General features: G+C 69.5%; 52 protein-coding genes and 2 pseudogenes (2 of these 54 only partly in view). 28 read left to right on the top strand and 26 right to left on the bottom strand.

Going from position 1 to position 55687, the window contains the following annotated elements; genetic code table 11:
* The 5 genes from fasR to AB0I51_RS02955 all read left to right on the top strand — a co-directional run.
* Window positions 1-753, top strand: the 3' portion of a protein-coding gene (fasR, locus tag AB0I51_RS02975; protein WP_362970744.1) for a fatty acid biosynthesis transcriptional regulator FasR. The gene continues 453 nt to the left of window position 1, outside the view; the window shows 753 of its 1206 coding nt (coding positions 454-1206); the start codon falls outside the window, past its left edge; it ends in the stop codon at window positions 751-753.
* A gap of 89 nt (window positions 754-842) precedes the next feature.
* Complete coding sequence (locus tag AB0I51_RS02970) at window positions 843-1760, top strand: ACP S-malonyltransferase (RefSeq protein WP_362970742.1); 918 nt, start codon at window positions 843-845, stop codon at window positions 1758-1760.
* Between the two features lie 18 nt (window positions 1761-1778).
* Window positions 1779-2774: a ketoacyl-ACP synthase III gene (locus tag AB0I51_RS02965; protein ID WP_093626243.1), complete on the top strand. Its 996-nt coding sequence runs from the start codon at window positions 1779-1781 to the stop codon at window positions 2772-2774.
* 106 nt (window positions 2775-2880) lie between these two features.
* Window positions 2881-3129, top strand: a complete 249-nt coding sequence (locus tag AB0I51_RS02960; protein WP_019067091.1) for an acyl carrier protein — start codon at window positions 2881-2883, stop codon at window positions 3127-3129.
* Window positions 3130-3247: 118 nt separating this feature from the next.
* Complete coding sequence (locus AB0I51_RS02955; protein WP_362970739.1) at window positions 3248-4519, top strand: beta-ketoacyl-[acyl-carrier-protein] synthase family protein; 1272 nt, start codon at window positions 3248-3250, stop codon at window positions 4517-4519.
* A 68-nt stretch (window positions 4520-4587) separates the two neighbouring features.
* On the opposite strand, the gene AB0I51_RS02950 is transcribed toward AB0I51_RS02955, so the two are convergent.
* Window positions 4588-5082: a DUF3145 domain-containing protein gene (locus AB0I51_RS02950; protein ID WP_362970737.1), complete on the bottom strand. Its 495-nt coding sequence runs from the start codon at window positions 5080-5082 to the stop codon at window positions 4588-4590.
* Between the two features lie 248 nt (window positions 5083-5330).
* Here AB0I51_RS02950 and AB0I51_RS02945 point away from each other — a divergent pair, with 248 nt between their 5' ends.
* A complete protein-coding gene (locus tag AB0I51_RS02945; RefSeq protein WP_362970735.1) occupies window positions 5331-6236 on the top strand; it encodes an SGNH/GDSL hydrolase family protein in 906 nt (301 codons plus the stop codon).
* Window positions 6237-6246: 10 nt separating this feature from the next.
* The gene (locus tag AB0I51_RS02940; RefSeq protein ID WP_362970733.1) at window positions 6247-7218 is read left to right on the top strand and encodes an aldose epimerase family protein; all 972 of its coding nucleotides are present in this window, start codon (window positions 6247-6249) and stop codon (window positions 7216-7218) included.
* A 101-nt stretch (window positions 7219-7319) separates the two neighbouring features.
* Here the strand turns inward: AB0I51_RS02940 and AB0I51_RS02935 are convergent, their stop codons facing one another.
* Window positions 7320-9752, bottom strand: a complete 2433-nt coding sequence (locus AB0I51_RS02935; protein ID WP_362970731.1) for a glycoside hydrolase family 3 C-terminal domain-containing protein — start codon at window positions 9750-9752, stop codon at window positions 7320-7322.
* A gap of 116 nt (window positions 9753-9868) precedes the next feature.
* Between AB0I51_RS02935 and AB0I51_RS02930 the strand changes: the two genes are divergently transcribed.
* Window positions 9869-10444, top strand: a complete 576-nt coding sequence (locus AB0I51_RS02930; RefSeq protein WP_362970729.1) for a TetR family transcriptional regulator — start codon at window positions 9869-9871, stop codon at window positions 10442-10444.
* Between the two features lie 15 nt (window positions 10445-10459).
* Here AB0I51_RS02930 and AB0I51_RS02925 read toward each other — a convergent pair whose 3' ends face one another.
* Together AB0I51_RS02925 and AB0I51_RS02920 are read right to left on the bottom strand one after the other, a co-directional pair.
* The gene (locus AB0I51_RS02925) at window positions 10460-10810 is read right to left on the bottom strand and encodes a YrdB family protein (RefSeq protein WP_362970727.1); all 351 of its coding nucleotides are present in this window, start codon (window positions 10808-10810) and stop codon (window positions 10460-10462) included.
* A 25-nt stretch (window positions 10811-10835) separates the two neighbouring features.
* On the bottom strand, window positions 10836-11225 hold the full coding sequence (locus AB0I51_RS02920) for a RidA family protein (RefSeq protein ID WP_362970725.1): 390 nt from the start codon (window positions 11223-11225) through the stop codon (window positions 10836-10838).
* A gap of 49 nt (window positions 11226-11274) precedes the next feature.
* Here AB0I51_RS02920 and AB0I51_RS02915 point away from each other — a divergent pair, with 49 nt between their 5' ends.
* Window positions 11275-12243 carry a LysR family transcriptional regulator gene (locus AB0I51_RS02915; protein ID WP_362970723.1) on the top strand — a complete coding sequence of 323 codons (969 nt, stop codon included), beginning with the start codon at window positions 11275-11277 and terminating at the stop codon, window positions 12241-12243.
* Window positions 12244-12313: 70 nt separating this feature from the next.
* Complete coding sequence (locus AB0I51_RS02910) at window positions 12314-13570, top strand: pyroglutamyl peptidase (protein ID WP_362970721.1); 1257 nt, start codon at window positions 12314-12316, stop codon at window positions 13568-13570.
* On the opposite strand, the gene AB0I51_RS02905 is transcribed toward AB0I51_RS02910, so the two are convergent.
* From AB0I51_RS02905 to AB0I51_RS02895, 3 genes are all read right to left on the bottom strand, one after another.
* Window positions 13556-14347 carry an EI24 domain-containing protein gene (locus tag AB0I51_RS02905; RefSeq protein WP_362970719.1) on the bottom strand — a complete coding sequence of 264 codons (792 nt, stop codon included), beginning with the start codon at window positions 14345-14347 and terminating at the stop codon, window positions 13556-13558. The genes AB0I51_RS02910 and AB0I51_RS02905 overlap by 15 nt on opposite strands.
* Before the next feature lie 69 nt (window positions 14348-14416).
* Window positions 14417-14818, bottom strand: coding sequence for an NUDIX domain-containing protein (locus tag AB0I51_RS02900; protein ID WP_362970717.1), 402 nt, complete (start codon window positions 14816-14818; stop codon window positions 14417-14419).
* Window positions 14819-14837: 19 nt separating this feature from the next.
* Window positions 14838-15656, bottom strand: coding sequence for a hypothetical protein (locus AB0I51_RS02895; protein WP_362970715.1), 819 nt, complete (start codon window positions 15654-15656; stop codon window positions 14838-14840).
* A gap of 315 nt (window positions 15657-15971) precedes the next feature.
* Between AB0I51_RS02895 and AB0I51_RS02890 the strand changes: the two genes are divergently transcribed.
* Window positions 15972-17126 (top strand): serine hydrolase domain-containing protein, encoded by a 1155-nt coding sequence (locus tag AB0I51_RS02890; protein WP_362970713.1) that lies wholly within the window; start codon window positions 15972-15974, stop codon window positions 17124-17126.
* A 284-nt stretch (window positions 17127-17410) separates the two neighbouring features.
* Here AB0I51_RS02890 and AB0I51_RS02885 read toward each other — a convergent pair whose 3' ends face one another.
* Window positions 17411-18409, bottom strand: coding sequence for an NADP-dependent oxidoreductase (locus AB0I51_RS02885; RefSeq protein WP_362970711.1), 999 nt, complete (start codon window positions 18407-18409; stop codon window positions 17411-17413).
* A 137-nt stretch (window positions 18410-18546) separates the two neighbouring features.
* On the opposite strand from AB0I51_RS02885, the gene AB0I51_RS02880 reads away from it, so the two are divergent.
* The 8 genes from AB0I51_RS02880 (at window position 18547) to AB0I51_RS02845 (ending at window position 28693) form a co-directional block, all read left to right on the top strand.
* Window positions 18547-18999, top strand: coding sequence for a MarR family transcriptional regulator (locus AB0I51_RS02880; protein WP_362970709.1), 453 nt, complete (start codon window positions 18547-18549; stop codon window positions 18997-18999).
* 1049 nt (window positions 19000-20048) lie between these two features.
* Window positions 20049-21206 carry a mandelate racemase/muconate lactonizing enzyme family protein gene (locus tag AB0I51_RS02875; RefSeq protein ID WP_362970707.1) on the top strand — a complete coding sequence of 386 codons (1158 nt, stop codon included), beginning with the start codon at window positions 20049-20051 and terminating at the stop codon, window positions 21204-21206.
* Entirely contained in the window at window positions 21203-22207 is a 1005-nt protein-coding gene (locus AB0I51_RS02870) for an alcohol dehydrogenase catalytic domain-containing protein (RefSeq protein WP_362970705.1), read from the top strand. Before AB0I51_RS02875 ends, AB0I51_RS02870 begins: the two co-directional genes overlap by 4 nt.
* Before the next feature lie 122 nt (window positions 22208-22329).
* A complete protein-coding gene (locus AB0I51_RS02865) occupies window positions 22330-23304 on the top strand; it encodes a hypothetical protein (RefSeq protein ID WP_362970703.1) in 975 nt (324 codons plus the stop codon).
* Window positions 23305-23519: 215 nt separating this feature from the next.
* Window positions 23520-24629: a multiple monosaccharide ABC transporter substrate-binding protein gene (gene chvE, locus AB0I51_RS02860; RefSeq protein ID WP_362970701.1), complete on the top strand. Its 1110-nt coding sequence runs from the start codon at window positions 23520-23522 to the stop codon at window positions 24627-24629.
* A 44-nt stretch (window positions 24630-24673) separates the two neighbouring features.
* The gene (gene mmsA, locus AB0I51_RS02855; protein WP_362970699.1) at window positions 24674-26224 is read left to right on the top strand and encodes a multiple monosaccharide ABC transporter ATP-binding protein; all 1551 of its coding nucleotides are present in this window, start codon (window positions 24674-24676) and stop codon (window positions 26222-26224) included.
* Window positions 26221-27465: a multiple monosaccharide ABC transporter permease gene (gene mmsB, locus AB0I51_RS02850; protein WP_362970697.1), complete on the top strand. Its 1245-nt coding sequence runs from the start codon at window positions 26221-26223 to the stop codon at window positions 27463-27465. Before mmsA ends, mmsB begins: the two co-directional genes overlap by 4 nt.
* 73 nt (window positions 27466-27538) lie before the next feature.
* Window positions 27539-28693, top strand: coding sequence for an aldose epimerase family protein (locus AB0I51_RS02845; RefSeq protein ID WP_362970695.1), 1155 nt, complete (start codon window positions 27539-27541; stop codon window positions 28691-28693).
* 68 nt (window positions 28694-28761) lie between these two features.
* Here AB0I51_RS02845 and araD read toward each other — a convergent pair whose 3' ends face one another.
* The 3 genes from araD to araB all read right to left on the bottom strand — a co-directional run bounded on the left by araD (window position 28762) and on the right by araB (window position 32742).
* Window positions 28762-29466 carry an L-ribulose-5-phosphate 4-epimerase AraD gene (gene araD / locus AB0I51_RS02840; RefSeq protein ID WP_362970693.1) on the bottom strand — a complete coding sequence of 235 codons (705 nt, stop codon included), beginning with the start codon at window positions 29464-29466 and terminating at the stop codon, window positions 28762-28764.
* A gap of 13 nt (window positions 29467-29479) precedes the next feature.
* Entirely contained in the window at window positions 29480-30997 is a 1518-nt protein-coding gene (gene araA / locus AB0I51_RS02835) for an L-arabinose isomerase (RefSeq protein ID WP_362971135.1), read from the bottom strand.
* 65 nt (window positions 30998-31062) lie between these two features.
* Window positions 31063-32742: a ribulokinase gene (gene araB, locus AB0I51_RS02830; RefSeq protein WP_362970691.1), complete on the bottom strand. Its 1680-nt coding sequence runs from the start codon at window positions 32740-32742 to the stop codon at window positions 31063-31065.
* Between the two features lie 329 nt (window positions 32743-33071).
* Between araB and AB0I51_RS02825 the strand changes: the two genes are divergently transcribed.
* Entirely contained in the window at window positions 33072-34751 is a 1680-nt protein-coding gene (locus tag AB0I51_RS02825; protein ID WP_362970689.1) for a histidinol-phosphate transaminase, read from the top strand.
* A gap of 54 nt (window positions 34752-34805) precedes the next feature.
* On the opposite strand, the gene AB0I51_RS02820 is transcribed toward AB0I51_RS02825, so the two are convergent.
* The 3 genes and pseudogenes from AB0I51_RS02820 to AB0I51_RS02810 all read right to left on the bottom strand — a co-directional run.
* Window positions 34806-36404 (bottom strand): methyltransferase, encoded by a 1599-nt coding sequence (locus tag AB0I51_RS02820; protein ID WP_362970687.1) that lies wholly within the window; start codon window positions 36402-36404, stop codon window positions 34806-34808.
* Between the two features lie 27 nt (window positions 36405-36431).
* Window positions 36432-37607, bottom strand: coding sequence for a 4-hydroxybenzoate 3-monooxygenase (locus tag AB0I51_RS02815; protein WP_362970686.1), 1176 nt, complete (start codon window positions 37605-37607; stop codon window positions 36432-36434).
* A gap of 119 nt (window positions 37608-37726) precedes the next feature.
* Window positions 37727-38136: pseudogene (locus AB0I51_RS02810) on the bottom strand (hypothetical protein); the annotation flags it as partial.
* A 154-nt stretch (window positions 38137-38290) separates the two neighbouring features.
* Here AB0I51_RS02810 and AB0I51_RS02805 point away from each other — a divergent pair.
* Window positions 38291-38707: a hypothetical protein gene (locus tag AB0I51_RS02805; protein WP_362970685.1), complete on the top strand. Its 417-nt coding sequence runs from the start codon at window positions 38291-38293 to the stop codon at window positions 38705-38707.
* 30 nt (window positions 38708-38737) lie between these two features.
* Here AB0I51_RS02805 and AB0I51_RS02800 read toward each other — a convergent pair whose 3' ends face one another.
* Genes AB0I51_RS02800 through AB0I51_RS02790 form a run of 3 tightly spaced genes read right to left on the bottom strand, consistent with a single transcriptional unit; the run spans window position 38738 to window position 40995 of the window.
* The gene (locus tag AB0I51_RS02800; protein WP_362970683.1) at window positions 38738-40123 is read right to left on the bottom strand and encodes a DUF3500 domain-containing protein; all 1386 of its coding nucleotides are present in this window, start codon (window positions 40121-40123) and stop codon (window positions 38738-38740) included.
* 58 nt (window positions 40124-40181) lie between these two features.
* Window positions 40182-40511 (bottom strand): hypothetical protein, encoded by a 330-nt coding sequence (locus AB0I51_RS02795; protein WP_362970681.1) that lies wholly within the window; start codon window positions 40509-40511, stop codon window positions 40182-40184.
* A 43-nt stretch (window positions 40512-40554) separates the two neighbouring features.
* Entirely contained in the window at window positions 40555-40995 is a 441-nt protein-coding gene (locus AB0I51_RS02790) for an ATP-binding protein (RefSeq protein WP_362970679.1), read from the bottom strand.
* Between the two features lie 130 nt (window positions 40996-41125).
* Here AB0I51_RS02790 and AB0I51_RS02785 point away from each other — a divergent pair, with 130 nt between their 5' ends.
* Window positions 41126-41950, top strand: coding sequence for a helix-turn-helix transcriptional regulator (locus AB0I51_RS02785; protein WP_362970677.1), 825 nt, complete (start codon window positions 41126-41128; stop codon window positions 41948-41950).
* On the top strand, window positions 41947-42186 hold the full coding sequence (locus AB0I51_RS02780; RefSeq protein ID WP_362970675.1) for a DUF397 domain-containing protein: 240 nt from the start codon (window positions 41947-41949) through the stop codon (window positions 42184-42186). Before AB0I51_RS02785 ends, AB0I51_RS02780 begins: the two co-directional genes overlap by 4 nt.
* Here the strand turns inward: AB0I51_RS02780 and AB0I51_RS02775 are convergent.
* Window positions 42179-43036, bottom strand: coding sequence for a helix-turn-helix transcriptional regulator (locus AB0I51_RS02775; RefSeq protein WP_362970673.1), 858 nt, complete (start codon window positions 43034-43036; stop codon window positions 42179-42181). The two genes, AB0I51_RS02780 and AB0I51_RS02775, sit on opposite strands and share 8 nt — an antisense overlap.
* Before the next feature lie 121 nt (window positions 43037-43157).
* Here AB0I51_RS02775 and AB0I51_RS02770 point away from each other — a divergent pair, with 121 nt between their 5' ends.
* Window positions 43158-43901, top strand: coding sequence for an SDR family NAD(P)-dependent oxidoreductase (locus AB0I51_RS02770; protein ID WP_362970671.1), 744 nt, complete (start codon window positions 43158-43160; stop codon window positions 43899-43901).
* A gap of 78 nt (window positions 43902-43979) precedes the next feature.
* Here AB0I51_RS02770 and AB0I51_RS02765 read toward each other — a convergent pair.
* Together AB0I51_RS02765 and AB0I51_RS02760 are read right to left on the bottom strand one after the other, a co-directional pair.
* A pseudogene (locus tag AB0I51_RS02765) lies at window positions 43980-44255 on the bottom strand (DUF302 domain-containing protein); the annotation flags it as partial.
* 86 nt (window positions 44256-44341) lie between these two features.
* Window positions 44342-44860, bottom strand: a complete 519-nt coding sequence (locus AB0I51_RS02760; RefSeq protein ID WP_362970669.1) for a hypothetical protein — start codon at window positions 44858-44860, stop codon at window positions 44342-44344.
* A 146-nt stretch (window positions 44861-45006) separates the two neighbouring features.
* Here AB0I51_RS02760 and AB0I51_RS02755 point away from each other — a divergent pair, with 146 nt between their 5' ends.
* Complete coding sequence (locus AB0I51_RS02755) at window positions 45007-45774, top strand: intradiol ring-cleavage dioxygenase (RefSeq protein ID WP_362970667.1); 768 nt, start codon at window positions 45007-45009, stop codon at window positions 45772-45774.
* A gap of 48 nt (window positions 45775-45822) precedes the next feature.
* Here the strand turns inward: AB0I51_RS02755 and AB0I51_RS02750 are convergent, their stop codons facing one another.
* Window positions 45823-46479: a DUF4360 domain-containing protein gene (locus AB0I51_RS02750; RefSeq protein WP_362970665.1), complete on the bottom strand. Its 657-nt coding sequence runs from the start codon at window positions 46477-46479 to the stop codon at window positions 45823-45825.
* Window positions 46480-46763: 284 nt separating this feature from the next.
* Between AB0I51_RS02750 and AB0I51_RS02745 the strand changes: the two genes are divergently transcribed.
* The gene (locus AB0I51_RS02745; protein ID WP_362970663.1) at window positions 46764-47612 is read left to right on the top strand and encodes an intradiol ring-cleavage dioxygenase; all 849 of its coding nucleotides are present in this window, start codon (window positions 46764-46766) and stop codon (window positions 47610-47612) included.
* Between the two features lie 43 nt (window positions 47613-47655).
* Here AB0I51_RS02745 and AB0I51_RS02740 read toward each other — a convergent pair whose 3' ends face one another.
* Both AB0I51_RS02740 and AB0I51_RS02735 read right to left on the bottom strand, forming a co-directional pair.
* Entirely contained in the window at window positions 47656-48579 is a 924-nt protein-coding gene (locus AB0I51_RS02740; protein ID WP_362970661.1) for a sulfite exporter TauE/SafE family protein, read from the bottom strand.
* A gap of 114 nt (window positions 48580-48693) precedes the next feature.
* Window positions 48694-49152, bottom strand: a complete 459-nt coding sequence (locus tag AB0I51_RS02735) for an Rrf2 family transcriptional regulator (protein WP_359615435.1) — start codon at window positions 49150-49152, stop codon at window positions 48694-48696.
* A gap of 118 nt (window positions 49153-49270) precedes the next feature.
* Between AB0I51_RS02735 and AB0I51_RS02730 the strand changes: the two genes are divergently transcribed.
* The gene (locus AB0I51_RS02730; protein WP_362970659.1) at window positions 49271-52246 is read left to right on the top strand and encodes a beta-galactosidase; all 2976 of its coding nucleotides are present in this window, start codon (window positions 49271-49273) and stop codon (window positions 52244-52246) included.
* Between the two features lie 11 nt (window positions 52247-52257).
* Here the strand turns inward: AB0I51_RS02730 and AB0I51_RS02725 are convergent, their stop codons facing one another.
* Genes AB0I51_RS02725 through AB0I51_RS02715 form a run of 3 tightly spaced genes read right to left on the bottom strand, consistent with a single transcriptional unit; the run spans window position 52258 to window position 54931 of the window.
* Window positions 52258-53778 (bottom strand): alpha-N-arabinofuranosidase, encoded by a 1521-nt coding sequence (locus AB0I51_RS02725; RefSeq protein ID WP_362970657.1) that lies wholly within the window; start codon window positions 53776-53778, stop codon window positions 52258-52260.
* The gene (locus AB0I51_RS02720; RefSeq protein ID WP_362970655.1) at window positions 53775-54767 is read right to left on the bottom strand and encodes an arabinan endo-1,5-alpha-L-arabinosidase; all 993 of its coding nucleotides are present in this window, start codon (window positions 54765-54767) and stop codon (window positions 53775-53777) included. The genes AB0I51_RS02725 and AB0I51_RS02720 overlap by 4 nt, the downstream gene beginning before the upstream one ends.
* Window positions 54764-54931, bottom strand: coding sequence for a hypothetical protein (locus tag AB0I51_RS02715; protein ID WP_362970653.1), 168 nt, complete (start codon window positions 54929-54931; stop codon window positions 54764-54766). The genes AB0I51_RS02720 and AB0I51_RS02715 overlap by 4 nt, the downstream gene beginning before the upstream one ends.
* Window positions 54932-55355: 424 nt before the next feature.
* On the opposite strand from AB0I51_RS02715, the gene AB0I51_RS02710 reads away from it, so the two are divergent.
* A protein-coding gene (locus AB0I51_RS02710; protein ID WP_362970651.1) for a toxin crosses the window boundary here: on the top strand, window positions 55356-55687 show its 5' portion. It continues 202 nt past the right edge of the window; only the first 332 of its 534 coding nucleotides appear in the window; it begins with the start codon at window positions 55356-55358; the stop codon falls past the right edge of the window.

The following is a 55687-nucleotide window of genomic DNA, read 5'->3' as shown; positions in this document are numbered from 1 at the left end:
CAGGCCGCCGAGGCGCGCGGCGCGTGGGACGCGCGGCTGGAGTCGCTGGTCGTGAACGCCGTGCTGAGCGGCGAGGCCGACGAGGGCGCGGTCAGCAGGGCCGCCGCGCTCGGGTGGAACTCGCCCGAGCATGTGTGCGTGGTGCTGGGTACCGCGCCCGACGGTGACAGCGAGCTGACCGTCGAGGCGATCCGGCGGGCCGCCCGGCACGCCAAGCTCCAGGTGCTGACCGGGGTGCTCGGCGACCGGCTCGTGGTCATCGCGGGCGGCAGCGACAACCCCCTCGCGGTCGCCAAGTCGCTGATCGGCCCGTATGCGGCCGGACCCGTGGTGGCCGGGCCGATCGTGCCCGATCTGCTGGCCGCGACCCGGTCCGCGCAGGCCGCCGCGGCCGGGCTCAAGGCCTGCTCCGCCTGGCAGGACGCACCGCGCCCGGTGCTGGCGGACGACCTGCTTCCGGAACGCGCGATGGCCGGTGACCCCAGTGCGCGCGACCAGTTGGTGGAGGAGATCTACAGACCACTGGAGGAGGCCGGGTCCGCGCTCCTGGAGACGCTCAGCGTCTATCTGGAGCAGGCGAGTAGTCTCGAAGGTGCGGCACGCATGCTGTTCGTCCATCCCAATACCGTGCGCTACCGGCTTCGACGTGTGACTGACGTCACCGGCTGGTCGCCGTCCGATGTACGTTCCGCGTTCACGCTGCGGATCGCGCTGATCCTGGGGCGTCTGGCCGATGGAGATCTCCAGACCTAGGTTTTTGTCGGGGCCCCACAAAACCCCCTCGTGTTCTTCGTCCCTGTCCCCACGGGCGGCCGTGCCCGTCCCCAAGAGAGAGTGTGAGAGTGCTCGTACTCGTCGCTCCCGGCCAGGGCGCCCAGACGCCCGGCTTCCTGACCCCCTGGCTCGACCTCCCCGGTGTCGAGGACCGTCTGCGTGCCCTCTCGGCCGCCGTCGACCTCGACCTGGTGCACTACGGCACGAAGGCCGACGCGGACGAGATCCGTGACACCGCCGTCGCCCAGCCGCTGCTGGTCGCCGCCGGACTGGTCTCCGCGACGGCTCTCGGCGAGGTGTCCCCGAACGCGGTCGCCGGTCACAGCGTCGGCGAGATCACCGCCGCCGTGTTCGCCGGTGTCCTCGACGACACGGCCGCCCTGACCCTCGTACGCAAGCGCGGTCTGGCGATGGCCGAGGCCGCCGCTATCAGCCCGACCGGGATGTCCGCGCTGCTCGGCGGCGACCCTGACACCACGGTCGCGCACCTGAAGAAGCTGGGCCTGACCCCGGCCAACGTGAACGGCGCGGGCCAGATCGTGGCCGCCGGCACGCTGGAGCAGCTCGCCGCCCTGGAGGCCGACAAGCCCGAGGGCGTGCGCCGGGTCGTGGCGCTGAAGGTGGCCGGCGCGTTCCACACCGAGCACATGGGCCCGGCGGTCGACGCGCTCGCCGAGGCCGCGCGTGAACTGACGCCCGCCGACCCGCAGTTGACGTACATCTCGAACAAGGACGGCAAGGCGGTCGCCACCGGCACCGAGGTGCTGGACCGCCTCGTCGGCCAGGTCGCCAACCCGGTCCGCTGGGACCTGTGCATGGAGACCTTCCAGGAGCTCGGCGTCACCGCGCTCCTGGAGGTGTGCCCCGGCGGCACCCTGACCGGCCTCGCCAAGCGCGCCCTGCCCGGCGTCAAGACGCTGGCCCTGAAGACCCCGGACGACCTCGACGCGGCCCGCGAGCTCATCGCAGAGCACGCCAACGCCTGAAGAAGGAGCCGTACGAACATGTCGAAGATCAAGCCGAGCAAGGGCGCACCGTACGCGCGCATCCTCGGTGTGGGCGGCTACCGGCCGGTCCGTGTCGTGCCGAACGAGGTGATCCTGGAGACGATCGACTCGTCCGACGAGTGGATCCGCTCGCGTTCCGGTATCGAGACCCGGCACTGGGCGAACGACGAGGAGACCGTCGCCGCGATGTCCATCGAGGCGTCCGGCAAGGCGATCGCGGACGCGGGGATCTCCGCCGAGCAGATCGGCGGCGTGATCGTGTCGACGGTCTCGCACTTCAAGCAGACCCCGGCCGTGGCGACGGAGATCGCCGACAAGCTGGGCACGAACAAGGCCGCCGCGTTCGACATCTCGGCGGGCTGCGCGGGCTTCGGCTACGGCCTCACGCTCGCCAAGGGCATGGTCGTCGAGGGCAGCGCGGAGTACGTCCTCGTCATCGGCGTGGAGCGGCTGTCCGACCTGACCGACCTGGAGGACCGCGCGACGGCCTTCCTGTTCGGTGACGGCGCGGGCGCGGTCGTGGTGGGCCCCTCGAAGGAGCCGGCGATCGGCCCGACCGTGTGGGGTTCGGAGGGCGACAAGTCCGACACCATCAAGCAGACCGTGCCGTGGAACGAGTACGACTCCACGGGCAAGTTCCCTGCGATCACGCAGGAGGGCCAGGCGGTGTTCCGCTGGGCCGTGTTCGAGATGGCGAAGGTCGCGCAGCAGGCGCTGGACGCGGCCGGGATCAGCCCGGACGACCTGGATGTCTTCATTCCCCACCAGGCCAACGAGCGGATCATCGACTCGATGGTGAAGACGCTGAAACTGCCGGAGCACGTCACGGTCGCGCGTGACGTACGCACCACCGGCAACACCTCGGCCGCCTCGATCCCGCTCGCTATGGAGCGGCTTCTGGCGACCGGCGAGGCGAAGAGCGGCGACACCGCGCTCGTCATCGGCTTCGGGGCGGGTCTTGTGTACGCCGCGACGGTCGTTACCCTCCCCTAGGCACTCCGTGCCGGATCATCATCGGATCCGGCTTCGGACAGACCACACCTGCCGCTGCCGCGGCGGGCCGCCACACCCTCTGGATCACAAAGAAGGAGCGCCTGACATGGCCGCCACTCAGGAAGAGATCGTCGCCGGTCTCGCCGACATCGTGAACGAGATCGCCGGCATCCCGGTTGAGGACGTCCAGCTGGACAAGTCCTTCACCGACGACCTGGACGTCGACTCGCTGTCCATGGTCGAGGTCGTCGTCGCCGCCGAAGAGCGCTTCGACGTCAAGATCCCCGACGAGGACGTCAAGAACCTCAAGACGGTCGGCGACGCGACCGACTACATCCTCAAGAACCAGGGCTGAGCCACCGCTTAGGCCCGGACCACCACCAGGCCCGGGCCACCCCATAGGCCCGGCTGCATGGCCCCGCCACCCGGCGGTGGCGCCGCTTAATCCTCGTACCGTTGGAGAAAGAATTCCCGTGAGCCCGACCAATCGCACCGTGGTCGTCACCGGTATCGGCGCAACCACACCGCTGGGTGGCGACGCAGCCTCGACCTGGGAAGGTCTGATCGCCGGCAGGTCCGGCGTGAAGGCCCTGGAGCAGGAGTGGGCCGCCGAGCAGGCGGTCCGTATCGCCGCGCCGGCCGCCGTGGACCCCTCCGAGGTGATCCCGCGTCCGCAGGCCCGCCGACTGGACCGCTCGGCGCAGTTCGCGCTGATCGCGGCCAAGGAGGCGTGGGCCGACGCCGGCTTCACCGACAAGGCCGGCGAGGACACCGCCGTCGACCCCGACCGCCTGGGCACCGTCATCGCCTCCGGCATCGGCGGTGTGACGACCCTCCTCGACCAGTACGACGTGCTGAAGGAGAAGGGCGTCCGCCGCGTCTCCCCGCACACCGTCCCCATGCTGATGCCGAACGGCCCGTCCGCCAACGTGGGTCTGCTCGTGGGCGCCCGCGCGGGCGTGCACACGCCGGTCTCCGCGTGCGCGTCCGGCGCCGAGGCCATCGGCTACGCCATCGAGATGATCCGCACCGGCCGCGCCGACGTCGTCGTCGCGGGTGGCACGGAGGCGGCCATCCACCCGCTGCCCATCGCCGCGTTCGGCAACATGATGGCGATGTCCAAGAACAACGACGACCCGCAGGGCGCCTCGCGTCCCTACGACACCGCCCGCGACGGCTTCGTCCTCGGCGAGGGCGCCGGCGTCCTGGTCCTGGAGTCCGCCGAGCACGCCGCCAAGCGCGGTGCCCGGGTGTACGCGGAGGCGGTCGGACAGGGCATCTCGGCCGACGGCCACGACATCGTGCAGCCGGAGCCGGAGGGGCGCGGCATCTCGCACGCCCTGCAGAACCTGATGGACAACACCGACCTGGACGCGGCGGAGATCGTGCACGTGAACGCGCACGCGACCTCGACGCCGGCCGGTGACGTGGCCGAACTGAAGGCGCTGCGCAAGGTGTTCGGCGACGACGCGGACCACATGGCGGTCTCCGCGACCAAGTCGATGACCGGTCACCTGCTGGGTGGCGCGGGCGGCGTCGAGTCGGTCGCGACCGTGCTCGCGCTCTACAACCGGATCGCACCGCCGACCATCAACGTCGAGAACCTCGACCCGGAGGCGGAGGCCAACGCGGACGTCGTCCGCGGCGAGGCCCGCAAGCTGCCGGTCGAGGGCCGTATCGCCGCCCTGAACGACTCGTTCGGATTCGGTGGGCACAACGTGGTGCTGGCGTTCCGGACGGTCTGAGAACTCCTGTACGACGCTGAGGGCCCCCACCGGACGGTGGGGGCCCTCAGCGTGTGCGGAACGAAACGTCAGACCACCTGGTGCAGCCAACGCACCGGAGCACCCTCGCCCGCGTACCTGAACGGCTCCAACTCGTCGTCCCAGGGCTTGCCCAGGAGCTTGGCGATGTCGGCTTCCAGGTTCGTCTCGCCCTGTTGGGACCTCGCCAGGGCGGCGCGGAGGCGGTCCTCGGGGATGAGGATGTCGCCGTGGATGCCGGTGACGGCGTGGAAGATGCCGAGGTCGGGGGTGCAGCTGTAGCGCTCGCCCTCGGCGGTGGGGCAGGGCTCGGCGGTCACCTCGAAGCGGAGGAGGTGCCAGCCGCGGAGGGCGGACGCCAGCTTGGACGCCGTTCCCGCCTCCGCCTGCCAGGAGAATTCGGAGCGCCACGTTCCGGGCGCGGCGGGCTGTCGGATCCAGTCGAGGCTGACGCGTGTGCCGAGCACCCCGGCGACGGCCCACTCGACGTGCGGGCACAGCGCGCGCGGCGCGGAGTGCACGTACAGAACTCCACGTGTCGTCACCGGGACCTCCGGACAGAGCGGGGCATCTTACTGACTGGCAAACGGCGGTGGCGGGGCAGCCACGTTGAGGGCGAGGCTACCGTGCGGCGACGCGCGGAGTGTGACGTACCGTCCCTCCCGGTGCCAGGAAACCCTGCCATTCACCCAGGGGGACGCCTGTACGGGGGTGAGCCGTTGCATCGGGACGCAACGGGAACCCTGGCGCGTTGTTATGGGTTGAGACCGTTATGGAGGGGATGGGTCTCAACATGCGAATGCGACGCAGTCGTTCACGAGCCGCGCTCGCCCTCATGACAGCGGCCGTGCTCGGCGCGGCCGGCTGCGACTCGGGCGGGGGCGCGTCCTCCGGCACTCACAGCAAGAGCGGTACGGCTGCCAAGGCGAAGCCCTCCCCCACCCCGGTCTGGGACCGCAGCCCGTCCTCGGTCGCGGCCGTGGGCGACTCCATCACCCGTGGTTTCGACGCCTGTACGGTCCTGTCGGACTGCCCCGAGGTGTCCTGGGCGACGGGCACCGAAGCCTCGGTCGACAGTCTCGCCGTACGGCTGCTGGGGAAGACGGGAGCGGCCGAGCGGAGTTGGAACTACGCGGAGACCGGCGCGCGGATGGCCGACCTGCCCGCCCAGATCACCCAGGCGGTCGTCCGCAAGCCGCAGTTGGTCACGGTGATGGTGGGGGCCAACGACGCCTGCCGGGCCTCCACCTCGGCGATGACCTCGGTCGCCGACTTCCGCACCGAGTTCGAGACCTCGCTGAAGTCCCTGCGCCGGGCGCTGCCGAAGACACAGGTCTACGTCGCGAGCGTGCCGAATCTCAAGCGTCTCTGGTCGCAGGGGCGGACCAACCCGCTGGGCAAGGCGGTGTGGAAGCTGGGGATCTGCCCCTCGATGCTGGCCGACGCGGACTCCCTGGACTCGGTGGCCACCGAGCGCCGCGACACGGTGCAGGACCGGGTGGAGGAGTACAACAAGGTCCTGGAGCAGGTGTGCGCGACGGACGTGCGCTGCCGTTTCGACGGGGGCGCGGTCTACGACTACCGCTTCGGCACGGACCAGTTGAGCCACTGGGACTGGTTCCACCCGAGCAAGGACGGTCAGGCGCGGCTCGCGGCGATGGCCTACCAGCGGATCACCGCACGCGAACCCGTGACCTAGGGTTTCCCTCATGAGCGAACTTTTCGGCACCCTCCCCGACGGCACCCCCGTGCACCGCTGGACCCTGGAGCGGGCGGGCGTGCGGGTGCGGGTGCTGTCGTACGGCGGGATCGTGCAGTCGGTGGAGGTGCCGGACCGGGCGGGCCACGCGGCGGACGTGGTACTCGGGTTCGCCGCTCTGGACGGCTATCTCACCCACCCGGAGCCGTATCTCGGCGCGCTGGTCGGCCGGTACGCGAACCGGATCGCGGGCGGCCGTTTCCCGCTGGAGGGCGTGACCTACTCCCTCGCGCGGAACAACGCGCCCAACTCCCTGCACGGCGGCGAGCACGGCTTCGACAAGCGGGTGTGGGACGTGGAGCCGGTCGAGCACGGGCTGCGGCTGAGCCGGGTCAGCGGGGACGGCGAGGAGGGCTTCCCCGGGCGTCTCGACGTCTCGGCGACGTACACGCTGGACGCGTCGGGCGCGCTGCGCATCGCCTACGAGGCGACGGCGGACGCGCCGACCGTCGTGAACCTCACGAACCACAGCTACTTCGACCTGAGCGGCGGCGGAAACGCGGGTGGGCACGAACTGCGGCTCGCCGCCTCGCGGTTCACGCCCGTCGACGCCGACCTGATTCCCACCGGTTCGCTCGACGACGTGACCGGCACCCGCTTCGACTTCCGCGAGTCGCGGAAGGTCGGCACCGGCTACGACCACAACTTCGTGCTCGACAAGGGCCTGACCGCCGCCCCCGCCGAGATCGCCGAGCTGCACGAACCGGCGTCCGGCCGGGTGCTGACGATCGCGACGACCGAGCCCGGCATCCAGCTCTACACCGGGGACCACCTGAGCGACCCGTTCGCCCCGGGCGCCGGAATCGCCCTGGAGACCCAGCACTTCCCGGACTCGCCGAACCGTCCGGACTTCCCGAGCACGGAACTGCGCCCGGGCGAGGTCTACCGCTCGGAGACGGTCTACGCCTTCTCGACCCGCTGACGAGAGCCCGCTGACCGTGGCGGCGACGCGGGCAGGAAATGAGCCCCGGTCCAGGGGTCAGGTCCCGGACCGGGGCTGTCTGTGGGGAGGCGGGTCCCGGGTCAGACGTTAATCGTCGTGGCGACCCTCCGGTCGGTGATCGAGCGCCCCGCCTGGATCTCGTACGAACCCTTTACAACTGCCCACCCGTTCGCCGTCTCATCCCAGATCTCGAAAGATCGGCGCGGGAGTTCGACGCGCACCTCGACGCTCTCGCCGGGCCCGGCCTCGACCCCGGCGAATCCGGCCAGCCAGCGGGCCGGGCGCTCGGGATCGGGCTCGGTCGGGGCCAGATAGACCTGAACGACCTCACGCCCGTGCCGGGCACCGGAGTTGGTGACGCGGACGGTGACGGACGAACCGTCGGCCTTGATGTCGTCATAGGTCCAGTCGGTGTAGCCGAGGCCGTGCCCGAAGGGGTACGAGGGGGTGCGGCCCGCTTTCTCCCAGGCGCGGTAGCCGATGAACACGCCCTCGGTGTAAGGGAGCTCGCCGTTCTCGGGGACCACTCGGCTGACCGGGGCATCGGCCAGCGAACCCCAGGTGGTGGGGAGCCGACCGCCGGGTTCGTGGGCGCCGGTGAGGACGTCGGCGAGGGCGGCGCCGGCCTCCTGGCCGGGGAACCAGCCGAGCAGGACGGCGGCGACCTCCTCGCGCCAGGGCAGTTCGACCGGGGAGCCGGAGTTGACGATCACGACGGTGTTCGGGTTGGCGGCGGCGACGGCGTGCACCAAGTCGTCCTGGCGGCCGGGCAGTTGAAGATCTGTACGGTCATACCCCTCCGACTCCACGCGCTCGGTGGTGGCGACCACGACGACGGCGGTGTCGGCGGCGCGGGCCGCCTCGACGGCCTCGGCGATCAGTTCGTCGGGATCGCGCTGCGGTTCCTGGTGGGCGAGTGAGAAGCCGACGACCCGGAGGGGGATGCCGACCGGGCGGGCGACGGTGTGGGTCAGGGACACCTCGACCGGGGCGTCGGCGGAGAGTTCGACGAGGGCCCGGGGTTCGGGGGCGCCGAAGAAGGAGATGAACGGGTCGTCCTTGGCCGGGCGTTGGACGTCTTCGTAGTACGTCGTGCCGTCGACGGTGAGGACGAACGCTCCGATTCCCTTGATCCCGAAGGTGTGTTGCCCGGTGGCGCGCGGGGTGAAGGTGCCGGTGAGTTCGACGGTGTGGAGGATGTCGTGGGTGACACCGTCCGGAAGGTCCGAACCCACCCACGTGATCTGCCCGTTGGGCAGGGGGACGGTCGCGACGACCTGGCCGGCCGCGTCCCGGCAGAGCGCGCGCAGGGTGAACCCCTGCTCGGCGACGGCGAGTTCGGTGTTCGGGTCGGCGCCGACGGCGTAGCTCAGAGCGCCTTCGGGGAGGGCGGCGGTGAGGCCGTCGAGCGGGGAGACGATCCGGGCCGGGAAGACGGTGGCGGAGCCGCCACCGAGGACGCGGGCGGCGCGGGCGGCGGCACCGATGAGCGCGACAGTCGTATTCGGCTTCAGCGGAAGGGCGTTGCCCTGGTTCCGCACGAGGACGAAGGAACGGCGGGCGATCTCGCGGGCGAGGGCCTCACCGTCGACGGGGGACGGGAGTTCGGCTTCCGCGACGACGGGTTCGGCGCGGGCCAGGATGCCGACGCGGGCGGCGAGCCGCAGCACGTTCCGTACGGCCGCGTCGACCGTGGCCTCGGCGACCTCGCCGGCGCGCACGGCCCGGGCGAGGGCCTCGCCGTACACGGTCTTCGGGCCGGGCATGGCGACGTCGAGGCCGCCCTCGATGGCGCCGACGGTGGAGCGGGCGGCCGTCCAGTCGGAGACGTTGAAGCCGTCGAAGCCCCATTCACCGCGCAGGATCTCGTTCACCAGGAGGCGGTGTTCGGTCATCGTCGTGCCGTTGACCGTGTTGTAGGCGGTCATGACGCCCCAGGGGCGGGCCTGCTCGACGATGAGCTCGAAGGGGGCCAGGTACAGCTCGCGCAGCGCGCGTTGGGAGATGAGGTTGTCGACGGTGAAGCGGTCGGTCTCGGCGTCGTTGGCGACGAAGTGTTTGACGGTGGTGCCCACGCCGCCCGACTGGACGCCTTCCACACATCCCGAGCCGATCCGCCCGGTGAGGTACGGGTCCTCGCTGTACGCCTCGAAGTGCCGGCCGCCGAGCGGCGAGCGATGGAGATTGACGGTCGGGGCGAGCAGGACGTGGACGCCCTTGCGGCGGGCCTCCTGGGCGAGCAGTACACCGGCGCGGCGGGCGAGTTCGGGGTCCCAGGCGGCGGCGAGGGCGGTCGGGGACGGCAGTGCGACGGAGGGATCGTCGGCGGTCCAGTGCCGGCCCCGGACACCGATCGGGCCGTCGGACATGACGAGGGACGCCAGGCCGATCTCCGGGAGCGCGGGCAGCGACCACATGTCCTGACCGGCCAGCAGCCGGGTCTTGGCATCGAGATCGAGCGCGCCGAGGGCCGCTTCGACGACTGCCTCACGCGCTTCATGGGTTTCCGCCACCGCGGCGCCTCCTCGTTGAGTCCGTCCTGTGCGCTGTGCCCTGTGCCTCCATCGTGCACGGGTTACCTGTAGATCGGTAGGTTTCGTAACCTTGCCGTTATATTTACGACTGGTGGATGTCGTACGGTGACGCAATGAACGCCAGGGCCAAGAGTGCGGAGCGGCGCGCCGAGATCGTGCGGGCGGCGCTGGAGGTGATCGCCGAGCGCGGCTACCGCGGCGCGAGCCTGGCGGCGGTGGCGGAGCGGGTCGGGCTGACCCAGCAGGGCCTGCTGCACTACTTCCCCACGAAGGACGCGCTGCTGGTCGCCGTCCTGGAGGAACGGGACCAGTGGGACGCGGTCCCGGACAGCCAGTGGCGAATCGACCTGCTCGCATCCCTCGTCGAGTACAACGCGATGCGGCCGGCGATCATCCAGACCTTCTCCGCGCTGCTCGGGGAGAGCGTCACGGAAGGGCATCCGGCGCGCGACTACTTCACCGCGCGGTACGCCAGGGTGCGGGCGAGCATGGCGGGGGTGCTGCGCGCCGAGTACGGCGACCGCCTGCCGAACGGCCTCACCCCTGAGCGGACGGCCCCGCTCCTGGTCGCGGTGATGGACGGCCTGCAGTACCAGTGGCTGCTGGATCCGGAGTCGGTGGACATGCCCGGGGCGTTCCGCGACTTCCTGACCCTGCTGGGCGAGACCTGACCCCGCCCGACTCCCCTACACCTGCCGCCAGATGACGGCGAGCGTCTTGCTCACCACGCACACCAGGGCGAGGACGAGGGCCCAGTCGAGGGCCCCGGCGAGGGCCAGCGCGGCGACCCCCGCACCGAACCACACCACCTCGAAGACGACCCGACCGGCGCCTCGCGTCCTGTACTTGGCCTTGGGCGAACCGCACAGTCCCCACAACACCGCGAGCACGACGGGCGCGCCAAGGCCGAGCAGCCAGGTCAGCGGGGTGGCGAGGTCCCGGGTGAACCCCCAGTAGGCGACGGCGACAAGGGCGCCGAGCTCAATGGCGAAGAGGACACCGAGGTTCGCTGCCTTCGCGGTCTTCACTGCCGTCATGAGCCGCAGTATCCCCCGGAACGGATCACTCCGTCCCGGCCACGGCGGCCACGACTTCGACCTCGACCAGCGCTTCCGCCCGGAACAGCCGCGACACCTCGAAGGTCATGCTGGTGGGCGGGGTCCCGGTGAGGAACTCCCTGCGTACGGCGCCGTATTCGCCGAGCCCGCTGATGTCGGTCAGGTAGGTGCGGATGTTGATGACGTCGGCGAGGGTCGCGCCGTGTGCCTTGAGGAGGGCGGCGATGGTCTCGAAGACGCCTCGGCTCTGCTCGGCGAGGGTGGCGCCCTCCGCGATCTGGCCGGAGAGGAACAACAGGGCGCTCCCGTCGGCCTGTTCGACGCGGGCGACCTGGGAGTAGTAGGGGCTCAGGGGCCGGGGTGCGGAGGCGGGGTTGTCCAGGGTGATGCGCATGGCGTCGACGCTAGGTCCGGCCCTGCGGTGCGACAAGCGAATGTCTAGCATGGCCGACATGCCCGTCCCGCATGGCAGTTCACCGCGCACCGCCCTTCCCGAGCTCTCCACCGTCTGGCTGCGGGTGTTCCTGGAGGTCGTCCGGCACGGTTCGTTCACGGTGGCCGCGCGGACGCTGGGCTGGACCCAGTCCGCGGTGTCGCGGCAGATCGCCTCGCTCGAATCGGCCCTGGACGGCGCCCAGTTGTTCGACCGGCTGCCGAGGGGTGTACGGCTCACGGAGGCGGGGCGGGTGCTGGTGCCGTACGCCGAGGCCGTCACCGAGTCGCTGCACGGGGCCGGGCGGGAGCTGGCGGCGCTGCACGAACTCGCGGGCGGGCGCGTACGGTTCGGGGCGTTCGCGACGGCCGACGCTGCACTCGTGCCCCGCGCCCTCGCCGCCTTCCGTGACCGCCACCCCGCAGTGCGGCTGTCCCGCGAGGAAGGCCTCACGCCACGCCTCCTGGACCGGCTGACGTCCGGGCACCTGGACCTGGCGATCGTCTCCACGACGGGACGGGCACCACTCGAAGCGTACGAACTCCACCATCTCCTCGACGAGTCGCTGTACGTCGCGGTGCCTGCCGGTCACCCCCTCGCCGGGCAGGGACCCGTGCGGCTGGCCCAACTCGCCGACTGCGACTGGATATCCGGCAGCCCGCGCCCCGAGAGCACCCTCCTCGACGCGGCCCTGCGACAGGGCTTCCGCCCTCGCATCGCCCACGTCGTCGGCGAGTGGACCGCCAAGCAGGGCTACGTGGCCGCAGGCCTCGGCGTGACCCTGGTGCCGGCGCTCGCCGCCGACTCCGTACGACCGGACGTCGTGCTGCTGCCGGTCCTGGACGAAGGGACGCCGGCCCGGGCGGTGTACGCGGCGACGGTGCGCGGGCGGTCGCTGTCGGCGGCGGCGAAGGCGTTCCTCGGGGTACTGGGCGAAGAGGCGAGAGGGATCGGATCGTCCGCCGCACCCGTGGCGTAGACCACTCCCGTCACGCGATACTGCGGCCGTCCGGCACCGCACCCCACTGCGACGGAAGGCCCCAACCACTTTGAATGTCATACGAGTTCGGACAGGCATCCTCGGACTGGCCCTGCTGGCCGGATTCTCCGCCCCCGGCACCAGCGTGGCGGCGGACACCACACTCCCCCCGACCGTCGAGGAACAACGGCTCGACAGGGCGGTCCCCCAGGAGATCCTCGAACACTCCGGATTCGACACCGTGGCACCGGAGTTCACCCACGCCCTCGAAGGGGCGCACAGCTACGCGCAGGCCCGCCGCATCGTCGTACGCGAAGGAACCGCCCTGTGGCAACGGGCAGTCGACCGGGCGCAGGGCCGGGGTCCCGCCGGCGGGGATCTGAGCCGGGACGACGACCGGCCGCTGTACTGGGCGCGGCTGGGCATGACCAGGGAAGTGCGGGCCTGGGCACCGGAGTTCGGGATCAGCAGTGAGCAACGGACCGCGCTGCTCTCCGAGTTGGAGCAGACCTCGCGCGGCCAGAGCAGCATCCGCTATCCGGCCCGCGACAAGGGGCTGAAGCGGATCCTGGTGACCGGCTTCGACCCGTTCACGCTGGACGCGGACATCAGGATCTCCAATCCGTCCGGGGCCACCGCGCTCGCGCTCGACGGCACGGTGATCCGGACTGCGGACGGCCCGGCCCGCATCGAGACGGCCATGTTCCCGGTGCGCTGGGCCGACTTCGCCGAGGGAACCGTGGAGCGAACGCTGCGGCCGTACCTGCCAGAAGTGGACCTGTTCACGACGGTGAGCCAGGGACGGGTGGGCCGTTTCGACGTCGAGCGGGCCAACGGGGCCTGGCGGGGCGGATACCCGGACAACGACAAGATCTCGCGTACGGAGACCGTCCCGGTCACCGACCCGGCCTCGCAGCCCCAGTGGACGTCGACGACCCTGCCGTACCAGGCGATCGTGGCCGCGAACACCGGACGTTTCCCCGTCTACGACCACACCGAGGTCACCGAGATCCCGGCGGGCGGGACGACCCCCGTCGTACGGCCGGACGGACCGACCGCGGGCTCCACGGCCCGTGCCGGTGGCGGCGGCAACTACCTCTCCAACGAGATCGCCTACCGAGCGACCCTGCTGCGGGACCGGCTGGGACTGCACGACTCGCTGCCGGGCGGGCACATCCACACACCGGTGCTGCAGTTCGGGACGGGCAACACGGACCCGGCGACCGGGACGATCACCGATCCCCAGTTCGTACAGAACCGGGTGGACATCATCGCGCAGGTCAGGGCGATGGTGACGGCGGCGATGGACGCGTCAGCGGTCCACTGACGCGGGCCCGCTCTCCGTGTCCTCCCCCTCGGTCTCCTCGTCCAGCAGGTCCCGCGCCATCATCGTCGCCCCCGCCACCGCACCCGGCATCAGGAAGACGGCGACGAACGGGACCAGGAAGGCGAGGCCGAGGGGGGTGCCGAAGCCCCAGATCAGGGGCTTGCGGGAGCGGAGGAGGGTGAGGCGGGCGCGGAGGTCGACGCCCCGGCGCTGCAGGGCCACGGCCGTCAGTTCCTCGGTGAGGAAGAACCCGGTGACGAAGAAGCCGATCACCGGGACGACGGTCTGCCCGACGAAGGGCAGGAACCCCAGGGCGAAAAGCAGAACGCCCCAGACAAGCGCACGGATCAGCACGCGGAGGCTGTCGCGGGCCGAGATCCACAGTTCACGCCAGAGCGGCAGGCCCGACTCGGGGGCCGTGCCGTCGGGCGAGACGTCCCGGTCGACCTTCTCGGAGAGGGTCTCGTAGAAGGGCTGCCCTATCAGCAGGGTGACCGCCGTGAAGGTCAACACCGAGAGCAGCAGGGCCAGTACGAACAGGACCGCCGTAAGGAACCCCCGGAACAGGCCCTGCCACGGACTCGCCCAGTGGTCCGCGAACGGCGTGGCCCAGCTGACGAAGTCCCCACCCCACAACGCGAGCGCGACAAGCGCCGCGACATAGAGAACCAGCGTGATCAGCCCAGGAACCAGACCGAACCCGTAGTGCCGTCCGTGCCGGGCCACCCAGCGCTGGCCCTTCAGGAGATAGCCGAATCCCGCCCCAAGATCATGCATGGGGAGAACCTTACTCAGGGTCCCGGCCGACACCGGGTGGGGTGCGCCGCGGCCACGGACGTCGACCGCTCAGGACAGCCTGCCGGAGGCGTGCAGCGCGTCGAACACCATCCGGTCCACCGCCGAGACCCGCGCGCGATCGCCGTAGCCGAACCAGTCCGACTCCACGATCTCCGCCGAGGGCATCAGCGGACCGGTGTACTCGGCGGTGTAGCAGATCATCCGGAACTCGATGCTTCCGTCGCCGTCCCCCCGCGTCTCGAAGGTGCCGACGTGCACCATCGTGGCCGTATCGACCCGGGACCGGAGTTCCTCTGCGATCTCGCGTGCCAAGGTCTCGGCATCGGACTCACCCGGCTCCCGCTTCCCGCCCGGGAAGTAGAAGACGTCCACACCACGGTCGCGCGTCACCAGCACCCGCCCGTCACGCACCAGGACCCAGGCCACCTTCTCCGGAACGACGGCGATCACCCCCTCCCCACAGACGCCCTCAAGCCACACCCACACCCACCACAACCCCATGATCCGCCGCGGGTGACACCGCAGCGGTCACCCGTACCGCGGTGGCCCGTGCCACCCGCCCCGCACGAAAGGCCGCGGCCAGCAGTACCGGCTGAACCCTCTCCAGGGCGGCGACCAACAGCTCCTCGCCCGCGACCACCATCGGCACGGCCGTCTTCGTGGTCACGGCCGCGGCCTCCGCGAGGTCGGCGAGAGGCGGGAGGGTGGCCCGGAGGACCTTCGCGCCCGCAGTCGCCGCGCGTTGCGCGAGGGCCACCTGCGGGGGCAGCAGCGGAGCCAGCGCCGCCGTCAACGCCTCGGCGATGCGCCGGAGTTCGGGAGAGGAATCGGCCAGGCCGTCGGCCGCCGCGCGGAGCAGCGGGGTGAGGGCGAGCAGTATGCCGGCCGCCACGCCGGCCGCCGCGGGCAGCAACGGGGAGGCCGCCTCGACCAGATCGCCGAGCGCGGCGGCGAACTCCTCGACGGCCGGTTCCACCGCGTCGAGAACGGGCATCAGGCTGTCCCCGAGCACACCCAACAGCATCTGCGCCGGCCGACTCACCGGATGCACGGCCAGCGGCGCACCGGTCGTACCGAGCCGCGTCAGGGTGTCGACAATGCGATAGAACGCCTCCTGGGCCTGCGGCGAAGCGCTCGCCTCGGCCAGCTCGGCGGTGGTCTCCTGCAGCACCCGCAGCGCCTCGGCACCCGAACCGTCCCGTGGATCAAGGGTGTTGATGGCGATTCTGGTGATGTTCCCGGCGGTGTCCAGGAGTTGTCCTGTGATGTCGCCGGTGCTGCGCGCCATACGCACCACATCATCCCTGCTGGGAAGCGAAGGAATGGTTGCCATGGGAACCCCTCTCCACGCGCCCGCCGCCCGCCGCCCGCTGCCCGGTACCTGTGCTCAGCATGCCCATTCCCCACCCCCCTGAATGCGACATCCGGGCATCGGTGACACCAACACCTTCCCCGCGTCTTCCCTGGCCCATTGAGTCGAACGGGTGCCGCTCGCCGTACCGATCTCTGGAACCAGGAGGAGGTCCGAGGGGGAACTCCCGCAGGTCGGACAGGCGTTGTTCACCATGGCACACGCGAGCAGCGGATCAGTTGAGGAGAGCGGATGACCCAGGAGATCCACGGCACCGTAGCCGACGGCTTCGAAGCGGTCCGGGAGGAGTTCGCCGCGTTCGTGTCGACGGAACGCGCGGACTACGAAGGCCAGTTGTGCGCATACGTACACGGCCGACAGGTCGTAGACCTCTGGGCCGGACCGCCCGGCACCACCAGCAACTCCCTCTACGGCGTGTTCTCGTCCACCAAGGGCGCGGCCCACCTCGTGGTGGCCCTGCTGGCCCAGGACGGCACCCTCGAACTGGACCGCAAAGTCACCTACTACTGGCCGGAGTTCGCATCCGAGGGCAAAGGCGCGCTGACTCTACGCGAGTTGCTGGCGCACCGGGCGGGCCTGATCGGCACGGACACCGGCTTCGCCCTCGACGAACTCGCCGACGACCGCGCGGTCGCCGAACGCCTCGCCGACCAACGCCCGTTCTGGCGCCCCGGCACGACCTTCGGCTACCACGCGCTGGTCATCGGCGCCCTGACCGGCGAGATCGTAAGAAGAGCCACGGGCCGTTCCCTCCAGGACGTGTACGAGGAAAGAGTCCGCGCCCCCTACGCCCTGGACTTCTACCTGGGCCTCCCCGCCACCCAGGAGCCACGCTTCCGCACCACCCAGCCACACCCGCTCTCCCCCGAAGAACAGGCCCTGCACGCCACCGAACCGGACAGCCGCCACAGCCTCGCCGGCATCGCCTTCAACGAACACGCGCCCCAGCCCACCGTGTTGGTGTCTCTCCCCAACGAAAGAGTCATCCGCGCCAAGGGCCCCGCATCGGTCGGCGGAGTGGCATCGGCACGCGGCCTGGCAGGCCTGTACGCGGCGGCGATCAGCGTGGTCGAGGACCGGGCCCCGCTCCTGAAGCCGGACACAGTCGCGGAGTTCGGCCAGCTCCACTCCGCGGGCCACGACATGATCACCGGCACGCACCGGGCGTACGGCCTCGGTTTCCAGGCGACGGCGAACACCTGGTACTCGTTCCTGAGCGCCGGCACGATCGGCCACAGCGGCGCCGGAGGCTCCCAGGCCTTCGCCGACCCCCGCACCGGCCTGGCCTACGGCTACACCCGCCGCCGCTTCACCCTCCCCGGCGGCCCGGCCCCAGAAAACACCCGCCTGGTCCAAGCCGCCCACCAAGCAGCCCTGGCCAACTGAAACCAACGGCGTGGGCCCTCACCGACGGTGAGGGCCACCAAACTCCCGCTGTCCCCACGCGCCGGCCTAGAGGGAGCCGTAGGGGCGGGCCGGTGCCGAGAGGCTGTGGGGCCCCTCACGCTCGGGCGAAGCCGAGAGTGGGGGATCGCGTAGGCGCGCAGCGCCGAGCACGATGGGGCTCTCGACACCGGCTTCAGGCGCCCCGAAGGCGACCGAACCAAAAGAGTTGCGCGCACGGCGCCTTCTCAACACCGGCCAGGCCAAGGGGTCACAGGGTCACAGGGTCACAGCTTGACGATCATCTTCCCCGTGTTGTCCCCCCGCAGCTGTCCCAGGAACGCCTCAAGGTTGTTCTCGATCCCCTCGACGACGGTCTCCCGGTACTTCAGCTCACCGGAAGCCACCCAGGCGCCGACCTCCCGCACGAACTCCGGCTGCAGGTCGTAGTGGTCGCCGACGAGGAATCCCTCGATACGCCCCCGGGTCTGGATGAGGCGCCCGAGGTTCTTCGGCCCGGCCACGGGCTCGGTGCTGTTGTAGACCGAGATCATGCCGCAAATGGCAATACGCCCACGCTCGTTGAGCGAACCGATGGCAGCCTCGAGGTGGTCGCCCCCGACATTGTCGAAGTACACATCGACACCGTCCGGAGCAGCCTCGCGCAGCTGCTGACTCACCGGCCCGTTCTTGTAGTTGAAGGCGGCGTCGAACCCGTACTCCTCCACAAGAAGCTTGACCTTCTCGTCGGATCCGGCGGACCCGACGACCCGCGACGCACCCTTGAGCTTGGCGATCTGCCCGACCTGGCTGCCCACGGCACCAGCCGCACCCGAGACGAACACCGAGTCGCCCTCCTTGAAGGAGGCGGTGCGCAGCAGTCCGGCGTAGGCGGTGAGGCCGGTCATGCCGAGGACGCCGAGGTAGGTGGAGAGCGGGGCGAGGTCGGGGTCGACCTTGACGGCGCCCTTGGCGTCGATGGTCGCGTACTCGCGCCACCCGCCGAAGTGCAGAACGTGGTCCCCGACCGCGAACCCCTCGGCGTTGGACTCGACGACCTCGCCGACCGCGCCGCCCTGCATGACCTTGCCGAGCTCGAACGGGGCGACGTAGGACTTGGCGGCGCTCATCCGGCCGCGCATGTACGGGTCGACGGAGAGGTACTTGTTCCGCACCAGCACCTGGCCCTCGTCCGGGGTACGGGTCTCGGTCTCCACCAGGGCGAAGTCCTCGGGCTTCGGCCAGCCGACCGGACGGCTGAGCAGGTGCCATTCGCGGTTGATCATCACAAGCGCCCTTCTACGTGTCTCCGTGCGGGTCTCCGTGCGTGTCTTGTTGCAGGGAGCCTCAAATACTTCAGTACCTGAAACAACCATGCCTCTGAATATTTCATGATGTCAAGTAACGGGGTACGCTGGAGCGCATGTCCACACCCGAAAAGACGCGCTCCGACAAGACGCGCCGCGCCGACCCCGTGACCCTGGAGGTCGTCGAGCTGATCGGCGACGTCGTGGCGCGGTTCTACGAGGACTACGAGGACGCGGCGGGCGACCACTCGCTGACCGGCGCCCAGGCACGGTTGCTCAGCCTGCTGTCCCTGGAGCCGCTGCCGATGCGCAAGCTGGCGCAGAAGCTGAAGTGCGAGCCGTCGAACGTCACCGGGATCGTGGACCGGCTGGAGACCCGGGGTCTGGTGGAGCGCCGCCCCGATCCCGCCGACCGGCGCGTGAAGCTGGCGGCGGCGACGGACGAGGGGCGGCGGATGGCCCGTAGCCTGCGGGAATCCCTCCGATTCGCCCGGGAGCCGCTCGCGGGGCTGTCGGACGACGAAAGGCTGGCACTCCGAGGCCTGCTGCGACGGATGCTGGAGATCTGACCGTCCGACCCCGAACCCGAGCCGAACGGCTCAGGAGCACCACCACAGGATCTGCTTGCAGGTTTCCGAGGGCGACGGCGTCGGACTCGGTTCCGACGACGACGGCTCCGAGGTCGGAGTGGTCGTCGGATCGGTGGTGGATGTCGACGTGTGGGACGTGTTACCGGCAGCGGTCGTCGGTCTCAGCGACGCGGAGGGACTCTTCGTCCCCTTCCCGGACTCCGAAGGCGAAGCCGACCGGGACGCCGACGCGTCCGGAGACGCCGAACCCGTACCCGCCCCCACGGTCTTCGTGTCACCCGGCGGCCCGGCCGTGCCGCCGGCCTCCGAGGACGCCGCGCCCTCCGCCGACGCGTCACCCGGTGCCGCGGGCTTCGAGGCCGAGAACGGCGCGTCCGTGCCCAGCTCGGCAAGGCTCAGCCCGCCGGCCGCGAGCACGAAGCCGGCCGCGACGAGGAGCAGCCGGCGTCGCCGCCGACGATGTGCGGCGGCCTTGCGATCGCGACGACTCGCACCTGGCGCACCCAGGTCCTCCGGGTCACCGTCGTCGCCGCTGTCGCCTCGCCCGCGGTTCTTCCGCCGCGCGGCGCGACCCTCGTGTTCGCCGCCGTACCCCTCGTCCGACTCACCGGTGCCGGAGGCCTGGTCGCCCCCACCGTCCGTTTGCGAACGCACGTCGACTTCGGGCGCGTGGGCAGGAGGTGACTCGGCTGACGCTTCGGCAGATGTGCCGCACCCCGGGCACACGAGGGCGCCGTTCAGATGCCGGCCGCAGGGGTGGCAGTAGTTCATGACGCCGGAAGACTAAGTTCCCCACAGGTAACGTTCATAGTCACACCTGTGAAAGTTGTGCAAGGAACCGCGCGCCGAACCCGACCGGAACCTGACAAGAACCTCATCGGGACCCGACCGGCGATCGACCCCCTTACCGAAATCGTTACTTGTTCGACCCATTGACACTCCAGCCCCGCCGTCCTTACTGTCTGCCCAGCATTTCGAACGTGAGCCGAAATTTCGAACAGCACCAAAGAGCACAGGGGGCATCTGCCGTGCGCATCACGGGAATCAGCACGCACGTGGTCGGGACGCCATGGCGCAATCTGACGTACGTCCAAGTGCACACCGACGAGGGCGTCACCGGAGTCGGCGAGACCCGGATGCTGGGCCACACCGACGCGCTGATCGGTTACCTGCGCGAGGCCGAGGCAAACCACATTCTCGGTTCCGACCCGTTCGCCGTGGAAGACCTCGTACGCCGGATGAAGTACGGCGACTACGGCCGTGCGGGCGAAATCGTCATGTCCGGCATCGCCGTCGTCGAGATGGCCTGCTGGGACATCAAGGGCAAGGCACTCGGTGTGCCGGTGTGGCAGCTGCTCGGCGGCAAGGTCACCGACAAGGTGAAGGCGTACGCCAACGGCTGGTACACCACCGAGCGGACCCCGGAGGCCTATCACAAGGCCGCCCAGGGGGTCATGGAGCGCGGCTACAAGGCCCTGAAGATCGACCCGTTCGGCACCGGGCACTTCGAACTCGACCACGAGCAGACCCTGTACGCCGTCTCGCTCATCGAGGCCGTACGGGACGCGATCGGCCCGGACGCCGAGCTGATGCTGGAGATGCACGGCCGCTTCTCACCCTCCACCGCCGTACGGCTCGCGCGCGAACTCGCGCCGTTCAAGCCCGCGTGGCTGGAGGAGCCGGTCCCGCCGGAGAACCTGAAGGCGCTGGAGAAGGTCGCCGCCAAGGTGGACATCCCGGTCGCCACGGGTGAGCGCATCCACGACCGCGTCGAGTTCCGCGAGCTGTTCGAGAGCCAGGCCGTCGACATCATCCAGCCCGACGTCGGTCACATCGGCGGCATCTGGGAGACCCGCAAGCTCGCCGCGACCGCCGAGGCGCACTACGTCCTCGTCGCCCCGCACAACGTCGGCGGACCGGTGCTGACCGCCGCCTCGCTCCAAGTCGGCTTCTCCACCCCGAACTTCAAGATCCTGGAGCACTTCAACGACTTCGCGGACGCGGAGATCAAGAAGGTCGTGAAGGGTGCCCCGGAAGTCGTCGACGGCTACTTCCACCTCTCCGACGCGCCCGGTCTCGGCGTCGAGCTGGACACCGACGCGGCGGCCGAATTCCCGCAGCAGCAGGCGCGGTTCGACCTGTGGGCGGACGGCTGGGAGCAGCGCAAGCCGAAGGGCTCGAAGTGAGCACGGCGGTCGTCGTCGCGGGACCGGGCGAGCACTGCCTGGTGCCGCACGAGTCGCGGCAGCCGGACGCGGGCGAGGCGCTGGTGCGCGTCCACGCGGTCGGCATCTGCGGCAGCGACCGCGAGGTGTACCAGGGCAACAGGCCCGAGGGATACGTCCGTTACCCCCTCACGCCGGGCCACGAGTGGTCCGGCACGGTGGAGGCGGTCGGCGCCGGGGTGCCGTCGAGTCTGGTCGGCCGCAAGGTGGTTGGGGAGGGCTTCCGCAACTGCCAGGTGTGCGACCGGTGTCACGCGGGCGAGACAACGCTGTGTACGGCGGGCTATGAGGAGACGGGCTTCACCCAGCCCGGCGCCATGGCCACCACCCTCACCCTCCCCGCCCGGCTCCTCCATGTCCTCCCGGACGAGGCCGACCTGACGGCGGCGGCGCTGCTGGAACCGGCGGCCTGCATCGCGGCGGCGGCGCTGAAGGCGAACGCGCGGCCGGGTGAGCGGGTGGCCGTGGTCGGTACCGGAACCCTCGGTATGTTCGCGATCCAGTTCCTCAGGGCGAACTCCCCCGCCGAACTCCTGGTCGTGGGCTCCCGCCCGGACCGCGCGGCCCTGTCGCGGGAGTTCGGCGCCACGGACTTCCGTACCAAGCACGAACCCCTCCCCGACGACTTCGACGTGGTGATCGAGACCGCCGGCTCGGCGGACGCGGCCCGTACGGGCGCCGCCCTGCTGAGGCGCGGCGGCCGCCTGGTCCTCACGGGCATCCCGGCGCCGGGCGCGGAGGGTCTCGACCCGACCGATCTCGTCGTACGGCAGCTGGAGGTGCACACCGTCTTCGGGGCACCGCCGGACGCCTGGGCGCACACGGTGCGGGTGTTCGGCGCCGGTTTGCTCGATCCGCTTCCTCTGGTCACCCATGAGCTTCCGCTCGCCGAGTTCCCGCAGGCCATCGAGCTGGTGGGGTCCGGCGATCCCAAGGTCGGCAAGGTGCTGCTGCGGCCGTAGGGAACCCCCAGCCGTACGTCGGCACGGGGTGTCCTGACCACCCCGTGCCGGCGTACCACCACAGTCTTTCCGTACCCCGAGCCGCGAACCGCATCCGAAATACCGAACAAGAAGGACAGCCAGTGACCGACACCGCCACGGCAGCCCGCAGGCCCGGGGAGCAGGCGCTCTCCGCGCTCGGCCTGGGCGCGCCCGCCCACGACCCCGCCGACGCCTCGCCGCACACCTTCCCCGGCGGCGGTCGCTGGCGCACCGAGATTCCCTCCTGCGAGGGTCCCGAGGCGCTGACGGTCATCCTCAAGGAGTCCTCGCGCCTCGACGTGCCGATCCACCGGATCAGTCAGGGCAGCGGCGTGTGGATGCTGACCGACGCCGAGATCACCGAGATGGTCGAGGCCACGGCCGAACGCGACATCGAGCTCTGCCTGTTCACCGGTCCGCGCGGGACCTGGGACATCGGCGGCTCGGTCCGCTCCGACTCACGCGGCGGGGGCCTGCGCGCCCGGGGCCACGACGCGGTCGCCGGCTGTATCGAAGACGCCGTCCGGGCAACGGAGTTGGGCGTCAAGTGCCTGCTCGTCGCCGACGAGGGCGTGCTGTGGACGCTGCACCGGGCGCGCGTCGCCGGGATCATACCGGCCGACACGACGCTCAAGGTCTCGGCGCTGATCGGTCCGGTCAACCCGGCGGCGTACGCGGTCTACGAGCAGTTGGGCGCCGACTCCCTCAACGTGCCCAGCGATCTGACGCTGGATCACCTCACCGAGATCCGGCGGGTGTCGGCGGCTCCGATGGACATGTACATCGAGGCGCCGGACGACCTCGGTGGCTACATCCGGATGTACGAGGTCGCCGAGCTGATCCGGCGCGGCGCCCCGCTGTACCTGAAGTTCGGCCTGTCCAAGGCTCCCGGTATCTACCCGTGGGGCACCCACCTGCGCGACGTCACGCTCGACACGGCGCGCGAGCGGGTCCGTCGCGGCCGGCTCGCCCTCGACCTGCTGGCCCGGCACGGGGCGGACAGCGACATGGCTCCGCTGGGCACGAGGTTGCCGGGGTCTTTGAACCGTTTCCCCGTCGAGGGTGCCACGGGCTGAGCATCGGGGGCTGCGGGTGCGTGGGGGCTGGTCGCGCAGTTCCCCGCACCCCTGAAACCCGGGCCGGCACCAAAGGGGCGCGGGCAACTGCGCGACCAGCCCCACCGACCCGCACCACACAACGCAACACAACTGAACCACCCCGCACCGCATCCCGAACCACCCCCCACGCACCCGCTGCACTCTCAACGACGAGAAGAATGAGGCAAGTTCACATGCGCATCCGCAGAAGCGCCCTCCCTCTCATAGCCGGCGCCGCCACCCTCGCGCTGACCCTGTCCGCCTGTGGACAGAGCGGTTCGGGCGGCAGCAAGGAGAAGGAAAGCAGCGCCAAGGGCGGCACGATCGGTATCGCGATGCCGACGAAGTCCTCCGCGCGCTGGATCTCCGACGGCAACAACATGGTCAAGGACCTCAAGGCAAAGGGCTACAAGACCAAGCTGGTCTACGGCGAGGACGACCCGGACACCCAGGTCTCCCAGATCGAGAACATGATCACCCAGGGCGTCAAGGGCCTGATCATCGCGGCGATCGACAACAAGTCCCTGAACAACGTGCTCCAGGAAGCCGCGTCGGCGAAGATCCCGGTCATCGCCTACGACCGCCTCATCCTCGGCACCAAGAACGTCGACTACTACGCCTCGTTCGACAACACGAAGGTCGGCGTGCTCCAGGGCACGTACATCGCGGAGAAGCTCGGTCTGACCAGCGGCAAGAAGGGCCCGTTCAACATCGAGCTGTTCGCCGGCTCGAACGACGACAACAACACCAAGTACTTCTTCAACGGCGCGATGAGCGTGCTCCAGCCGTACATCGACAAGAAGGAACTGGTCGTCAAGTCCGGGCAGACCGCGCTGAACAAGGTCACCACCCTGCGCTGGGACGGCACCAAGGCGCAGAACCGCATGGAGGACATCCTCACCGGTTCCTACAAGACCGGCCGGGTCGACGCGGTGCTCTCGCCCTACGACGGCATCTCCATCGGCATCCTGTCCGCGCTGAAGTCGGACGGCTACGGCTCCTCCAGCAAGCCGCTGCCGGTCATCACCGGCCAGGACGCCGAGCTGGCCTCGGTGAAGTCGATCATCGCCGGTGAGCAGACGCAGACCGTCTACAAGGACACCCGCGAGCTCGCCAAGGTCGCCGACACCATGATCGACGACGTCCTCAACAAGAAGACGCCGCAGACCAACGACACCAAGACGTACGACAACGGCACCAAGGTCGTCCCCGCCTACCTGCTCCAGCCGGTGAGCGTCGACAAGACGAACTACGAGGACGTGCTGGTCAAGGGCGGCTACTACACGGACGCCCAACTCAAGTAATCCCGCCGCCCCTTGACCACCACACTTGATTGGAAGGCACGACCATGGCGGGACCCGTCCTGGAAATGCGCTCGATCGTCAAGACCTTTCCCGGTGTCAAAGCGCTCTCGGACGTCACACTGACGGTCCGTCAGGGCGAGGTCCATGCCATCTGCGGTGAGAACGGCGCCGGAAAGTCCACCTTGATGAAGGTGCTCTCCGGCGTCCATCCGCACGGCAGTTACGAGGGCGACATCCTCTTCGAAGGAGAGGAGTGCCGCTTCCGTGACATCAGGGCGAGCGAGCAGCGCGGCATCGTCATCATCCACCAGGAGCTGGCGCTGGTGCCGTACCTCTCCATCGCGGAGAACATCTTCCTCGGCAACGAGCACGCCACGCGCGGGCTCATCAACTGGAACGAGACCCTGCGCCACGGCACCGAACTGCTGCGCCGGGTGGGCCTGAGCGATCACCCGGAGACCCGCGTCGCCGACATCGGCGTGGGCAAGCAGCAGCTCGTGGAGATCGCGAAGGCGCTGTCGAAGAAGGTGAAGCTGCTCATCCTGGATGAGCCGACGGCGGCCCTGAACGACGAGGACAGCGGCAAACTCCTCGATCTCATCCTGGAGTTGAAGAAGCAGGGCATCACCTGCATCATCATCTCGCACAAGCTGAACGAGATCCGCAGGGTCGCCGACTCGGTGACGATCCTGCGCGACGGCCGCTCCATCGAGACCCTCGACGTGAAGGCGCCGGAGACGACCGAGGAGCGGATCATCTCCGGCATGGTCGGCCGCGACCTCGATCACCGTTTCCCCGAGCGCACCCCGCACGAGGGCGAGGCGGACGCGGCCCCCGCCCTGGAGATCCGCGGCTGGACCGTGTTCCACCCGATCGACCAGCAGCGCAAGGTAGTTGACGATGTGTCAATAAATGTGCGCAGGGGCGAGATCGTCGGCATCGCCGGACTCATGGGCGCCGGCCGCACCGAACTCGCGATGAGCGTCTTCGGGCGCTCCTACGGCCGCTATGCCGGCGGGACCGTCCTCAAGGACGGCCGGGAGATCCGCACCAAGTCCGTCGCGGAGGCGGTCGGACACGGCATCGCGTACGTCACAGAGGACCGCAAGCACTACGGCCTCAACCTCATCGACACGATCAACCGGAACATCTCGCTGGCCGCCCTGAACAAGGTCGCCAAGCGCGGTGTGGTCGACGAGCAGGAGGAGCGTCAGGTCGCCGAGCGCTTCCGCAAGTCGATGAACATCAAGGCGCCGACGGTGTTCGAACCGGTGGGCAAGCTGTCCGGCGGCAACCAGCAGAAGGTCGTCCTCAGCAAGTGGATCTTCGCGGGTCCGGAGGTACTGATCCTGGACGAGCCCACCCGCGGCATCGACGTGGGCGCCAAGTACGAGATCTACACGGTCATCGACCAACTCGCCGCCGAGGGCAAGGCGGTGGTCTTCATCTCCTCCGAACTGCCGGAGCTGCTCGGCATGTGCGACCGCATCTACACGATGGCGGCGGGCCGGCTGACCGGTGAGGTGCCCCGGGCCGAGGCCACGCAGGAAGTGCTGATGCGCCAGATGACGAAGGACAAAGAGGTAACCCGATGAGCACGGACGTCACCGCCAAGAGCCCGGCCCCCGCGCCGCCGGGCGGAAGCGGATCGGCCGCGGGCGGCGGCCTGCTGCAGCTGGTACTCGGCGGCCTGCGCCGCAACATGCGCCAGTACGGCATGCTGATCGCCCTCGGTCTGATCGTGATCCTCTTCGAGGTCTGGACCGGCGGGGACCTGCTGCTGCCGCGCAACGTCTCCAACCTGGTACTGCAGAACAGCTACATCCTGATCCTCGCGATCGGCATGATGCTCGTCATCATCGCCGGACACATCGACCTGTCGGTCGGCTCGCTGACGGCGTTCGTGGGCGCCTTCGCGGCAGTTCTGATGGTCAACCACCATGTGGCGTGGCCGGTCGCTCTGGTGCTGTGCCTGCTGATGGGCGCCGTGGCGGGCTCCGTACAGGGCCTGTTGATCGCCTACGCGGGCATACCGTCCTTCATCGTCACCCTCGCCGGAATGCTGCTCTTCCGCGGCCTCACGGAGATCCTCCTCCAGGGCCAGACACTGGGCCCCTTCCCCAACGGCCTGCAGAAGATCGGCAACGGCTTCCTGCCCGCGGTCGGCCCGAACACCAACTACCACAACATCACGCTGCTGTTGGGCCTCGTGATGATCGCCGCGGTGGTGTGGCAGGAGTTCCGCGACCGGCGCCGCCAGCAGGAGTTCTCGCTCGACGTACCACCCACGAAGCTGTTCCTGCTCAAGCTGGTCGCGATCGTCGCGGCGATCCTCTGGCTCACCCTGCTGCTCGCCAGCTACGACGGTGCGCCGATCGTGCTGATCATCCTCGGTGTCCTGGTGGCCGGTTACGGCTACGTGATGCGCAACACCGTCTTCGGCCGCCACATCTACGCGATCGGCGGCAATCTGCCGGCCGCGAAGCTGTCCGGCGTCAAGGACAAGCGCGTCACCTTCCAGGTGTTCCTGAACATGGGCGTGCTCGCGGCCCTGGCGGGTCTGGTGGTCACCTCCCGCCTCAACGCGGCCTCGCCGAAGGCGGGCGACGGCTTCGAACTGGAGGCCATCGCCTCCTCGTTCATCGGTGGCGCGTCCATGAGCGGCGGTGTCGGCACCGTCCTCGGCGCCATCATCGGCGGTCTCGTCCTCGGCGTGCTGAACAACGGCATGAACCTCCTCAGCGTCGGCACCGACTGGCAGCAGGTCATCAAGGGCCTCGCCCTGCTGACCGCGGTCGGCTTCGACGTGTGGAACAAACGCAAGTCCGGTTCGTAAGTCCAGCCCGGGCCCCGCACGTCCGTCATTCGCACAGCACGGCGGGGCCCCTTCCATGTGCAGGAGCCGCTCAATGGAACTGAACAGACGCACGGTCATTGCAGGTGCGGCAGCCGCAGGCATCGCCGCGAGCACCCTCGGTACAGGTACGGCGCAGGCGGCCTCGGGAGGCAGAAAGCCCGTGAAGGAACTCTTCGGCACCCTCGCCGACGGCAGCAAGGTCTACCGCTGGTCGCTGGAGAACGGCGGCACCCGGCTCAAGGTCCTCTCGTGGGGCGGAGTCGTCCAGTCCCTCGAACTCCCGGACCGGCACGGCAAGTACGCCAACGTGTCCCTGGGCTTCGACAACATCGCCGACTACGTGGCGAAGACCCCGTACTTCGGCGCGCTCATCGGCCGCTACGGCAACCGCATCGCCAAGGGCCAGTTCACCCTGGACGGCAAGAGCTACCAGCTCTCCGTCAACGACGGGGTCAACAGCCTGCACGGCGGCACCCAGGGCTTCGACAAGCACATCTGGGACGTGGAGGGCTTCACCTCCGGCTCGGACGTCGGCCTGCACCTGTACTACACCAGCGTCGACGGCGAGATGGGCTACCCGGGCACCCTCAAGGTGAAGGTGACGTACACGCTCAACAAGCACGGCGACTGGCGCATCGACTACGAGGCCACCACCGACAAGGCCACGGTCGTCAACCTGACCAGCCACGTCTACTGGAACCTCGCCGGCGAGGGCAGCGGCACGATCGAGAACCACCAGCTCACGATCCCCGCGGCCCGCTACACGCCCACCGACTCGGGGCTGATCCCCACGGGCGAACTGGCCAAGGTCTCCGCCACCCCCTTCGACTTCCGCAAGACCAAGCCGATCGGCCGCGACATCCGGGCCGCCCACGTCCAGCAGGTGCAGGCCAAGGGGTACGACCACAACTGGGTCCTCGACAAGGGCATCACAGCGAAGCCCGAGCACGCCGCGACCCTGCACGACCCGCACTCCGGCCGCACCCTGAAGATCGCCACCGACCAGCCGGGGCTGCAGTTCTACTCCGGCAACTTCCTCGACGGCACCCTGACCGGCACCGGCGGCCACACGTACCGCCAGGGCGACGCGCTCTGCCTGGAGACCCAGCACTTCCCGGACTCGCCGAACCACGCGAACTTCCCGTCGACAGTGCTGAGGCCAGGTCAGACGTACCGGACGTCGACGATCCACACGTTCGACTGCTGATCATCCGTCGCCGACCCGCCTTCCGCAGGTGACAAGGGCGGCCCGTGCTCACCGCACGGGCCGCCCTTTCAGTTGCCGTAGTAGGCGCCGGGGCCGTGCTTGCGGGTGTAGTGCCGGCGCAGCAGGTGGCGCGGGGGCGAGGCGGTGGCGCCCAGCGCCATGGTCTGGATCGCCATGTCGGCGACGGCCTCACAGATGATGGCGTGCTCGACGGACTTGCGGGCGTCCGGTCCCCACGTGAATGGCCCGTGGTTGGCGACCAGCACGCCGGGGACCTCGATCGCCCGCTCGTCGTCGCCGTCGAGCAGGTCGACGACGGCCCGGCCGGTGTTGTACTCGTAGTCCTTCGCGCACTGGTCGGCCGTGAGGTCCGGGGTGCACGGGATCGGCCCGTTGAAGGTGTCGGCGTGCGTGGTGCCCAGGACCGGTATCTCCCGGCGGGCCTGGGCGAAGGCGACCGCGTGGGTGGAGTGGGTGTGGGTCACGCCGCCGATGGACGGGAACGCGAGGTACAGGCAGCGGTGGGTCTCGGTGTCGGTGGAGGGGTGCAGCCGGCCGTCGACGACCACCCCGTCGGACAGACGCACCGTCACCAGGTCGTCCGCCTTCAGTTCCTCGTACGGCACCCCGGACGGCTTGATGACGAAGACACCAGCCTCCCGGTCGACCCCGCTCACGTTGCCCCAGGTGAGGGTGGCGAGGCCGGCCCGGGGGATGGCCAGGTTCGCCTCCAGCACCTCCTGCCGGAGCCCGTCACGGACTTGTACGGTCATCGGTCTCCCCTCCTCACAGGGCCTGGGCGAGGCGGTAGTAGGCGGAGTTCCACCGGATTTCCTTGGCGAGCTGGTTCACCGTGGTGTTCTCGTCGATGGTGAGCAGTTCGACGTCCGTCATGGCCGCGTAGTCGTTCAGGGCCTCGATGTCGACGGCCGAGCTGAGCACCGTGTGGTGCGGGGCGCCGGCCAGCAGCCAGCTCTCGGCGGACTCGGCCAGCGAGGGACGCGGCTTCCACACCGCGCGGGCCACCGGCAGGTGCGGCAGTGGTTCGCTGGGGGCCACGACGTCGACGGCGTTGGCGGTCAGCCGGAACCGGTCGCCCAGGTCGCACAGACCGACCACCAGGGCGGGGCCGGGCGCCGCGTCGAAGATCAGCCGGACCGGGTCCTCGCGTCCGCCGATGGAGAGGGGGTGGATCTCGCAGTGGGGGCGGGCGGCGGCCACCGAGGGGCAGACCTCCAGCATGTGGGCGCCGAGGATGCGCGGGGTGCCCGGGCCGAGGTGGTAGGTGTAGTCCTCCATGAAGGTGGTACCGCCGGGCTGTCCGAGGCCCATGACCTTGATCGTGCGCAGCAGCGCGGAGGTCTTCCAGTCGCCCTCGGCGCCGAAACCGTAGCCGTCGGCCATCAGTCGCTGGACCGCGATGCCCGGCAGCTGGCGCAGTCCGCCCAGGTCCTCGAAGTTGGTGGTGAAGGCGGTGAAACCGCCCTCGGTGAGGAAGGTGCGCAGGCCGAGTTCGAGCCGGGCCGCGTACAGCAGCGAGTCGTGGCGGGGGCCGTCCGGGCGCAGTATGGGCACCAGGTCGTACAACTCCCCGTAGTCGGCGGCCAGTTCCGCCACTTCCTTGTCCGGGACGCTGTCCACGACGGCGACCAGGTCGTTGACCGCGTAGGAGTTCACGGAGAACCCGAAGACCCGCTCCGCCTCGACCTTGTCCCCCTCGGTCACCGCGACGTCACGCATGTTGTCGCCGAACCGGGCCAGTCGCAGGGTGCGCGAGGCCTGCCGGCCGGCCGCGGCGCGGGACCAGGCCGCGATGCGCTCGATGACCCTGGGATCGGTGGCATGACCGGCGACGATCTTGCGGGACACGCCCAGCCGGGCCCCGACGTGGGCGAACTCGCGGTCGCCGTGGGCCGCCTGGTTGAGGTTCATGAAGTCCATGTCGATGCTCGACCAGGGCAGCGACAGGTTGAACTGGGTGTGCAGGTGCAGCAACGGCCGGTCCAGGACGCTGAGTCCGGCGATCCACATCTTGGCCGGGGAGAAGGTGTGCATCCACACGATCAGGCCGGTGCAGTCGGCGGAGGCGTTGGCCTCCTGGCACAGCCGCCGGATCGACTCGCTGTCGGTGAGGACCGGCTTCCACACGATCCGCGCCCGGATCTCCGAGTGGGAGTCGAGGATGTCGGCGATCCTGCGGGACTGGTCGGCGACCTGACTGAGAGTGGCGTCGCCGTACAGGTCCTGACTGCCCGTCAGAAACCAGATCTCCTGGGCCGGGTACGTCTCGTTCGGTGCGGTCATGACGGTCATGACGGTTCCTTTCGCGGGGATCTGGCTCACGGAGTTCGGGTTCACGGAGTTCCGGCTCACGCGGAGGCCTCGGCGCGAATACGGCGCAGGTGGTGCATGACCTCGTTGGCTCCGCGGCCGAAGTAGTCGTGCAGCAGCCGGTATTCGGCGTACAGCCGGTCGTAGGCCGCCGCGCGTTCGGGATCGGGCTGGTAGACGGCGGGCCGGGCCTTGCCCATCGCCTGGGCGGCGGCACGGATGTCGGAGTACAGACCGGCGGCGACCGCCGCGTGCATCGCCGCACCCAGCGCGGGACCCTGCGCCGAGTCGATGACACCGAGGGGGCGGCGCGTGACGTCGGCGTAGATCTGCATCAGCAGTGCGTTCTTCGTCAGGCCGCCCGCGACGATCAGTTCCCGCACCGGTACGGCGGCCGTCTCGAACGCCTCGATGATGGTGCGGGTGCCGAAGGCTGTGGCCTCCAGCAGGGCGCGGTAGACGTCCTCGGGGCGGGTGGCGAGCGTCTGCCCGACCAGCAGCCCGCTGAGGTCGTGGTCGACCAGGACGGAGCGGTTGCCGCTGTGCCAGTCCAGGGCGACCAGGCCGTGCGCGCCGACCTTCTGCCGGGCCGCGAGGGCGGTGAGGTGTTCGTGCGGGTCGCGGCCGAGCGCGGCAGCCTGTTCGGCGTACGACGCGGGGAAGGCGGTGCGCACGAACCAACCGAAGATGTCGCCGACGCCGCTCTGCCCGGCCTCGTAGCCCCACAGTCCCGGGAGGATGCCGCCGTCGACGACCCCGCACATGCCCGGCACCTCGGCCCACTGGTCGCTGCTCATCACATGGCAGGTGGAGGTGCCCATGATGGCGACCATCCGGCCGGGTTCCACGGCGGTCGCCGCAGGGGCGGTCACATGGGCGTCGACGTTCCCGACGCACACGGCGATGCCCTCGGGCAGCCCTGTCCACGCCGCCGCCTCAGCCGTCAACCCACCGGCCCGGTCGCCGAGTTGGCCGATCGGCTGCTCCAGCTTGTCGGTCACGAAGTCGGCGAAGTCCGGGTTCAGCGCCGCGAGATAGTCAGGAGAGGGGTAACTGCCGTCCTGGAACTGACCCTTGTAGCCCGCGGTGCAGGCATTGCGGACGTACGTCCCGCACAGCCGCCACACGATCCAGTCGGCCGCCTCCAGCCACCGCTCGGTGCGGTGGTACACCTCGGGGTCCTCCTCCAGGACCTGCAGCGCCTTGGCGAACTCCCACTCCGAGGAGATCTTCCCGCCGTAGCGCTGAAGCCACGGCTCCTTGCGCTCGGCGGCCACTGTCGTGATGCGGTCCGCCTGAGCCTGGGCCGCATGGTGCTTCCAGAGCTTGACGTAGGCGTGCGGGCGACCGGTGAGGCCGGGGAGTTCGCACAGCGGTGTGCCGTCGGCGAGGACCGGAAGGACCGTGCAGGCGGTGAAGTCCGTGCCGATACCGATCACCTGCTCCGGCCGCACGCCGGCTCGCATCAGCGCCTCGGGTACGGCGTGACACAGGACGTCGAGGTAGTCCGCCGGGACCTGAAGTGCCCAGTCGGACGGCAGCGGCGTGCCGTCGGGCAGCTCCCGGTCGAGGACGGCGTGCGCGTACCCGTGCTCCGCCGTCCCCAACTCCGCGCCGTCACGGACCCGGACCACCACGGCCCGCCCCGACAGCGTGCCGAAGTCGACTCCCACGACGCAGGTGTCGAGGCCCTCGCGCTCATCGTGTCCGGCGTTCATGAGTCGGCTCCCCTCCCGGATGTTCGACATGTCGACCACCGTCCGAAACTTGGACGCCGGTGCGGACGAAAAGCACCACACGTTCATGCTGTCCGGCGCGGCGGGCCACCGGCATGGGCCGTCAGGGCCTACGAGAGGGGTCGAACGGTGGTGGTGCGCGGGCCACTCGGACCCGGCGACCGGTTCCCGAACTCACACCAATTTCACACAGGTTGAACAGCACCACTCCCGTCTCCGTATTCAAGGGCGGCCCGTGCTCCCCCGCGCGGGCCACCCAAGACGACGGGCCCGGTCGTCCCCGCCGGGCCCGCCTTCATACGGAGGTTCCATTGGCCGACTCCAACGTCACCTCGCTGTTCCGCAGTACGGCGGCGCACAGCCCGTCGATGGCAGCGCTGGCGCGTGAGAGCGACGGGACCGGCCCGGTGGACTTCTGTATCCCGTGCAACCCGTACTTCCCCACCCCCGCCATGTTCGACGAGATGGCGGCCCGGCTGCGCGAGATCATCACGTACTACCCGAGCAGCGCCGACACCATCACGGCCGAGCTCTGCAACCTGCTCCAACTCCCGCCGCAGTGCGTGGCGATGGGCAACGGTTCCACCGAACTGATCACCTGGATCGACCACTTGCTGGTCCGGGAGTCCCTCGCCATCCCCGTCCCCACCTTCGGCCGCTGGACCGACCAGCCCATGGAGACCGGCAAGCGGGTCGACATGTTCCCGCTCCAGGAGTCCAACGGCTTCGCCCTGGACCTCTCGCAGTACGCGGAGTTCATCCGCAAGCGCAACACCAAGGTCGCGGTCATCTGCAACCCGAACAACCCCGACGGCGGCTTCCTGCACAAGCAGGCCCTCGTCCAGTTCATGGACGCGATGGCCGACCTGGACCTCATCGTCATCGACGAGTCGTTCCTCGAGTTCGCCGACGCAGAGGTCGAACCCAGCGTCGTGCACGAGGCGATGATCCGCCCCAACGTGGTCGTCCTGCGCAGCCTCGGCAAGAACTTCGGCCTGCACGGCATACGGTTCGGCTACCTCGTCGCCAACCCCGCCCTCGCCGGCCGTATCCGCTCCATGCTCCCCAAGTGGAACCTCAACGCCTTCGCGGAACACGTGGTGTTCATCCTCAAGGAGCACGGCGCGGAGTACGCGCAGAGCCTCCAGCAGGTGCGCCGCGACCGACTCGACATGGCGAGCCATCTCTCCGCGCTGCCCGGCCTGACGGTCTATCCGTCGCAGGGCAACTTCCTCTTCGTACGCCTCCCCGTGGGCGCCGAGGGGACCGTGGTCCGGGACCGGATGCTCACCGAGCACCGCATCCTGGTCCGCGAGTGCGGCAACAAGATCGGTTCGTCCAGCCGCTTCCTGCGGCTCGTGGTGCGCCCCCAGGTGGACGTGCGTCGCCTGGTGTCCGGCCTGGAACAGGTGCTCTACGGGACCAGGAGGGGAGCCGCCGTGCCCGAGCTGAGCACAGGGACCAGCTACAGCTCGGGTACGGCGGCCGTGGACCGGCTCGTCGGGGCGACGAACGGCGCGGGCATGCAGATGCCCGCGGCGATCACGCAGATGCAGCCACAGCCGGTACCCATGCAGGCGCCGGCGGCTGCGGTGCCTCAGCCGCAGCCTGTGCCTCAGCCGCAGCCTGTGCCTGTGCCTCAGCCCCAACCCCAGCCGCAGTACCAGCCGATGGTGGCCGCGGCGCAGGCTCCGCAGATGCCGATGCAGCCGGTTGCGCAGATGCCGGAGCAGTTGGCCCAGGTGTCGCAGCAGATGCCCGTGATGCAGCAGCCTCAGCAGCAGCCGTACGGTACGCCGGCGCCCGCGCCCGCTCCTGTGCCTCAGGGGCCCACGCCTACTGGTGTGCCTGCGCGTAATGGGCTCACGGCTGCGCAGGTGCGCGGGGCTACCAGTCCCAACGGGATGCAGAACCTCGCACCGGCGCCCGCGACCGGGTGGCCCAATGCGCAGAGCTGGCCCAATGCCGCGGGGATGGGGCAGGCCGGTTAGGTCTCGTTGCCGGGTGCGGGTGCGTGGGGGCTGGTCGCGCAGTTCCCCGCGCCCCTAGCAGCGAACGGCGTTCAGCAGCGAGGCCCCCAGCGGCAGCTCATGGCGAGCCCGTACCTCGAAGCCTGTCTTCTCCAGGAGTAGGCGGTAGTGGTCCTCGTCCCGTTCCTGGCCGCCCACGTTGCACAGCATGTGGATGTCCCAGGCCACCGCTGTCGGAGTCGGCAACAGGCGTTCCACCAACAGCAGTTGGGCTCCTGGGCGCATTGCCTCCGCGCAGTTGTGGAGGATGGTCAGACAGCGGTCGTCGTCCCAGTCGTGGAGAACCCGGGACAGGAGGTAGACGTCGCCGCCCTCCGGTACGGACTCGGTGAAGTCGCCCGCTACGAAGGCGCAGCGTTCGGGGAGTTGGGGGCGGGCCGCTTCCAGCGCCTCGGGGCGTTCCAGGAGTACGCCCTCCAAGTGGGCGTGGGTGCGCAGGAGTCGGGCCAACAGCGCGCCGTTTCCGCCGCCCACGTCGACCACGCGCCGTACTGCCGAGAAGTCGATCAGCGTCGGTACCGGGGCGAACATCTCGGCGCTCGCCGCCATCGCCCGGTGGAACAGGTCGCCGAGTTCGCGGTGTTGGGCGAAATACGGGAAGTGGTGCCGGCCGTAGCGGTGGGCGAAGGCTTCCTCGCCGGTGCGTACGGAGTGGGTCAGGCCGGAGAAGGAGTCGTAGAACGGGCCCGCGTAGAGGCGTGCCAGTGGGTGGAGGCTGAACTCCGTGCCTGTACGCAGGGGTTGGCCGGTGGCCGTGAGGTGGTAGGTGCCGTCGGCCGAGGTGAGCAGGCCCAGTGAGGTCAGGTAGCGGAGCAGGCGTCGTAGCGCGTCCGGGTGGGTGGCGGTGAGGTCGGCCAGGGTGTCGGCGTCGGTGCCCGGGTGCTCGGCCAGGTGGTCGGCGATGCCCAACTCGGCCATGGTGGCGACCGCTTGGGTGGCCCAGGCTCCGGTCATGGCGCCGAGCAGGGAAGCCGTCGGATCGGGGAGCGGTTCGTGGCGGCCGGGCAGGCGGAGTTCGAAGCGGCGGTGGCTCCTGGTGCGGTGGTAGAGGACGGTGACGTTCTCGTGGCCGTTGTAGCCGCCGCCGTCGGGGACCGCGCCGCCCCGTTCGCGGAGCAGGGTGCGCAGGCCGGCAGGGACGACCGGGCCGGGGGCGGTGACCGCGAAGGCGTGGTGCGACTCGTGTTCGGCCTCGCGTTCGTCGGCGGCCACGGCCTCCAGCGGGGAGTCCGGGGGGACGGGGAGCGCGAAGATCTCCACGCTGCGGGTGCCGACCGCCACGTGCACGATGCCGACCGGGTTTTCGGCGAGGGTGGGGCCGTGACGGCGGGCGAGGCGGTCGCGGACCACCACGCTCGGGGTGACGTCGCCCGGTTCGAGACCGAGGCGGCGCAGTTCCTCGCAGAGGCCCTCGAGGGAGTCGGGGAAGACGAGGACAGCGGTGTGGTCGAAGACCAAGTGGCGCGAGACGTCGTCCCGTTCGGCGGGGGTGAGGTCCGGGAGCAGTTCGGCCAGGACGTCGTCCGTGTCGTGGGCCTCGACGTAGGCCGCCGCTCGCCGGATGCGCTGTACGTCGGCCTCGGCGAGGCGCGCCTGTACGACGGGGAGGTTCATGTGGGGTCCCGGTGATCGTGGGGAGGGTCAGATGCCGGTGTAGTTCTCGGCGAAGAAGTCCTGGTGCGTGCGGGAGGTGCGCAGGCTGTCGAGGCGGGCGTACTGGAGGGCGCGCCCGTAGCGGGCCTCGGCGTCCCCGGCGGTCGGGCCGTGCAGGAGATTGCTCATCCAGTGCGAGAACTCGTGGGCCCGCCAGACGCGGGGCAGGCAGTCCGACGCGTAGCGGGTGAGCCCGCCGTCGTCGTCGCGCCCGAGTGCCCGGATGAGCGCGCGGGCGAGGCGCTCTGCCTGGAGTACGGCGAGGTTGGCGCCCTTGGCGGCGGAGGGGCTGATGAGTCCGGCGGCGTCGCCGGCGAGCCACAGTCGCCCGGTGCCCGGACGCTCCAGTACGTCGGAGCGCAGGTCGACAACCGTCTTCTCCAGTACGGACCCCTCCTTGAGCGGGCCGAACTCCGCCGTGCGCATCCGGGTCGCCAGTTCCGCCCAGATCCGGTCCTCGCTCCAGTCGGCGGGATCGTTTCCGCGCGGGCACTGGAGGTAGTAGCGGGTGACGGACTCCGTGCGTGCCATGTGTCCGGCGAACCCCCGCTCGTGCAGGGCGTATCCGACGGCGGAGAGACTGGGTGGGGCCTGGACGAGCACCGCCAGCCAGGTCACCCCGTGGTCCCAGCGGGCGGTCCGGGTGCCGCGTGCCGCGAGGGCCGCGCGGGCGGCGCCCCGGTGCCCGTCGCAGCCCGCGACATACCGGCCGGTCACGTCGGCGCCGCCGCGCACCCGGACCCGGCCCTCGGTCACCTCTTCGACCTCGGTGCCGAAGCGGATCTCGCCGCCGCGCCGCAGGTACTCGGCCAGCAGGTCCCGTACCAGCTCCTGCTGGGGGTAGACGGTGTGCACCTCGCCGCGCCCCAACTGCCCGTAGTCGAGGGTGAATTCGCCACGCCCACTACGGAACAGGCAGGTCCGGTGCACCCGTCCCCGGGCCGCGAGCCCGGCCCCCAGTCCGTGCTCCGTCAGAACCCGGACGGAGTGGGCGGCCAGGAATCCCGCCCTGGCCCGCCCTTCCACCGCCTCTCGCTCCCGCCGTTCCAGGATCACGCAGTCGATGCCCTGTTCCAGCAGCAGGTTCCCCAGAACCAGCCCCGCCGGGCCCGCCCCGACGATCACCACCCCGAACTGAACCCCGGGGTCGAAACGTTTCCCCATGCCCGCCTCTGACGTCGCGATTTCGGCCAAGGGGTTTCATATCAGCATGATCCTGAATACATGAACTCAAAGCGGATGCATTGCTCCGCAAGGGTGACGGGACGTCCCGGCACATCGCGTCAGTACGCGGCGGGCCAACCGGCGCTCCGGTCGGGCAGGTTGATGCCGAGCTTGGGCGTACCGCTGTCGTTGCCGTCGCAGTAGCGGTAGACGATCAGGTCGCCGTCACTGTCGTTCATGATGGATGCCCGCCGGGCTCGATGGCGCTGCCGCGGGTCTCCAGTACGGCGGTGCCGCCGTTGTTCAGCATGGCGACCCCGCTCTTGTCGCAGTACGGCCCGGTGACGCTCGCGGCCCGTCCGACCTTGACCCTGTACGTGGAGCTGGTGCCCTGGCAGCAGACGTCGCAGGAGGCGAAGAGGTTCGGGTCGATGGCGTTGTAGTCGCTGGCGGTGGTGGAGTTGTGGACGACCGCGTGGTCGGTCCACGACCCCGGCAGCCCTCTCGTCGAACCGGCAAGCCCGATCGCGTCACCTGTACGTCAACAGTGGTGACATTCACAGGAGTTGAGAGCCAAAAAATTCTTGTACAGAGATCAAACTTTGGGCATAGTCCGTGAACGTCGTGGTGTCGAGGTGGACACCTCCACACCAAGCCCCCTTCCCCGCAAGGAGATTTCAGGCATGCCCAAGTTCAGACACTTCGCCGTCCCCGCCCTCGCGGCGGCGGCCCTCGTGATCGGTACGGCGGGTTCGTCCTTCGCCACCGACATCTACACGGCCAGCTCCAGCAACTCCTGCGGGGCCGCGTACTTCTACGACGTGGGCGACACCTTCAAGATCCTCGACACCTGCTCGGACGGCAAGGGCGTGCGACTGCAGTACACGAACCCCACGACGGGCAGCCCCTCCACGAGCGACACGCACATCAACGTGGACTACACCGGCGGCTACACCGGGTGGAACCTGGACAACGCCTACGTCTACGACACCGACATGAACGAGAATGCCTGCTTCTACTTCCGCGTCGGCCACGTGGACGACGGCGCCTACGTCAGCGGCTCCTACGGCGGCTGGAACGAGGCCTGCGCCGCGAACTGATCACGTCCGCGGCGCATCCCTGAACAACCGTCAGTGATCGTTCTCCAGATGGAGCTTGAGCAGATCCACACCGTAGTCGCCGGCGTTGGGCGTGCGGACGATGGTGTGGATGTGCTCCTGGGACGGGGTGCCGCCGCCCATGCCCATGCCGCCGCCGGGAGGGCCGCCGGCGTTGGAGCTCGCGCTCGGGCTCGCACTGGCACTGGCACTCGGGCTCGCGGAGGAGGCCTCGTGGTAGAAGAGCGGGGCCTGGGCGTCGTACTCGATCAGCACGACCGGGCTGTGGATGCGGTAGTAGAAGGCGGAGTCGTCCTTCGTCTCGCCCATCCAGTAGAAGTACGTGTCGTCGAGGTGCTTCTCCACCTCGGTCATCCTGACCTCGGCGTGCCCCTCGTTGATGTAGCCGATGTACACGCCGGCCACGTCCAGCAGCTTCTTCCGCTGTGCGGTGGTGAGTTCGGAACCGCGCACGCCCGCGTAGGCGAGCTTGAGGTTGTCCGAGCCGGCACCGGCCTTCATGTCCTCGTTGCCGTTGTCCTGCGAGGAGACCGCCTTGGCGAGCTGCGCCTTGCTGAGGGAGCGGATCATCGTCAGGCCGGCCGTCGTCTCCGGCCGGAACAGGCTGATCTTCTCGCCCTTGTACGTGGCCGTGGTCGGCTCGGAGCCCATGAAGGTCGGGGTCATCACGACCTGGTCGCCGAGCACGAAGTAGTTGATGGCGACGTGGTGGCCCTCGTACTGGAAGCCCCACGGCTCGGTGGTCGACGGGGTGCCCATGAAAGTGAAGAAGTAGTGGCCCTCGGTCAGGGTCTTCTGGTTGCCGCCGTTGGAGTCGCCGAGGAACTGGTTGAGCTTCATGATGTTGCGGGTCTGGGTGAGCCCGTCGGCGGAGAGCGCGACGCCGAGCAGCGCGTAGCCGAGGTCGCGCTTCTTCTCCGTGAGGTCGCCCATGCGGACGCCCTTGCGTGCGTAGCCGTCGACGTTGCTCCAGGCCGTCCACTCGTCGGCGTCGACGTCGAACGTGCAGGACTTGCGCTCCTTCGCGGAGAGCCCGTCCAGGAACGCCTGCGCCGCCTTGACCAGTTTGTCCGTGGAGACACCGGTCGAGTGGATCGTGAACAGGTCGTCGACGACGTTGCCGTCCGTGGTGACCCCCTTCACGTCCTTGTACTTCACCTGGGAGACCCCGGGGCCCATGCCGCCGCCCCCTCCCCCACCGGCTCCGGGCCCGCCCGAGGGCATCCCGCTCGGGGCGCCGGACTGTGCGGCTGAGGACGAACTCGCCGTGTCCGACGAGTCGTTGGAGCATCCCGTCATGGTCGCCAGGGCGGCGACTCCGCCGGCGAGCAGCGCCTTGTTCATGAACCAGCGGCGGCTGCGCTCGGATGCGGGGGTGTGGGGTCGGTGTCCATGCATGGGGATCAGAGTCCACGCCGAACCTGAAGTGTTCTTGTCAGCAACCTGTGAGACGGAGCTACTCAGGGGTGCCGGGCCCGGTGGGGAGCGACGGCGTTCCCCGGCCGACCCGCTGGGCGAACCCCATCATCCCGAGGCCGCCGAGAGCCGTCGCCGTCGTGACGATTGTCAGCACGAGTCCTACCGACGGGTCGACATGCACCAGTGCGTCCACCGCGTGGTACAGGACGACGACGCCGACCAGGATGTATCCGGCGCCCCACAGCCGAGGCCTGGTGACCTTGCCGGCCAGCCAGGGAAGCACCCGGAGCGACGTGGCGGCCGCGATGCCCACGGCGAGGCAGAAGGCGGCGGTGACGAAAAGCAGGATGTCGAGGGCTATGAGCACTGGTCGATCATCGCACCGACGGGGCTCCCTGGAAATGGGACGATCAGCGCGGTACGTCGACTTGGGCACGGATGGTCTTCCCCGGCGGCGGCTCGCGGTCCACCACCTCCCACCGGACGGCGAGCGCCTCCACGAGCACGAGCCCGCGCCCGGAATCGGCGAGCGCCTCGGGGTGGCGTACGGCCCCGGGTCCCGGCGGACGCGGCCCGCCGCTGCGGGTGTCGGTGACCTCGATGCGGACACTCCCGGTGACGAGGGAGAGCCGCAGTTCGAAGTCCCGTCCCGGTACGCGGCCGTGCGTCACGGCGTTGGCGGCGAGTTCGGCGACGATCACGGCGACGGCGTCGGAGGCGTCACTGCCGGGCGGGATGCCCCAGTCGTGGAGCTGGTTCAGGGCGAGGTGACGGGCCAGGCGGGCACCGCGGGGAGTGGGACTGAGGCGCTGACTGAACGTGTGTACGGTGGCGGTGGGTTGGGTGGTCATGTGCCCAATGTGACGTCCTGGGAGGGTACTTCACCAGCATCCGGGCCCGTACGCCGCCCGAGCGTACGGGGTCACCCGCTGGACAGTACGCGCTACGTTCCGTGACCATGTGCGCGGGAGGTGGGTGACCATGGTCGAGGGCAGCGGCGAGCCGGAGGCGTCCGACAGCCTGCGGACGTTCGGGGCGATGTTGCAGGCGTTGCGGGAGCATGCGGGCTTGGGGCGGGAGGAGTTCGGGCGGCGGATCGGGTTCTCCAAACACACCGTGGAATCGGTGGAGTTGGGGAGGCGGATGCCTGACGACGACTTCGTCGAGGCGTCGATGCCGGTGCTCGGCAATACGGGCGCGGTGCGGAAGGCTGCGGTGTTCCTGGAGCGCCAGCCGGGACTTGCATCCTGGTTTCAGCGCTGGGCCCGGCTGGAGAAGACGGCGATCACCCTCTTCAACTACGAGTGCCGGATGATTCCGGGGTTGTTGCAGAGCGAGGTGTACGCACGTCAACTGTTCGCCGACGAACTGCCGCCGCTAACCGACAAGCAGATCGAGGCCAGTTGGACCGCGCGCGCCGTCCGCCAACAGTTACTTCGGGACCGCCCGAACACCGCGTTCAGCTTCATCATCGAGGAGCAGGTGTTCCTGCGTCGCACCGGAGGCTCGGAGGTAACCCGTGAGGCCATCGAACACGTGCTGCGGATCGGGGAGTTGCGAAACGTCGAGATCCAGATCGTGCCGCTGGTCCAGAAGTCCCACGCCGGACTGCACGGCCCCATCGCCCTGTTGGAGACCCCGAAGCACAAGTGGTACGGATACAGCGAGGGCCAGGAGAGCGGGCAGTTCATCTCAGACCCAAAAGCGATCAGCGTGCTCCAGAACAGGTATGCCAGGATGCGTTCACAGGCTCTCACTCCCGAAGACTCGGTGAGCCTGTTGCAACGGATGCGAGGAGACCTATGAGCATGCCCGAACTCGCCTGGTTCAAGAGCAGCTACAGCAGCGGCTCCGGCGACAACTGTGTCGAAGTCGCCCTCCCCTGGCACAAGTCCAGCTACAGCAGCGGCGGCGATGGTGACTGCGTAGAGATCGCCACCTGCCCCTCCACCATCCACATCCGCGACTCCAAGGACAAGCAGGGCCCCCAACTCGCCCTCTCCCCCGCCGCCTGGACAGAGTTCGTCCGTACGGTCAGCTGACCGGGAAGCTGTCCGAGCCCAGAACGTTCAACAGGGCCAGTTTGTCGTGGCTTTCGGTGCCCGCCGTGGCAGTGAAGACGAGCAGGGACTGTGACTCGTCGGGGTCCTGAAGGTTCTGGCAGAACACGTCGATGCGGCCGACCTGCGGGTGGACGAACCGTTTGGCGGTGTTCCAGCGCAGGCCGACCTCCTGCCGGTCCCACAGTGCCGCGAACTCCACGCTCTGGCGCAGCAGGCTCGCCACGAGACGGGCGGCGTGCGAGTTGGGCCCTTCCCTCGTGGCCGCAACCCTCAACACCCCTACGTACACACGGCTGTTGAGGTCGTTGTCCGCTGGGAGGTACCGCTCGCGGGAGGACGGATCGGTGAACCAGCGGTACGAGGCGTAGCGGTCGTCCCCCGTGTAGTGCGTCTGCTCGCCGAGCAGGGCCACGGCCGGAGGCGTCTGGAGCAGCGTCTCGCCGAGCGAACCCATGACCTGCGCCGGGGTGTCCTGGAGCCGGTCCAGGATGCGCATCAGTCCGGGGTTGACGTGCTCGGCGCGCAGGTGCCGGTGCGGGGTGCGGTGCCCGCACAGCAGAAACAGGTGATCGCGTTCGTCCGGGGTGAGGCGCAGACCGCGGGCGATGGCGGCGGCCATCTGCTGGGAGGGCTGCGGTCCGGTGCCGCGCTCAAGCCTGGCGAAGTAGTCGGCGGACATGTCACACAACTCGGCCACCTCCTCCCGCCGCAGCCCGCGGGCGCGCCGGCGCGTGCCGCGGCGCAGCCCCACGTCCTCGGGTTGCAGGGCTTCTCGCCGGGCCCGCAGAAAGGCGCCCAGCGACGCGCGGTCCACCGTCTGCTGCTCCATGACTCCATGGTCGCAGCCACGAACGGCCGTAACCACGGACCGCCAGTCAGTGGACAAACGGGTCCTTCATCTGCGCGGCCGGGTGTCGTCGACTGTCCGTGACAGATCGGAGCAGCACCTCATGAACCCCACAGGCAACACCATCCTCATCGCCGGAGCGACCTCCGGAATCGGCCTCGGCCTCGCACTGCGACTGCACGCGGCGGGCAACCGGGTCATCGTCACCGGCCGCCGCGAGGACAGGCTGGCACGGATCGTGGCGGAGCACCCGGGCATCGAGTCCGCCGTGCTCGACACCGCGGACCCGATCGCGGTCCAGAAGGTCACCGCCCACCTCCTGCAACGCTTTCCGGACCTCAACGTCCTGATCGCGATGGCCGGCATCATGCACCCGGAGGACCTCCACACCCCGGACTTCCTGCCGACGGCCGAGGCGACGGTGGCGACGAACCTCCTGGGTCCCATCCGTTTGGTGGCTGCGCTGACCGAACACCTCGCCACCCGCCCCCAGGCAACGATCATGACCGTGACCTCCGGCCTGGCGTTCGTCCCCCTCCCCCTCACGCCGACCTACAACGCCACCAAGGCCGCCGTGCACTCCTTCACCGAGAGCCTGCGCGTCCAGCTCAAGGACACGAGCATCGACGTCCTGGAACTGGTGCCGCCGGCGGTGCGCACGGCCCTGATGGGCCAGGAGGACTCACCCAACGCCATGCCCCTCGACGCCTTCCTCGACGAGGTCATGACCATCCTGGACTCCCCCGAGCAACCGGACGAGATCCTCGTCAAGGCCGTAGAACCCCTCCGTTTCGCTGAAGCCAACGGCGAGTACGCCAACGTCCTGCACATGCTGTCCAGCCACTGACAGACCGCGCCGACACCCCTGACGGCCGGCGGCCCCGCCCCCGCTTACGCCGCTCCCGCCGCTCCCGCCGCTCCGCCGTCAGGGCCGGCCGATGCCCTCCAGAGCCGCGTCAAGCCGGCGTCCCGCCTCCTCGGCCACGGGGCGCAGGGCTTCGAGTCCGGTGAAGGCGGTCATCATGTCGGGATCCAGCGCTTGGACGACGGTCCCCTCACCGTCTCCGCGCACGACGACATTGCAGGGCAGAAGCAGCCCGATGGTGCGGTCGATCTCAAGAGCCCGGTGGGCCAGGGGCGGGTTGGAGGCGCCGAGGGGCAGGTAGTCCTCCATGTCCTGACCGAGCTTCGCCCGACGAGATGGTGTCCTTCCGCCGCCACGCCTATTCCGTCTCGGCCGAACGCCGCCTGGCTCCCTGACGGGGGGGGTGAAGCGGGGCCGCGGCATCATCCGGCCCTGCCCCGCTTCCGCTCCCTGCGCCGGAGTTCCCGCCGCTGCTTGCCGGGCAGGGCACCGGCCAGTTCCCCCACCGAAGCGAGGTCGTGGCAGTCGCCGCCGCGACGGCCCCGGCACCACCACACCACCCCAGGGCCCCAGCTCTCCCCGTACTCCCAGTCGGCCGTCGTCCCCTCGGGACGCGGATGCGTGCCGAGCTTGTGGAACGGGCACACCGGCCAGGCCTGCCAGAGCAGTTCGACCACGGTCTCCTGCGCCGCCTCCGCGACATGGACGAGAGGATCGGCCTCGGCATCCCCGGGTTCGGACAGACCGTTGCCCTGCGAGGTGCCGTCGGACAGCGCGACGTAGACCTGCTCGCCGATGTCCTCGTCCCCGCCCCAGACCATCAGGACCAGCGGCTCCCGGTCGGGGAACGTCGCCGCGAAGTCACGGTTGACCGTGTCGAGCGCGGCGCCCAGGCGCGGGAACTCGCCGGGTTCGGCGCGGCGGGAGTTGAAGTCGTTCACCCTGCGATCCTCCCCCGGGCCATCACGCCGGCAGGAGGCAGGTATCGGCAATGGTCATGTGCCCTGTCTTGCAAGGAACTTGACGAAGTGTCACTTTACCAACCGCACAGCTGACCAACAGAATCCTTACCTATGGTGCCGTGTCCATGACAGAAACTTCTGGAGCAACCAACCCGATCGGGCGCCGCACCGTACTGATCGCCACCGGCACCACGGCCGCCGTTCTGGCCGTCGGCGCCGCCGCGCCCGAGGCCCCCGCAACCGCCACGCCGGACGCGACTCCCGCCGCCGCGGCGGCCGTCTGCACCCTCACCAAGGAGATGACCGAAGGCCCCTACTACCTCGACGGCGCCCTCGTCCGCGCCGACGTCACCGAAGGCAAGGCCGGCATCCCGCTCAAGCTGGCGCTCACGGTCGTGAACGACAGCACCTGCGCCGTCATCCCCAACGCGCTCGTCGAGATCTGGCACTGCGACGCGCTCGGCGAGTACTCCGGCTACGTCGGCAACAACGGCCACAGCGAACCGGACGACGGCACCTTCCTGCGCGGCGGTGTCCTCACGAACTCCGCCGGACTCGCCAACATCACCACGATCTACCCGGGTTGGTACCGGGGCCGCTGCGTGCACATCCACGTCAAGGTGCACACCGGCGTCACGCTCACCTCGGACGGCTCGTTCACCGGCGGCCAGGAACTCCACACCGGCCAGCTGTTCATCGACGAGACCATCACCACCGCCGTCGCCAAGATCTCGCCGTACTCGACCAACACGGTCACCCGCACCACCCTCGCCCAGGACTCGATCTACGACGACGGAGGCGCCGCGTCCGGGCTCATGACCCTTACCGCGCTGGGCAGTTCGACCTCCTCCGGCTACACCGGCACGCTGACTCTCGGCGTCCAGCAGAGCTGAGCCCAAGGGGGTGGCCCGCGGTGCGACACGGGCCACCCCCTCCTCACCTCAGGAAGCCGGGCACTCCTTCCACGCCATGTGGTAGACCGTGCTGATGTCGCCGTCCGTCGAGTCCATGGTCATGAAGCTGACCGCGCTGGACGACGAGGTGCCGGCGGCGACCCGCAGCTCCGTGTTGATGTTGAAGTTGCGCTGAACTCCGCAGGGCGCCCACACCAGTTGGGCCCAGTCGGTGCTGTCGGTCGCCTGCCAGTTGTCGTCGTAGGGGCCGTTGAACGGGTGGCTCTTGGACGCGGTGTTCGACGAGCCCTGGAAGTAGTACGAGGCCTTCTGCGCCCCGCTCGCACCGCGCTGGAGTGAGGCGAAGCCGCGGTAGTCCACGCTCGCGATGGCGTACGTGAAGCCCTGCGGGACGTGGACGACCAGGTTGAGCTGGCAGTTCTTGCGGAAGGCCGTGGGGTCGGAGTTGCCGCCGACCTGGGCGAGATACGCGCTGTAGGTCACCGTGAAGGCGGTGTTGTCCTCGGAGACGGCGACCGCCGTCGTGCCCTGCGGGCAGCCCGAGCCGTTCACGGTGGCGACGTTGATGACGATCTTGTCCGGCGGCGGGTCGTCGAACACCGGCGACGACGAGTGCTGCGCGGACGGCAGCGCGGTGGCGAGCAGTGCGGCGACCGCACCACTCAGGAGGAGCCCACCAGGCATGGTTTCTCCTTGGGTTGGGGGGTGGCTGTGCCCCAAGGTCTTTGAAGAACCAATCTTTGAAGAACCAATGAAGTTCCTGTGAAGACCGACGGGGCGCTCGCATCGTAGGAAGCCGCACCCGGAACGGTCAGGGCGAACTCAGGCCATTCACAGATGCGTCTTTCACACTCTCCCCACAGTGTGTGAACTCTGTGGAAATAAGGGGGCGTTGACCGATCCGTCCCCAGATACTTCACAGCCGCACATTAAGGAATTCTTCAGGTACGGCCCTAACTTCGCTGTCCATGACGGGAAAACGAGAGCACAACGAGCAGCAGGACGAACTATCCGCCCGGCACCGCCGGGACAAGGGTCCCCAGCGCCGCCGGGTTCTGATCGGCGGCGGCAGCGTGGCCCTGGCGGGAGGCCTCGTGGCGGCCGGCTTCGCCTCGGCCGACACGGTCTCGACCACCTCGACGGCCACCGACCAGGCGACCACCACCGTCTCCTCGGACGCGTCGGCATCCGCCTCCACAGGCGTCTGCACCCTCACCTCCGAGGTCACCGAGGGTCCGTACTCGCTCGACGGGGCCCTGATCCGCACGGACCTCCGAGAGGAGAAGGAAGGCGTCGAGGTCCAGTACACCTTCACCGTCGTCGACCAGGACAACGACTGCGCGCCGCTGTCCGACGCCCTCGTCGAGCTCTGGCACTGCGACGCGCTCGGCGAGTACTCCGGCTACGTCGGCAACAACGGCCACACGGAGGACGACGACGGCACCTTCCTGCGCGGCGGGCAACTGACCGACAGCAACGGGCAGGTGAGCCTGATCTCCATCTGGCCGGGGCACTACGTCTCGCGCGCCGTCCACGTCCATATGCGGGTGCACACGGGCGTGACGATCGCCGACGGCACCTACACCGGCGGCACGCTCGTCCACACCGGCCAGCTCTTCTTCGACGCGGACCTCAACGAGCAGGTGCAGGCCACCTCGCCGTACTCGGACAACACCACCGCCGAGACGGTCCTCGCCGACGACACGATCTACGACGACGGAGGGGCTGCGTCCGGCCTGCTCACCCTGACCGCGCTCGGCACGAGCGTCTCCGACGGCTACACGGCCACCCTGACCGTGGGCGTCAGTACTAGTTGACCGGGAGGCAGTTGATCAGAACGCACTGATCGGCGAGCGCCGATCACACCCTGACGGGCTGCCGCCCTTCGGCGGACTCGGACTCGGTCCGTGCCTTCCTCGCCTCGTCCCGGCGATGGGCGCGGACCGAGTACGCCAGAGCGGCAGCCCACATCCCGTACAGCACGGCGTACACCGCGGTGCTCAGCGCGCCCGGCGTACCGATCCAGTCGCTGTGCAGCAGCGTACGGACGTTGGTCACGACGATGATCCCGCCGACCGCCGAGCCCAGCACCCGGGGCGGCACCAGCCGGACCAGCCAGGCGGCGACCGGCGCGGCGACGACCCCGCCGAGCAGGAAGGCGATCACCCAGGTCCACTTCAGCCCCTGGGACCCGAGCGAGAACAGGAAACCGAGGCTCGCCGCCACCGCGACCAGGAACTCGCTGGTGTCGACCGACCCGATCACCTTGCGCGGCTCCATCCGGCCGCTGGCCAGCAGCGCGGGCGTACCGACCGGCCCCCAGCCGCCCCCGCCGGTGGCGTCCAGGAACCCGGCGACAAGGCCCAGCGGCGCCAGGAACCGCTTCCGCAGCGGCTTGCCGAGCCGCCCCTCCGGCAGCCCTTTGAAGGTGAACCGGGACATGACGTAGACACCGAGCCCGAGCAGGATCAGCGACATCACCGGCTCCGCGGCCTCCGTCGAGAGCTTCGACAGCGCGGTCGCCCCCAGGAACGAGCCGACCGCGCCCGGTACGCCGATCCGCACGACGACCTTCCAGTCCACGTTCCCGAACCGCCAGTGCGAGGCCCCGGACATCAGGGTCGTACCGATCTCGGAGAGATGGACCGTGGCGGAGGCGGCGGCCGGATTCGTCCCCATGGCCAGCAGCAGCGTCGTCGAGGTGACCCCGTAGGCCATACCGAGGCTGCCGTCCACGAACTGGGCCCCCAGGCCCGCGAGGGCCAGCAGTATCAGCGTGCGCATGTGGTGCGTCCCGTCCGTTCCCGGCTTTCCCACCGATTGAGTAGGGATGAACGGGAGGTGACGCTAAAGGGTGAATCTGAGCGCGGCCTGAGACGACGGTGAACGGCCCCGTCGCTACGGGTTCTCCCAGGCCGCCGGTTCCGCCGCCAGCCGCCGTACCGGCTCCGGCAGCGCGTCCGCCGCGATGTCGGCGAGCGTGACGCCCTCCAGGATCTTGCGGACGTTGGCGCGCAGCGCGATCCACAGGGGGAGGAGGGGTTCGGCGGAGCCGGTGTAGGCGAGGCCGGTGGGGCGCTCGCCGCGCACCGACACGATCGGGCCGTCCACCGCGCGTATCACGTCGGCGACGGTGATCGCGGTCGCGTCGCGCGCCAAGCGGTAGCCGCCGCCCCCGCCGCGCCGGCTGTCGACGATCCCGGCGCGCCGGAGATCGCCGAGAATGCCCTCCAGGAACTTGTGCGGAATGCCCTGCGTGGTGGCGATGGTCTCGGCCTTCAGCGGGCCGTCGTCACCCCGTACGGCGAGCTCCAGTACCGCCCGTACCGCGTAATCCGCCCGTGCCGAGATCCTCATGCGTCCATTGTGGGCCGCTCTGGCGTACAGAATGACCCCGCACGAAAGCCTCCAGGGATCACCACGGAAAATGGCTTCGCACGTGCCGCCGACGGACCGGACCCGAAAGGAGCTTCCAGTGGAGCTGAGCAGGCGTACCTTCAGCACCCTCGCGGGTACGGCCGCGCTCGGACTCGCGCTGGGCGGTGGCAGCGCCGCCTCCCCGGACGCCTACGCCGCGCACGTCGTACCGACCGGCCCGCCCCCCGCCCCGCCGACCGCGGACGGGCTGCCGCACACGATCGGCTACGACCGCTACTCCCTGCTCGTCGACGGCAGACGCCTGGTCCTGTGGTCGGGCGAGATGCACCCGTTCCGGCTGCCGAGCCCGTCCCTGTGGCGGGACGTCCTGCAGAAGATGCGCGCCTTCGGCTACAACGCGGTCAGCATCTACGTCTCGTGGAACTACCACTCCCCCGCCCAGGGCCACTACGACTTCACGGGCGTCCGCGACCTCGACCTGTTCCTGCGCACGGCCGCCGAGACCGGGCTCTACGTCATCCTGCGCCCGGGTCCGTACATCAACGCGGAGATCGACGCGGGCGGTTTCCCCGGCTGGCTGACCGCCACCAAGGGCACCGCAAGGACGGCCGATCCGACGTATCTCTCGCACGTCGACGAGTGGCTGACCCAGGTCGACTCCATCGTCTCCAAGCACCTGTTCACCCAGGGCACGGGCACGGTCCTGCTCTACCAGATCGAGAACGAGTACGACGCCCAGACCACCCAGCCGACCGGCGCGGCCTACATGTCCCACCTGTACAAGAAGGTGCGCGCCGACGGCATCGACGTCCCCCTGTTCCACAACGACAAGGGCCGCAACGGCTATTGGACCCCCGGCTCCTTCGACACCGGCGGCGACACGGGCGGGTGGCTGTACGGTTTCGACGGCTATCCGACGCCGACCCAACCGCCGCCGGACTGGGGCCACTTCGGGATCGGCGGAGCGAAGGGCGGAGCGACCGCCAGCCCCAAGACCCCTGGTTTCGTGCCTGAGTTCGGGGGTGGCTGGTTCGATCCGTGGGGCGGGTCCTGGTTCGACGGGAAGGGGTACGCGGAGTCGCGCCGGACGCGTGACGCGGCGTACGAGCGGCGCTTCTATCTCACCAACCTCGCCAACGGACTCACCCTGCACAACGTCTACATGACCTTCGGCGGCACCTCGTGGGGCTGGCTGCCGGCGCCGGTCGTCTACACGTCGTACGACTACGGCGCCGCCTTCGACGAGGGCCGAAACCCGACCCCGAAGCTCGTGCCGATGCACCAACTGGGCCATCTGCTGCGGACCGTGCCCGACTTCGCCAAGCTGGACCGGGCGGCGGACGTCACGGTGGCCGGCCTGAAGACCTACCACCTCACCAACGCCGACACCGGCTCGCACGTCTACGTGCTGCGCAACGACGGTGCGGCGGACGTCACTTCGACCCTGCCGACCGCGAACGACGACATCGAGGTCACCGTCCCGGCCCTGGACGCCCGCCTCCTGGTGACCCAACTCGCCCTCGGTGAGCGCAAGTTGAGGTACTCGACCGCCACACCGACGATGGTCCTCACCGCCGGCCGGCAGGACATCGCGGTGTTTGCCGGCAAGCGCGGCGAGATGGCGCACACCGTCGTCGAGTGCCCGGAGGAGCCGGTGGTGACCCGGCTCGACGCGCAGGCCGCCTGGGTCTGGGACCGCGGCATCCTGCACGTCACCGTCCCGCTCGGCATCGGCGGCCTGACCCGGGTCCTCGTCCAGGGCGGCGGCGTCGACAACCCCCTCCTGCTGGTCTTCGCCGACGAGGCCGGCTCCGTACGCCTGTGGCCCTACGAGACCGGTTCGGGCACCGCGCTGGTCTACGGCCCGGCGCTGCTGCGCGAGGCCACCGTCAGCGGTACGACCGCCCACCTCACCGGCGACACCATCGCGGAGACCGGCCTGGAGGTGTGGGGGCCGCGCGGCATCACCGAGGTCACCTGGAACGGCAAGCCCGTGGCCGCGACCGTCACCAACGCGTTCAGCCTGCGCTCGAACCCGGACGCGCTGCTGCCGGGGGTGCCGGCGGTACCGCTCCCCGCACTCGACGGCTGGCGGCGGAAGGTGGAGAACCAGGAGGCCGCGGTCGCCTTCGACGACTCCAAGTGGACGCAGGCGAACAGGACTTCGTCGTTCAGCACGACGCCCGTACCCTCCGGGCAGCCCGTCCTCTTCGCCGACGACTACGGCTTCCACTACGGCGACGTCTGGTACCGGGGCCGCTTCACCACGGCCGCCGCCGACGCCCTGGAATCGGTGACCCTCGCCTACAGCACCGGCACCCAGGGCCTGCTGATGGCCTGGCTCGACGGCGAACCGCTCGGCACCCACCGGATGCCGGTGCCGACCACCAGCAGTGTGCGGCAAGGGAGTTGGACCGCCAAGGCGACCCTCGCGGTCCCGGAGAAGCTGCGCACGGCCGGTCCGCACGTCCTGTCCGTCCTGGTCCGGCGCATGCAGCACGACCAGGACGGCAAGGCCCTCGACACCCACAAGGTCGCCCGCGGCCTGACCGCCGTGACCTTCAAGGGCGCCTCCCCGAAGGTGAGTTGGCGCCTCCAGGGCGAGGCGGCCCCCGACCCGGTGCGCGGCCCGCAGAACAACGGCGGCCTGTACGGCGAACGCGAGGGCTGGCACCTGCCGGACTTCCCGGACTCCGGCTGGGAGGCCGTCACCCTCCCCCGAGCGGACCAGCGGCAGGGCGTGGCCTGGTACCGGACGACCTTCAAGCTCGCCGTGGACACCGGCATCGACGCCTCGATCGGCCTCGTCCTCGACGACGACCCGGCCCGCGCCTACCGCGTCCAGATCTTCCTGAACGGCTGGAACATGGGCCAGTACATCAACGACGTGGGCCCACAGCACACCTTCGCCCTGCCGAACGGGATCCTCCGCACACGCGGCACCAACACACTCGCGCTGGCGGTCCTGTCCGACGGCACCACACCGGCGGGCCCGAAGGACGTACGGCTGACGCTGCTGGGCAGCGCGGCCGGAGGAGTACCGGTGACACCGGTGGCCTCCCCCGGCCGATAGTCCTTCGAAAGCTACGCGAGCCGGATCACGTTCCAGGACAGCGGCTCCAGTACGGCGGTCAGGGTGCCGTCCTGGAGGGCGGTGCCCTCGACGCGGTGCGGGGCCACCCGCTCCGGGTCGGCCAGGGTGTTGCGGGCGTCCGGGTCGGCGTCCGCGAGGGCGCTGTGCTCGACGACCGAGGTCAGGTCGAGCCCGTTCAGGCCGACTTGGAGCGGGAGCGACTCGGTGCGGCTGCGGTTGACGGCGAACACCGTGACCGAACCGTCCTCCCCGCGCACCGCCGTGGCGTGCAGCAGGTCGGCCTCGCCGTACTGCTTCGTCCCGTGGGTCGGGGAGTCGACGCGGACGTCCAGGACCTGGCCCCGGCCGTACTTCGAGGCCTGCGCGAACGGGAAGAACGTCGTCTGCCGCCAGGCCGGGCCGCCGGGCTCGGTCATGATCGGCGCGATCACGTTGACGAGCTGGGCGAGGCAGGCGACGGTGACGCGGTCGGCGTGGCGGAGCAGGGCGATCAGGAGCGAGCCGAAGACGACGGCGTCCATGACGCTGTAGTTGTCCTCCAGCAGGCGCGGGGCCTCCGGCCAGTCGGCGGGGTCCGCGTTCTTCGTGTGCTCCTCCCAGTCCGCGGTGTACCAGACGTTCCACTCGTCGAAGGAGAGGTTGATCTTCTTCTTCGACTTGAGGCGGGCACCCACGTGGTCGGCGGTCGCGACCACGTTCTCGATGAAGGACTCCATGTCGACGGCGGAGGCGATGAAGGAGTCGAGGTCGCCGTCGAGCGGCTGGTAGTAGGCGTGCAGCGAGATGTAGTCGACCAGGTCGTACGTCTCCTGGAGGACGGTCGCCTCCCAGGCGGCGAAGGTCGGCATCGCCTGGGAGGAGGAGCCGCAGGCGACCAGTTCCACGTCGGCGTCGATCTGGCGCATCGCGCGGGCCGTCTCGGCGGCGATCCTGCCGTACTCCTCGGCGGTCTTGTGGCCGGTCTGCCAGGGGCCGTCCATCTCGTTGCCGAGGCACCAGACCTTGATGCCGAAGGGCTCCTTGTCACCGTGCGCGATCCGCTGCTCGGAGAGGGCGGTGCCGGAGGGGTGGTTGGCGTACTCCTGGAGCTGCAGGGCCTCGGCGACGCCCCGGGTGCCCAGGTTGATCGCCATCATCGGCTCCGCCTGGGGGCCGACCTTCTTCAGGAACGCGATGTACTCGGAGAGGCCGAAACGGTTCGTCTCGGTCGAGCGCCAGGCCAGGTCGAGGCGGCGGGGGCGGGATTCGGCGGGGCCGACCGAGTCCTCCCACCGGTAGCCGGAGACGAAGTTGCCGCCGGGGTAGCGGATTGCCGTCACGCCGAGTTCGCGCACGAGGTCGAGAACGTCCTGGCGGATGCCGTCCTCGTCCGCGGTGGGGTGGTCCGGTTCGAAGATGCCGGTGTATACGCAGCGGCCGAGGTGTTCCACGAAGGAGCCGAAGAGGCGGGGGTCGACTTCGCCCACGGTGAAGGCCGGGTCGAGGGTGAAGCGGGCGGTGCGCGTGCTCATGGGGTCCTTTCAAAGGGTGCTTGCGTGAGAAGAAGCCAGCCGTCTCTTGTCCAGCTCAGGGTGTTGAGCCCCAGCTTCGGAATGCCTGAATCCTCTCCGTCGTAGTAGTGGTATGCCAAGACATACTGACCTTTGTCCCGGAAGGCGGACTCTCCGCCCGGGCCGGTGTAACGGCCGTGGCTCGCCAGGAGCAGATCGCCGCCGCCGTCCAGCATCGGTTTGCCGGTGCTGTCCGCGTACGGGCCCGTGACCGACGTGGAGCGGCCGACCCGGATCTTGTACGTCGAGTTCACGCCCGCGCAGCAGGCGTCGTAGGACGCGAAGAGGTAGTAGTAGCGGCCGTGCTTGAGCACATACGCGCCCTCCACCGCGTACGGCGCGTCGGGGCGGGTGGCCAGTTGGGCGACCGTCGCACCCGGGATCGACTTGCCGGTCGCGGGGTCGAGCCGGACCATGCGGATGCCCGTCCAGTACGAACCGAACGCCATCCACAGCTTTCCGTCGGCCCGGACGATCGCCGGGTCGATGGCGTTCCACTCGTCCGTGGTCTCGGAGGTGAAGGCCCTGCCGTGGTCGGTCCAGGTGCCGGGGAGACCGGTCGGGGAGGTGGCGACGCCGATCGCGGAGTGGTTGCTGCCCCAGGAGGAGACGGCGTAGTAGAGCCAGTAACGGCCCGCGTGGTAGGAGAGGTCGGGGGCCCAGGGGTCGCCGGTGGAGTTGTAGTCGTACCACCAACTCGGGGGCGCGGCGAAGGCGTTGCCCGCGTCGTCCCACTGGACGCGGTCCTTCGACGTACGGGCCCCGATGACGCCGCCGGTCGAATAGGCCACATAGCCGCCGGACTTGAGGCGGATGACCGTGGGGTCGTGGATGATCTGCTGTCCGGTGATCGGCTGCGGGTCGGGGTAGGTGACGTCGGCCTCGGCCGTGGCGGGGAGGAGTGCGATCACCGCGGCGGCGAGCAGGGCAGTCGGTCTCGGGTGCTTCAACTCGGTTCCTCCGTCGGTGAGTCACCGGCCCGCCGCATGTCCGCTTCTTTCACGCCGTACTTGGCGAGCGGGTCCGGGCCCCGGGGATCCGGGAGACGGCCGGGCGGGCCCCCGGGGCCGGCCGCGGCCGGGAGGTGCCCGCGCTTCGGCTCACGTGGTCCCATGCCCCGCTCCTTGCCGGTAGGAGTCCCGCCATGTTCGAAATACCGTATATCGCTCGTAACTTCGAACGGGACGGTAAAATCGAAGCGCGTCCACGTCAATGGGTTGAGCACAGTGCAACGTGCATTCTCGGGGTCGATTTCCGGACACAGCGGTCGTTCCCGGTCCCACAGCGGCCACCGAATGACATGACGTCGGCAGTTGTGGACGCGTAACCTCGGACCGGCTGTGCGGCGGACGGCGAGACGAGGGAGCGTACGACGTGGTGACGACCTTCCTCGGCGGGCTGTCCGATCACTCGAACGCGACCCGACACGCCAGACGTTGGACCACCTCCGTCCCCTCCTTGATGGAAGCGGCCGGTTTCCCGCTGCCGCGCCGACGGTGAGGTGGCTGAGTCGACGTATGTCCTGGCATATTGCAGCGGTGCGCACGAAGAAGGAGATGAGGCGGCTCGCCGGCGCCCTCATCGACCCCATGCGCGTCCCGGTCCCCGCCGAACCCGAGGCCCTCTTCGACGCGCTCGTCGACTCCGTCGTCCGCTGGCGGGGACGTGAAGTCGTGGTGCGCCGCGAGGTGTTCCCGCCGCACACGGCCAGCGGGCTGTGGCTGGAGGGCGACACCTACGACGTCATCGTCATCGACAAGCGGGCCGCCGCCTGGCACCAGATCGTCATCTTCTGCCACGAGGTGTGGCACATGCACCAGCGCACCACCGAACGCGCCCTCCAGCTGACCGCCGAGCGCGGCCCCCGGCC

It is taken from the genome of Streptomyces sp. NPDC050549 (genome assembly GCF_040655035.1).
In the GTDB taxonomy this organism is placed as follows: Bacteria; Actinomycetota; Actinomycetes; order Streptomycetales; family Streptomycetaceae; genus Streptomyces.
The sequence above is the reverse complement of the archived record's forward strand: the minus strand, read 5'-3'. Positions and strand labels throughout refer to the sequence as shown.

Excerpts from the sequence above, each read along its gene's own strand:
- AB0I51_RS02965 (WP_093626243.1), top strand. The coding sequence starts at position 1,779 with ATGTCGAAGATCAAGCCGAGCAAGGGCGCACCGTACGCGCGCATCCTC.
- AB0I51_RS02960 (WP_019067091.1), top strand. The coding sequence starts at position 2,881 with ATGGCCGCCACTCAGGAAGAGATCGTCGCCGGTCTCGCCGACATCGTG.
- AB0I51_RS02945 (WP_362970735.1), top strand. The coding sequence starts at position 5,331 with ATGCGAATGCGACGCAGTCGTTCACGAGCCGCGCTCGCCCTCATGACA.
- AB0I51_RS02940 (WP_362970733.1), top strand. The coding sequence starts at position 6,247 with ATGAGCGAACTTTTCGGCACCCTCCCCGACGGCACCCCCGTGCACCGC.
- AB0I51_RS02930 (WP_362970729.1), top strand. The coding sequence starts at position 9,869 with ATGTCGTACGGTGACGCAATGAACGCCAGGGCCAAGAGTGCGGAGCGG.
- AB0I51_RS02925 (WP_362970727.1), bottom strand. The coding sequence starts at position 10,810 with ATGACGGCAGTGAAGACCGCGAAGGCAGCGAACCTCGGTGTCCTCTTC.
- AB0I51_RS02920 (WP_362970725.1), bottom strand. The coding sequence starts at position 11,225 with ATGCGCATCACCCTGGACAACCCCGCCTCCGCACCCCGGCCCCTGAGC.
- AB0I51_RS02915 (WP_362970723.1), top strand. The coding sequence starts at position 11,275 with ATGGCCGACATGCCCGTCCCGCATGGCAGTTCACCGCGCACCGCCCTT.
- AB0I51_RS02905 (WP_362970719.1), bottom strand. The coding sequence starts at position 14,347 with ATGCATGATCTTGGGGCGGGATTCGGCTATCTCCTGAAGGGCCAGCGC.
- AB0I51_RS02895 (WP_362970715.1), bottom strand. The coding sequence starts at position 15,656 with ATGGCGCGCAGCACCGGCGACATCACAGGACAACTCCTGGACACCGCC.
- AB0I51_RS02890 (WP_362970713.1), top strand. The coding sequence starts at position 15,972 with ATGACCCAGGAGATCCACGGCACCGTAGCCGACGGCTTCGAAGCGGTC.
- AB0I51_RS02885 (WP_362970711.1), bottom strand. The coding sequence starts at position 18,409 with ATGATCAACCGCGAATGGCACCTGCTCAGCCGTCCGGTCGGCTGGCCG.
- AB0I51_RS02880 (WP_362970709.1), top strand. The coding sequence starts at position 18,547 with ATGTCCACACCCGAAAAGACGCGCTCCGACAAGACGCGCCGCGCCGAC.
- chvE (WP_362970701.1), top strand. The coding sequence starts at position 23,520 with ATGCGCATCCGCAGAAGCGCCCTCCCTCTCATAGCCGGCGCCGCCACC.
- mmsA (WP_362970699.1), top strand. The coding sequence starts at position 24,674 with ATGGCGGGACCCGTCCTGGAAATGCGCTCGATCGTCAAGACCTTTCCC.
- mmsB (WP_362970697.1), top strand. The coding sequence starts at position 26,221 with ATGAGCACGGACGTCACCGCCAAGAGCCCGGCCCCCGCGCCGCCGGGC.
- AB0I51_RS02845 (WP_362970695.1), top strand. The coding sequence starts at position 27,539 with ATGGAACTGAACAGACGCACGGTCATTGCAGGTGCGGCAGCCGCAGGC.
- araD (WP_362970693.1), bottom strand. The coding sequence starts at position 29,466 with ATGACCGTACAAGTCCGTGACGGGCTCCGGCAGGAGGTGCTGGAGGCG.
- araA (WP_362971135.1), bottom strand. The coding sequence starts at position 30,997 with ATGACCGCACCGAACGAGACGTACCCGGCCCAGGAGATCTGGTTTCTG.
- araB (WP_362970691.1), bottom strand. The coding sequence starts at position 32,742 with ATGAACGCCGGACACGATGAGCGCGAGGGCCTCGACACCTGCGTCGTG.
- AB0I51_RS02820 (WP_362970687.1), bottom strand. The coding sequence starts at position 36,404 with ATGAACCTCCCCGTCGTACAGGCGCGCCTCGCCGAGGCCGACGTACAG.
- AB0I51_RS02815 (WP_362970686.1), bottom strand. The coding sequence starts at position 37,607 with ATGGGGAAACGTTTCGACCCCGGGGTTCAGTTCGGGGTGGTGATCGTC.
- AB0I51_RS02805 (WP_362970685.1), top strand. The coding sequence starts at position 38,291 with ATGCCCAAGTTCAGACACTTCGCCGTCCCCGCCCTCGCGGCGGCGGCC.
- AB0I51_RS02800 (WP_362970683.1), bottom strand. The coding sequence starts at position 40,123 with ATGCATGGACACCGACCCCACACCCCCGCATCCGAGCGCAGCCGCCGC.
- AB0I51_RS02790 (WP_362970679.1), bottom strand. The coding sequence starts at position 40,995 with ATGACCACCCAACCCACCGCCACCGTACACACGTTCAGTCAGCGCCTC.
- AB0I51_RS02785 (WP_362970677.1), top strand. The coding sequence starts at position 41,126 with ATGGTCGAGGGCAGCGGCGAGCCGGAGGCGTCCGACAGCCTGCGGACG.
- AB0I51_RS02780 (WP_362970675.1), top strand. The coding sequence starts at position 41,947 with ATGAGCATGCCCGAACTCGCCTGGTTCAAGAGCAGCTACAGCAGCGGC.
- AB0I51_RS02775 (WP_362970673.1), bottom strand. The coding sequence starts at position 43,036 with ATGGAGCAGCAGACGGTGGACCGCGCGTCGCTGGGCGCCTTTCTGCGG.
- AB0I51_RS02770 (WP_362970671.1), top strand. The coding sequence starts at position 43,158 with ATGAACCCCACAGGCAACACCATCCTCATCGCCGGAGCGACCTCCGGA.
- AB0I51_RS02755 (WP_362970667.1), top strand. The coding sequence starts at position 45,007 with ATGACAGAAACTTCTGGAGCAACCAACCCGATCGGGCGCCGCACCGTA.
- AB0I51_RS02750 (WP_362970665.1), bottom strand. The coding sequence starts at position 46,479 with ATGCCTGGTGGGCTCCTCCTGAGTGGTGCGGTCGCCGCACTGCTCGCC.
- AB0I51_RS02745 (WP_362970663.1), top strand. The coding sequence starts at position 46,764 with ATGACGGGAAAACGAGAGCACAACGAGCAGCAGGACGAACTATCCGCC.
- AB0I51_RS02740 (WP_362970661.1), bottom strand. The coding sequence starts at position 48,579 with ATGCGCACGCTGATACTGCTGGCCCTCGCGGGCCTGGGGGCCCAGTTC.
- AB0I51_RS02735 (WP_359615435.1), bottom strand. The coding sequence starts at position 49,152 with ATGAGGATCTCGGCACGGGCGGATTACGCGGTACGGGCGGTACTGGAG.
- AB0I51_RS02725 (WP_362970657.1), bottom strand. The coding sequence starts at position 53,778 with ATGAGCACGCGCACCGCCCGCTTCACCCTCGACCCGGCCTTCACCGTG.
- AB0I51_RS02715 (WP_362970653.1), bottom strand. The coding sequence starts at position 54,931 with ATGGGACCACGTGAGCCGAAGCGCGGGCACCTCCCGGCCGCGGCCGGC.